The following is a 57671-nucleotide window of genomic DNA, read 5'->3' as shown; positions in this document are numbered from 1 at the left end:
GGCGGAGCCGCACATCGACACAGCCCCGCGCCGGCCCGAGGGCCCGGCCGGCGAACGGCGACCGGCTGGGCCCCCTGCGCTGACGCTCCGCTGGGAGTGCCCCGACCTGCCGTCGATCGCCCGCGACGCCATCGTGGCCGGTCACGTCCACACGGCGGAGCCGCACATCGGCACAGCCCCGCGCCGGCCCGAGGGCCCGGCCGGCGAACGGCGACCGGCTGGGCCCCCTGCGCTGACGCTCCGCTGGGAGTGCCCCGACCTGCCGTCGATCGCCCGCGACGCCGTCGTGGCCGGTCGCGCCCACGCGGCGGAGCCGCACATCGACACAGCCCCGCGCCGGCCCGAGGGCCCGGCCGGCGAACGGCGACCGGCTGGGCTCCTGCGCCAGGGGGCGTCCGGTGGGTTTTTTCCCCTCCCCGCCCCTTCCCGATACCAAGGGCTCCGCCCCTGGACCCCGGGGGCGACAAGCACCCGCAGCGGCGGGGGGATCGCGGTCGGCACGGCGGCGCGGCGGATGACCGGGCGGACGCCCGCGCACATCCGGGTCGCCCGGCCCGGGGTCTGGGGCGGAGCCCCAGTTGGGGGAAGGGGCGGGTAGGGGAACAGCCCGCCGCAGGCGTCATCAGCGCCCGGCGGCCCCCGCCGCGAAGACGGCGACCGTGCGGCCGGGGGCGGTGAAGGTGCCGGTCGTGCGCTCGTAGCCGGACGTCCTCACCGTGGCGTCGGCGCCGTGCGCCTGGACCGGGTGGAGGGCGTACGGGGTCCCGGCCAGGGCGGGGACGGTCTGCGACTGCCGGGTCGGGGTGGCGTTGAAGACCACGACGAGCCGGCCGAGCCGCATGGTGATGACGCCCGGCGTCTCCCCGGTCCCGGACAGCGGGAAGGACAGCGCCCGCCGCACCCCCTCCGCCGTGCTCTGGCTGAACGCCTTCTCGGTGGTGCGGATCCGCAGCAGATCCCGGTAGGCCGCCGAGGCACCCGTGATCTCGGGGCAGCCGGGGCGTACCGCGGGGTTGGTCAACAGAGGTTTGGCGTACGGCCACTTGGACTCGTTGTCCGCCGCCGGGGGCAGCCCCCGACCGAAGCCGTTGCCGGACGCGCAATCCCAATGGATGGCGTTGAACCAGTCCCCGCTGTCGAAGGAGTTGCGGTCCAGTGACTTCGAGCGCAGCAGATCGGTGCCCGCCTGGCTGAGCGCTGGCCCCTGGGAGAGGGTGGCGGTGGCCAGGGCCACCACCTGCGCCCTGGCCCGGTCGGCGGCCGAGGTGGTGGCGGGGAGTTTGTAGGCGAGCGCGTCGTAGAGGGTCTCGTTGTCATGGGCGTCGGCGTAGGCGAGCGCGTCGCCGGGGGCGGCGGCGTAACCGGCCGGGGAGCCGTTGTAGTCGACCTCGGAGCCCTTGACCCGGCGTCCGCCGGTGTCGGTGAAGGTGTAGTCGGCGAGGTTGCCGGAGAGCCCGACCTTGATCAGGTCCTGGGCGTGCAGCAGCCGGGCCCGCTGCTCGTCCCGGCCGCCGTTGGCCGGTGAGCCGTTGGGGTCGGTGAAGAGCCCGGAGGCGAAGCCCTGGACGCGGGGGTCCTCGTCGAACGGCCCGCCGCCGCGCACCGCGTCCCGCGCCCGGTCGCTGAAGGTGGCGATGCCGGTACCGGCCATGTTGCGCTGGGTGGCCTGGACGAAGCGGGCGTCGTCGGCCGCCTCGCCGAAGTTCCAGCCCTCGCCGTAAAGGATGATCGACTTGCCGTCCACCCCGTCCTTGGCGGGGGTCAGGGCGTCGAGGGCCTTGCGTACGGCCAGGATGTTGGCCTTGGGGTGGTGGCCCATGAGGTCGAAGCGGAAGCCGTCGACCTTGTACTGCCTGGCCCAGGTGACGATCGAGTCCACCACCAGCTTGCCCATCATCGCGTGCTCGGGCGCGGTGCCGGGGCAGCAGGTGGAGGTGGCCACGCCGCCGTCGTCCAGCAGCCGCTGGTAGTAGCCGGGCACGATGCGGTCGAGCACCGACTTGCCGTCCTGCCCCGCGGCCACGGTGTGGTTGTAGACGACGTCCATGACGGTGCGCAGCCCAGCGTGGGCCAGCCCCCGCACCATCCGCCGGAACTCGCGGGTGCGGGCCGGACCGTACGGGTCGCTCGCGTAAGACCCCTCCGGCACGGTGTAGTGCAGCGGGTCGTAGCCCCAGTTGTAGCCGTCCCTGCCGGCGGTCCCGGCCACGCACTTCTGCTGCTGGTCGGAGTCGGCGGGCAGGGCGGCCAGATCGCAGCCGGGCCGGGCCTGGTCGGACCGCCGCTCCGGGACGGTGCCGAAGTCGAACGCGGGCAGGAGGTGAACGTACGAGGTGCCGGACCGGGCCAGCCGTGTGAGGTGCCGCATCCCGTCCGAGCCGCGGTCGGTGAAGGCGAGGTACTGGCCGGGGTGGGCGCTGGTGCGGTCCGCGATGGAGAAGTCGCGGATCTGCAGCTCCTGGATGTGGGCGTCGCGCAGCGGAACGGCCCTGGGCTTCTTCAGCGATGCCCAGCCGGCGGGGGCGAGCCGGGGATCGGCCAGATCGGTGACCAGGCTGCGGGCCGAGTCGGCGGTCAGGGCGGTGGAATAGGGGTCGGTGACCTGGTTGGTGACGGTCTTCCCGACGCTCGGCGCCCAGACCCGGACCCGGTAGCGGTACGGCTTGTCCCGCCAGTCGGGGCTCCCGGCCACGCTCCACACTCCGCTGCCGGGGTCCCGGCGCATGGCGACGGTGCGCCCGTCGAGGTCGAGCGACACGTTTTGGGCGGTCGGCGCCCAGACGGAGAGGGTGGGGCGGCCACCGTGGAAGACCGGGCCGAGGCGGGCCCGGCGCGCCCGGTCGGCGTAGAGGTCGTCCAGCACGCCGGGGATCTGCACCCCGGTGCGGTGCAGTACGTGGTCGCGGTCGTCGGCCGCGCGCTGGACGGCGGTGAGCGGGCCGCGCAGCGCGGTCGCGGCCTTGCCGCGGTCGCGCGGATCGAGCCGATACGCGGGGCGGTCGGCCAGATGCGGATAGGCGGCCTTCTGCGCGTCGGTCAGGGCGGCCGGGGCCAGCCGCAGCGTGCCGCCGTCCGCGAAGCGCAACTCCTCGGCGGTCGCGGCGGTGTGCTCGACCCTCCAGACGACGGTGGCGCGGTCGATCCACTGCGCCTCGGCGGTGGCAGCGGTCGCTGCCGTGGCCCGGGCGGTCTGCGAAACGGCGGGCACGGCCGCCGCGCCCAGCGCCAGGGTGACGAGCGCGGCGGCGCTGCGGAAGAGGGGGGCTCTCGGGGGTTTCACGGGGCTGGTGGCTCCTTGAGGTGTGGTGTGGATGCGGGCTCTGCGCCCACGCCCCCGGGCGGGGCAGCCCCGGCCGGCCCGGGGAGCGGGGTTCCACTTCGGGGCGGCGCCCGAGGCAGGGAGGGCGCCCGGTGCGATGCCCTGGCGGGGGCGGAGCCCAAGGCGGAACCCGGGGCCCGGGGCAGGGCCGGAACCCCCGGCCCAAGCCGGAACCCCGGGCCCGGGGCAGGGCGGGAACCCCGGGCCCAGCCGGAACCCCGGGCCCGGGGCAGGGGCGGAGCCGCTTGCCTCCGGGCCCGCCGGTGAAGGCGGCGGCCTACCCGCAGCTACGGGCACCGGCGTGCAGGGCCACCGCCGTATTCGCGCCCAGCGTTGCGGTGAACTGGCCCGAGGAGTCGACCGTGACGGACTTGCCGCTCTGGACGTCGCAGTAGCCGCCCGCCGGGAGCGAGGTCTGGAAGGTCCGGGTGAGGGAGCCGCTCTCGTGGTTGATGGCCACGTACGCCTTGTCGCCGCGGCCGAACGCGATGGCGTTGTTGCCGTTGTCCCACCAGTTGGTCACCGAGGCGCCCCGGGCCGTGTTGCGGAAGGCGACCATGCTCATGATCTCGGGCCATTTGTGCTGGCACTTCCAGCCGTCCTGGTAACAGGCGCCCACCGCACCGCCGTTCGGCGGGCCCGCGTCGTTGTCGCTGAACTCGTAGCCGGAGTGGACGTCCGGGGAACCGTAGGGCCAGGCCAGCATGAAGACGTTGGCCAGGGTGTAGTCGGCGCCGTTCTTGTAGGTGAGGGTCGAGCCGTTGCGCTCGGTGTCCCAGTTGTCGACGAAGACACCGGACTGGCCGCTCGCCATATAGCTCCAGCCCTCGCCGAAGTTCTTCAGATACGCGAGCTTCTCGCTCTGGAACACCCGCTTGAGGTCACGGCCGTAGCGGAACTCCTGCACATCGCCGTTGCGCAGATACTCCGTCGGGGAGACCGCCTCGCCCTCGCCGTAGATGACCTCCTGCTTCCAGTAGACGCCGGGGTCGCTCAACTTGCCCTTGATGGCGGCCAGATCGTCGGTCGGGATGTGCTTGGCGCCGTCGACGCGGAAGCCGTCGACGCCGAGCGAGAGCAGGTCGTTGAGGTACTGCGCGAGCCGGGTGCGGACGTACTCCTCACCGGTGTCCAGGTCGGCGAGGCCCACCAGCTCGCAGTGCTGTACGTTCCAGCGGTCCTGGTAGTTGCTGATCTGCGCGGTGCAGTCGTCCATGTCCTGGGGCTGATAGATCCCGGGGTAGTCGTACTTGGTGTACGAGGAGCCGCCGGTGCCGGTCCCGGATCCGGCGGACATGTGGTTGATGACGGCGTCGGCCACGACCTTCACGCCCGCGGCGTGGCAGGTGTCGACCATGTTCTTGAAGGCGGTGCGGTCGCCGAGCCGTCCGGCGATCTTGTAGCTGACGGGCTGATAGGAGGTCCACCACTGGCCGCCCTGGATGTGCTCGGTGGCCGGGGACACCTCGACGAAGCCGTACCCGGCCGGGCCGAGGGTGCTGGTGCACTCCTTGGCGACGGAGTCGTACTTCCACTCGAAGAGTTCGGCGGTGACGTCCTTGGTGCCGGGCGGTGTCGCCCGCGCGGTCTGGGGCAGTGCGACGAGCGTCACCGCGCTCGCCGCGAGGGCGAGCGCGGTGGCGAGGGGGATGCGGCTGCTGGCCATCGTTCCTCCGTGGGGGGAGTTCGGGGGTGCCGATTCAGCCTCGTACGGCAACGCGCCGTGCCCGTAAGGCCAGTTGAAGGTTCTTGCTGCAAGACGTCAGTGGTGGGGTGGTGACGGGACCGTACTCGCGAGTTTTTGTTGTTGCAAGACCTTTCGCAAGCAATTGCGGCGGTGTTACGTTCAACCACGTTCTCCGGTCCGGCCGGCCGGGGGTCCGGTCAACGGGCCCCACGCGCCCGGCCGGTCGGATCGGGTTTGCCACGGGGTGTTCGGCGTGCGGGCCACGCGGCGGAGCCGCATATCGATACTTCCCCCTCCCCGCCCCTTCCCGCAGCACCGATATGCGGCTCCGCCGCGTGGCAGGGGCTCCGCCCCTGGACCCCAGGGCCGACAGCCGGCCGTCGCCGAGATCAGCCCACCGGCCAAGGCGCGGACCACGCCACCTGCGACACGGTCATCGAGCGGCCGGCCGGTGAGCAGGGGGCCACGGGCGTCCGCGTGACGGGCGCTGTTCGCGGCAAGCGGCGAGGGCGTGAGCACCTGCGGCTGGCGGGCCGATCACGGTCGGCGTGGCGAATGACCAGGCGGACGCCCGCGCGCGTCCGGGCCGACCGGCCGGGGTCCGGGGCGGAGCCCCGGGTTCGCTCCCCTGGGCCCCAGCGGGGTCGACGGGCCGGCCGTCGCCGCGGTCGGTTCACCGGACGGGGGCTGGGGCGGAGCCCCAGTTGAGGGAAGGGGCGGGTAGGGGAACAGCCCGCCGCAGGCGTCACGAGCCGCCGGACACCCCCTAGCGCAGCCTGGCCGTCGAGCCACGAACCACGAGGTCCGGCTGGAAGACGAACTCCGTGTGCTGGACCGGGTTTCCGGCCATCTCCTCCAGCAGTGCCCCCACCGCCGCCGTCGCCATCGACTGCACCGGCTGGCGGACCGTGGTCAGCGGCGGATCGGTGAAGGCGATCAGCGGGGAGTCGTCGAAGCCGACCACCGACACATCGTGCGGCACCCGCAGCCCGCGCCGGGCCGCCTCCCGGATCACCCCGAGCGCCATCAGATCGCTGCCGCACACGATGCCCGTACAGCCCTGGTCCAGCAGCGTGGCCGCGGCCACCTGCCCGCCCTCGACGCTGAAGAGCGTATGCCGCACCAACTCCCGTGCCTCGTCCGCCGATCGGCCCAGCAGCTCCGCGCTCGCCGTGAGAAACCCCTCGAACTTGCGCAGCGCGGGGACGTAGCGGGCGGGCCCCACCGCGAGGCCGATCCGGTGGTGGCCGAGCGCGGCCAGGTGGCGGACGGCCATCCGCGCGGCCGCCCGGTCGTCGGGCGAGACGAACGTGGCCTGGATGTGCTCGTGGTAGCCGTTGATCAGCACGAACGGCACCTTGCGCCCGGCCAGCCGGGCATAGCGGGCGGGGTCGGCCGTGGTGTCGGCGTGCAGTCCGGACATGAAGACGATGCCCGCCACATCGCGCTCCTGCAATTGCTCCACCAGTTCGTCCTCGGTGGCGCCGCCGGGCATCTGGGTGCACAGGATGGGGGTGTAGCCATGACCGGCCAGCACCTGCTCGATGATCTGGGCGAAGGCGGGGAAGACCGGGTTGGTCAGCTCCGGGATGACCAGGCCGACCAGTCCGGCGCTGCGCCGCCGCAGCCGCACCGGCCGTTCGTAGCCGAGGACGTCGAGGGCGGCGAGCACCCGTTGCCGGGTGGTGGCCGCCACGCCCGCCTTGCCGTTGAGCACCCGGCTGACGGTGGCCTCGCTGACCTTGGCCTGGGCGGCGATATCGGCGAGCCGCGGCGGCGCCCCCGAGGGACCCGCCGCGGATGGACCCGCCGCGGATGAGCCCGCCCTCGGCGGACCCACCCCCTGCGGACCCGCCGCCGATGGACCCGCCCCCAATGAGCCCACCCCCGGCGGACCCACCGCCGACCGGCCCCCCTCCCGCACGCTCGCCGCCGCCGGCGGCGCCGGCGGCCCCGCCGCCAACGGACTCGTCACGACTTGGTCGCCCCGGCCGTGAGCCCCGCCACCAGATGGCGCTGGGCCCAGGAGAACACCAGCGCCGCCGGGATGGCGATCATGACGGCGGCGGCCGTCATGGAGCCCCAGTCGGAGGTGTACTGGTTGACGAAGGTCTGGAGCCCCGCCGCGAGCGTGAGGTTCTCCTCCCCCGTCATGAAGGCGGAGGCGTAGGCCACCTCGGCCCAGGCGGTGATGAAGGTGTAGAACGCGGTCACCGCGAGCCCCGGCTTGGCCAGCGGGACGACCAGTCGCCAGAAGGTCCCGAAGGGGTTGAGCCCGTCGACCCGGCCCGATTCGTCGATCTCCACCGGGATGGTGTCGAAGAAGCCCTTCATCATCCAGGCGCAGAACGGCACGGCCACGGTGAGGTAGGTGACGATGAGCGAGATCGGCTGGTTGAGCCAGCCCAGCGTCGACATGATGTTGTACAGCGGCACGATGAGGATGGCCACCGGGAACATCTGGGTGATCAGCAGCAGCCACATCAGCGGGCGCATCCCGGGGAACCGGAAGCGGCTGACGGCGTAGCCGGTGGTGGCCGCGACGAAGACGCCCAGGAGCGTGGTGATGACCACGATGAAGAGCGAGTTGCCGAACCAGGTGAGGAACTCGGTGTCGCCCAGGACGTGTTGGTAGTTCCGCAGCGTCGGGTCCTTCACCACATCGGTGCTGAACGCCTCGCTCTTGGGCTTGAACGAGGTCACCACCAGCCACAGCGGCGGGAAGACCGCGACCGCGGAGGCGATGACGAGCGTGGTGTGCAGCCCGACGGAGGCGAGCGGGCCGCGTCGTTGGTCGCGCATGGCTACCACACCTCTCCCTGCTTGCGGAGCGAACGGCGGTAGATCACCGCGAAGAGCATGAGGATGAGCAGGATCAGCACACCCCAGGCCGAGGCACCGGCGAAGTCGCGCGGGCTGTTGACGAAGGAGAGCCGGTAGGCGTACGTCACCAGGATCTCGGTGGAGTCGCCGGGGCCGCCGCGGGTCAGCAGGAAGATCACCGGGAACATGTTGAACGTCCAGATGGTCGACAGCAGGATCACGGTGGAGCTGACCGAGCGCAGTCCGGGCAGGGTGATGTGGCGGAACCGCTGCCAGGGGCTCGCCCCGTCCATCTCGGCGGCCTCGTAGAGCTCACCGGGGATGGACTGCAGCCCGCCGAGCAGCGCGACCAGCATGAACGGCACCCCGAGCCAGATGTTCACGGCGATCACCGAGACCTTGGCCATGGTGGGGTCGTTCAGCCAGGGCACCGCGTCGATCCCGCCGCCGTGCAGCACCTTGTTGAGGATGCCGTTCTTCTCGTTGTAGAGCAGCCGCCAGGCGAAGACGGAGACGAAGGCGGGGACGGCCCAGGGCAGGATCAGCAGCGACCGGTAGAGGGTTCGCCCGGCGAACCGCCGGTTGAGCAGCACGGCGAGGCCCAGGCCGATCGCGAAGGTGAGCGCCACACAGCTGACGGTCCAGGTGACGGTCCAGCTCAGCCGGTCCCAGAAGACCGGGTCCTTGAGGATCGCCCGGAAGTTGTCGAGGCCGACCGTCCGGTAGGTGGCGGGGATGTGGTTGATCCCGATGGTGCGCTCGACATTGGCCTCGTTGGCGTCGGTCAGTGACAGATAGACGCCGCGGACCAGCGGATAGCCGATGATCAGCCCGATGACGAGCACGACGGGCGCGACCATGGCCCAGGCGTACCAGTGGCGGGCGAGCGCGGCGCGGATCCGGCGCGGCGGTGGGGTGCCCGCCTTGTGAGCCCGGCCGCCCCGGCCGCGGGCGCCCTTCGCGCCCGCGGCCGGGTCCAGCGGCGGGCTGGTGTCGACAGCCATCGTCGCCGGCCCTACTTCCAGTCGCCCTTGAGGAGCTTGCGGTACGCGTCACCGACCGCGTCGGCGGCCTTCTCGGGTGAGGTCTTGCCGGTGAGGACGCCCGGGAACTGCACCAGGATCGCCTGGAAGAGGCTGTTGCCCTCGGGGATCCAGGGGCGCTCGACGGCCTTGTCGACGGCGGCCTTGAAGAACTTCACATTGGGGTTCGCGGCGACCGTCTTGTTGGAGTAGACGGAGGTGCGGGTGGGCAGCAGGGAGAGCTTCTCGGTGGTCTTGGCCTGCACCTCGGCCGAGCTCATGTACTGCGCGAAGGCGTAGGAGGCGTCCAGGTTCTTCGATCCGGCGTAGACGGTGAGGTTCTGGCCGCCCTGCGGGGCGCCCTGGGCCTTGCTGCCGGCCGGGACCGGGACCACCCCGAGGTTGGACTTGTCCTTGAACGCCTTGCCCGCCAGGGTGTCCTCGATCGCCCACGGCCCGTTGATCGTCATCGCGACGTCGCCGTTCTTGATGGCGTTCTGCATGTTGTCCCAGCCGTCGGTGGCGTCGGTCTCCGCCGCCTTGGAGGTGACCAGGTCGCGGGCGGCCGCGAACGCCTTGATGCCGGGCTCGTCGTCGATGGTGACCTTCTTGGCGCCGGTGTCGAGGAGGTCGCCGCCCTCGCCGTAGATGAAGGGCAGGTACCAGTAGGCGTCGTCGCCGCGCAGATAGAGGCCGGTCTTGCCGGTCTTCTCCTTGATCTTCTTGGCGGCGGCCTTGAGCTCGGTCCAGTCCTTGGGCGGCTGGACCCCGGCGTCCTTCAGCATCTTCTTGTTGTAGAAGAGGCCGAGGGTGTCGATGACCTGCGGTACGGCGTAGGTCTTGCCCTTGAACTTGGCGCCCGCCAGCGCCTTGGGCAGATAGTCGGACTGGTCGGCGAGGGCGGGGGTGCCGTCCAGCGGGGCGAGATAGCCGATGTTGGCCAGGTCCTGGGTCCAGGCCACCTCGGTGCGCAGTACATCGGGCGCGCCGGAGCCGCCGGAGCCGGCGGCGTTCTTGAACTTGGCCAGTGCGTCGCCGAAGGGCACATTGACGTAGTTGACCTTGACGTCGGGGTGCTTCTTCTCGAAGCCCAGGGCGAGCTCCTTGTACGTGCCCTTCTCCGCGTCGTTGGACGTGTCCCAGTACGTCACGGTGCCGGAGAGCTTGCCGCCGGACTTCTTGTCGCCGCTGCCGCCGTCGTCACCGCCGCATGCCGTCGCCGCGAGCGCCATGGCCGCGACGAGTGCGGTGGCCGCTATGCCACGTCGCATCTGAACTCCTCCAAAGCCGGCCGCTCCCTCGCGGCCCCAAGTTGCGGAGGAACGTAACAGGGCCGCAAGCCCGCCGAAAGACCTTGCGGCAAATTTCTGCAAGGCGCCCGGCATCGTTACGTCCACGTATCCCCCCGGTAGCCGCTCCGCGCCCGTTCCGGCGCTTGACATACGTTCACAGCACGACCGGAGCACCCCCGAAGGGCACCAGCGCGCCCTGCAAGCTCTTCCGCAAGGCATTGCAGAGCTGTTACGTTCGCGCCATGACCCAGGAGCTCACGACCTCCCTTGCCACCGAGCCGGCGCGACCGTCCGAAGGCCACGGATGGTGGCGCGACGCCGTCATCTACCAGGTGTACGTACGCTCCTTCGCCGACAGCGACGGCGACGGGATCGGCGATCTGCGCGGGGCGCGGGAGCGGCTGCCGCACCTCGCCGGGCTGGGTGTGGACGCCGTCTGGCTGACCCCCTTCTACGCCTCCCCGCAGGCCGACGGCGGCTACGACGTGGCGGACTACCGCGCCGTGGACCCGCTCTTCGGCACCCTCGGCGACGCCGACGACCTGGTGCGCACCGCCCATGAGCTGGGGCTGAAGGTGATCGTGGACGTCGTCCCGAACCACAGCTCGGACCGGCACCCGTGGTTCCGCGAGGCGCTCGCCGACCGGCCCGGCGGCGCGGCCCGCGCCCGCTACCACTTCCGCCCCGGTCGCGGCGCCCACGGCGAACTGCCGCCGAACGACTGGGAGTCGGTCTTCGGCGGCCCCGCCTGGACCCGTACCACCGATCCGGACGGCGCCCCCGGCGAGTGGTACCTGCACCTGTTCGCCCCCCAGCAGCCCGACCTCAACTGGGACTCCCCCGAGGTCCGCGCGGAGTTCGACTCGGTGCTGCGCTTCTGGCTGGATCTGGGCGTGGACGGCTTCCGTATCGATGTCGCGCACGGCATGATCAAGGCCGCCGGACTGCCCGACATCGGCCACACCGAACAGGCCAAGCTGATCGGCTCCCAGGTGCTGCCGTTCTTCGACCAGGACGGGGTGCACGAGATCCACCGCTCCTGGCGGCGGCTGCTGGACTCCTACCCCGGTGACCGGATCGGCGTCGCCGAGGCATGGGCGCCCACCGCCGAGCGGCTGGCCCTCTACGTACGCCCGGACGAGCTGCACCAGGCGTTCAACTTCCAGTTCCTGAAGTGCCCGTGGGACGCGGCCGCGATGCGCGAGGTGATCGACGAGTCGCTGGCCGCGACCGGCTCCGTCGGCGCCCCCACCACCTGGGTGCTCTCCAACCACGACGTGGTCCGGCACACCACCCGCTACGCCGACGGGGCCGGTGGCGGCCCGGCGCGGGGGCTCGCCCGCACCCGTGCCGCGGAGGAGCGGGGGCTCGCCCGCGCCCGTGCCGCGGCCCTGCTCATCCTGGCGCTGCCCGGCTCGGCCTATCTCTACCAGGGCGAGGAGCTGGGCCTTCCCGAGGTGACCGAGCTGCCGGACGAGCTGCGCCAGGACCCGGCCTTCTTCCGCACCTCCGCCGACGGGCAGGAGGGCCAGAACGGTCAGGACGGCTTCCGCGACGGCTGCCGGGTGCCCCTGCCCTGGACCCGCTCCGGTGGCTCCTACGGCTTCGGCCCCGGCGGCAGCTGGCTGCCCCAGCCGGAGGACTGGGCCCAGCTGTCCGTCGAGGCGCAGACCGGCGACCCCGGCTCCACGCTGGAGCTGTACCGGGACGCGCTCGCGCTGCGCCGTGAGCTGCCGGGGCTCGGGGACGGCCCGATGAGCTGGCTGGACGCCCCGGCCGGGGTGCTCGCGCTGTCCCGGCCCGGCCTGGTGTGCACGCTCAACACGCTCGGGGAGGAGGTCGAACTGCCGGTTCCGGGGCGTGCGCTGCTGTCGTCGGCGCCGCTGGCGTACCAGGCCGGAACCGTGTGCATTCCGCCTGATTCATGCGCGTGGTGGGCAATCTGACATGCGACCGGTACAGTCCCACTCCATGACCGCACGGCTTGCTGACATCGCAGCCCAGGCGGGGGTCAGCGAAGCCACCGTCAGCCGCGTCCTCAATGGCAGGCCGGGGGTGGCGGCGGCCACCCGCGAGTCCGTCCTCGCCGCTCTGGACGTCCTCGGCTATGAGCGGCCGGTGCGGCTGCGGCAGCGCAGCGCCGGACTGGTGGGACTGATCACGCCCGAGCTGGAGAACCCGATCTTCCCCGCGCTCGCCCAGGTCATCGGGCAGGCGCTCACCCGGCAGGGCTACACCCCGGTGCTGGCCACCCAGACCCCCGGCGGCTCGACGGAGGACGAGCTGACCGAGATGCTGGTGGACCGGGGGGTGGCCGGGATCATCTTCGTCTCCGGGCTGCACGCGGACACCTCGGCCGATATGCAGCGCTATGACCAGCTGCGCGGCCAGGGTGTGCCGTTCGTGCTGGTGGACGGCTTCTCGCCGAAGGTGCGGGCGCCGTTCATCTCCCCGGACGACCGGGCGGCGATGGGGCTGGCGGTCACCCATCTGGTCTCGCTCGGGCACACCCGGATCGGTCTCGCGCTCGGGCCGAAGCGATTCGTACCCGTACTGCGCAAGATCGAAGGCTTTCAGCAGGCGATGCGGGACCGGCTGGGGCTCTCCCCGGCCGAGTCCGAGGAGCTGATCCAGCATTCGCTGTACACCCTGGAGGGCGGCCAGGCGGCGGCGACCGCGCTGATCGAGCGGGGCTGTACGGCGGTGGTGTGCGCGAGCGACATGATGGCGCTGGGTGCCATCCGGGCGGCCCGGCAGCAAGGTCTGGCGGTCCCTCAGAACGTCTCGGTGGTCGGCTTCGACGACTCCCCGCTGATCGCCTTCACCGATCCGCCGCTGACCACGATCCGTAAACCGGTGCAGTCGATGGGGCAGGCGGCGGTGCGGGCGCTGCTGGAGGAGATCGGCGGCACCCCGGCCCCGCCCAGCGAGTTCGTCTTCCTGCCCGAACTGGTGGTGCGCGGCTCCACGGCGTCGGCCCACGGCGTGGAGGCGCGGGGCCGGGCGGCCGGGGGCGCGGCCTAGGAGTGTCCGAGGGCGGCTGAGGCTCCGTCCGGGGACCGTGGCGCCTGCGGCGGGCTGTTCCCCTACCCGCCCCTTCCCACAACTGGGGCTCCGCCCCAGACCCCGCTCCTCAATCTCCCCCAGCTACCGCTGGGAGGTGCCCCCTGGAGGGGCTGGAAGGCGGGGCTTCGCCCCAGACCCCCCGGGTCCAGGGGACAAGGGGTCCCGGCCCCCGGGGTCCAGGGGCGGAGCCCCAAGTCGGGGTCTGGGGCGGAGCACCAGTTTCGGGAAGGGGCGGGGAGGGGAAAGATGCGCCGGGCACCCCGCAGACCCTGTCCGGCGGCCCCGTCCGAAGGCCCTGCCCGGGGTCTCCGTCCAGTGGCCCGGCACCCGGTGGACGTATAGGGCATACGCCCCTTTGATGACCCCCCGGACCAGGACATAAGCAACGAAGACCCGATGCCGTGGATGATCTGCGGGTGGACGTCGTCTGGCAGACTGTTGCCCTATGGGTGGAGCGACGATCAGGACCACGGCAGGCCGAACAGCCACCCCGGCACCCATCGCGGACACCGACGCGGAACGGGCACCGGGCCTCACCCTGATGGACCGGTTGCGTACCCCCAGAAGGCCCCGGCTCTGGTTCGAGATCGTCCTCATCGCCGTCAGTTACTGGACCTATTCGCTGATCCGCAACGCCGTCCCGGAGCAGCGGCCGGAGGCGCTGCGCAACGCGAGCTGGGTCTGGGAGTGGGAGCACCGGTTCGGAATGGCCTTCGAGCGGGGCGTCAACCATGCGATCGACTCGGTCAGCTGGCTGATCGTGGGCATGAACTACTACTACGCCACGCTCCACTTCATCGTGACGCTCAGCGTGCTGGTGTGGCTCTACCACTGGCATCCGGGCCGTTACGCCGCCACCCGGCTGGCACTCTTCGCGACCACGGGTGTAGCCCTGCTCGGCTACTACTTCTTCCCGCTGGCCCCGCCCCGGCTGATGAACGGCGGCCACTTCATCGACACCGTGGTGGTGCACAACACCTGGGGCTCGATGGCCTCGGGCAACCTCGCCGATATGTCGAACCAGTACGCGGCGATGCCCTCGATGCACATCGGCTGGTCGCTGTGGTGCGGGCTGACCATCGCGACGCTGGCCCGCCCGGTGTGGGTGAAGGCGCTGGGGCTGCTCTACCCCTCGGCCACGCTGCTGGTGATCGTCGCCACCGCCAACCACTTCTGGATGGACGCGGTCGGCGGGGTCATCTGTCTCTCCTTCGGCTTCGCGCTGTCGAGCGCGTGGTACGGCTCGCTGCCGTACCGGCTGCCGAAGCAGGTGGCCGTGATCTGCACGGCTTGATCGTCCCCGGCGGAGCCGCCATTCTCTGTTCCGCAAGGTCGGCATGAGTTCACATGCCGACATGGTTCAGGGGCTCCATGTGTCGCGCTGATCGACGCGGAATGAGCACGATGAGCGTGACGAAAGGGACCACCGGCCACCGTGCACACCGCCGACGCCGCTGCCGCTGCCGCTTCTTCCGCATCCACGTCCGTACCCACGTCCGTATCCACGTCCGTATCCGCCTCCGGATCCCCGGCCGGGGCCCCGCCCGCTCCGGGCGCGCTGCTCCCCCGGCCCCGTACCGCCGGGCGGCCCCGCTTCCCGCTGGTGGCCACCGACCTCGACGGCACCCTGTTGCGCGGGGATCTGACGGTCTCGCCGCGCAACCGTGAGGCGCTGGCCATGGTCCGGGCCGCCGGGGCGCGGCACCTGGTTGTCACCGGGCGCCCGGCCGCATCCTGCCGGGAGTTCCTGGTGGCGATCGGCTACCGGGGGCTCGCGGTGTGCGGGCAGGGCGCGCAGCTGTACGACGCCTCCGCGGACCGGCTGCTGGTCTCGGCGTCGCTGGACCGGGAGCTGGCCCGGTCGGTGGTGGAGCGCACCGAGGAGGCGCTGGGTGCGGGACCGCTGGAGCTCGCCGTGGTGACCGCGGCGCCCGAGAACCGCTTCGTCGTCACCGCCGGCTTCACCGACCGGACCCACCCGGAGTGGGGGCTGGCCGAGCGGGAGGAGCTGTGGGCGGCGCCGATCGAGAAGGTGCTGATGCGCCATCGGACGGTGGCGGACGGGCTGGTGGCGGCGGCCGCGGAGCGGGTGGGCGCGGGCGAGGTGGCGGTGACCCACTCCGAGAAGGGCATGATCGAGGTGCTTCCCGCCGGGACGGACAAGTCGGTGGGGCTCCAACTGGCCGCCGATCGCATGGGATTCACCCCCGCCGAGACGATCGCGTTCGGCGATATGCCCAATGACATCCCGCTGCTGTGCTGGGCCGGATACGGGGTCGCGATGGGCAACGCCCATCCGGATCTGAAGGCGATGGCCGACGAGGTGGCACCGGCGAACGAGGACGACGGGGTCGCAGTGGTGCTGGAACGGCTGTTCGCCCACCCTTGAGCGGCCCTCGCACGGCACTCGCGGTGGGCTCGACCAGCCCCTCACTCCCTTGACTGGATATACACAGCTAGACAAAATATCCAAGGTGCGAGCTGAACCACGATCCGAACCCCACTACGTCGACGAGCGCTCCGGCGCCACATACCCGATCGACGACCCTCGCTGGTGCGGCGATGACGGGGCTCCCCTCACCGTCTCCGCACTGCCCGGCATCACCCCCGAGCAGGTGGACACCGGGGCCCGGTCACTGTGGCGCTACCGAGCGGCCCTCCCGGTGCGCATCCATGCCCCGGTGTCACTGGGAGAAGGGTGCACCCCGCTGGTCGAGAAGAGCTGGGGGGAGGATCGGATCCTCTTCAAGCTGGAGTGGTTCAGCCCCACCGGCAGCTTCAAGGACCGCGGCACCAGCGTGATGATCTCGCTCCTCGCCCAGCGCGGCGTACGCGAGGTCATCGAGGACAGCTCCGGCAACGGCGGGGCCTCCGTCTCCGCGTACTGCGCCGCCGCCGGCATCCGGGCCCGGATCCTCGCCCCCGCCACCACCTCCCCCGCGAAGATCCTCCAGAGCCGGGCCTACGGCGCCGAGGTCCAGCTGGTGCCGGGCGACCGGGACGCCACCGCCGCGGAGGCGCTGCGCCAGTCGGCCCATACGTACTACGCCAGCCACAACTGGCACCCCTTCTTCCTCCAGGGCACCAAGACCCTGGCGTACGAGCTGTGGGAGGACCTGGGCTTCACCGCACCGGACGCCGTGGTGACCGTGGCGGGCGCGGGCAGCACCGTACTCGGCTGCGACCTCGGCTTCTCCGAGCTGCTCGCCGCGGGCCAGATCGCCCGCCGCCCCCGGCTGCTGGTGGCCCAGCCCGCCCACTGCGCCCCGCTGCACGCCGCGTTCCGCGCGGGCGCCGAGGCCCCGGTGCCGTCTCTCCACGCCCCGACCATCGCCGAGGGCACGGCCATCCGCGAGCCCGTCCGCTTCCCCGAGGTGCTGCGCGCCATCCGCCGCTCGGACGGCGACATGGCGGCCATCCCGGAGGACGCGATCGCCTCGGCGGTCCGCCGGCTGGCCGCGATGGGGCTCTACGCGGAGCCCACCAGCGCGACGGCCGCCGCCGCGATCGAGGTCTTCCGGGCCCGGGGCGCGATCCGCCCCGGTGAGACCACGGTGGTGCTGCTGACCGGGTCGGGCCTGAAGGCGACGCCGACGATGACGGAGCTCTTCGCGCCCTTCACGCCCTTCACGCCCTTCGCGCCCTTCGCGCCCTCCGCGCCGGAGGGCGATGAGCGATGACCGAGGAGAGGCGTCAGGAGACAACGGGAACCCCCGAGGACGAGCTGCTGCTCCGCGAGGCCGAGAAGATCGTGGTCGCCCTCGGCCGGATGTTCCCCGGGCTGTGCGAGGTGGTCCTCCACGATCTGCGCAACCCCGACCAGTCCATCCGCGCCATCGAGAGCAATCTCTCCGGCCGCGAGGTGGGCCAGCCCGCCACCGAGCTGGGCCTGGCCCGGATGCGGGACCCCGGCTTCCCCGACATCGTCCAGAACTACGCCAACCGCTTCCCGGACGGCCGCCCGGCGAAGAGCACCTCGATCGGCATCAAGAACAGCGCGGGCCAGTACGTCGCCGCCATCTGCCTCAACCTGGACGTCTCCCTCTTCGCGAGCGTCGCCCGCAGCCTCACCAACCTCGTCCGGACCGATGAGCAGGAGCAGCCGCTCACCGAAACCCTCCGCGCCCGCACCGCCGCGGAGCTGCGCACCGTCATCGAGGAATTCGCCGCCGCCCGCGGCCAGACCCCGCGCAGCCTGGGCACCCCCGCCAAGAAGGAACTCGTCCGCACCCTCAAGACCAGCGGCTACCTCCAGGTGAAGCACTCCGTCCAGGTGGTCACCGAACTGCTGGGGGTCTCCCGCGCCACGGTCTACAACTACCTGCGCTCGCCCGACGCCGGAGACCACCCCTGATGACCCCACCGATCCGGCGCATCGACGTCCCCGAGGCCTTCGCCGCGTCGTTCGGCGAGCACGACGCCACCGGACGCGCCTGGCTCGCCGAGCTGCCCCGGCTGGCCGCGGACTTCCTCGACCGCTGGGACCTGCGCCCGGCCGGTGCCGCCGCCCATGGCATGGCCTCGCTCGTCCTCCCGGTGACCGGCGCGGACGGAACTCCCTCGGTCCTGAAGCTCCAGCAGGTCAGGGAGGAGACCGAGGGCGCCCCGCTGGGCCTGCGGACCTGGAACGGCAACGGCGTGGTGCTCCTGCTCGACCACGACCCGGACACGGGCACCATGCTGCTGGAGCGCCTGGACGCGTCCCGTCCGCTCTCCTCACTGCCCGACGACACCGCCGCGATGCGCGTCCTGGCCGACCTGCTGGCCCGGCTCACCTCGGTACCCGCCCCCGGCGGCCTGCGCCGGCTGTCCGACATCGCCGCCGCCATGCTCGAGCAGGCGCCCGACGCCGTACCGGCCCTGCGCGACCCGGCCGAACAGCGCCTGGTCCGCGTCTGCGCCTCCGCCGTGGCCGAACTCCTCGACGAACCCGGAGACCGGCTGCTGCACTGGGATCTCCACTACGACAACATCCTCGCCGGTGAACGCGAGCCCTGGCTGGCCATCGACCCCGAACCGCTCACCGGCGACCCCGGCTTCGAACTCCTCCCGGCGCTGGACAACCGCTGGGACGAGGTCGTGGCCACCGGTGACCCCACCCGCGCGGTACTCCACCGCTTCGACCTGCTGACCGACGCCCTCGATCTGGACCGGCGGCGGGCCACCGGCTGGACCCTCGGCCGCGTCCTGCAGAACGCCCTCTGGGACATCGAAGACGGCAAGACCGCGCTGGAACCGGCCCAGGTCACCATCGCCACGGCTCTGCTGGCCCATCGCTAGTGCTGTGACCGGGATGGTCCACCGTGATCGGAAGGCGGCTCGCGGGACGAGCGCACGCGCAATGGCTGGTATTACTGAGGGCATGCAGGAAGAGATTGCACGCTCCGCGATCGACACGTTCATCTCCGCGTTCAACGCCTCGGACGACAACTATGTGACTGCCCTGCTCTCCCAGGCCCTGACCTCAGACGTGGTCTTCTGGGGGCCGTTGGGTCGCAGCGAAGGAATCGCGGCGGTCGAGCGGTTCGTACTGGACATCCGGCGCCACCCGGCGGGGACCGGCACGATGGTGCGCTGCTCGGCGGTGGACATGCCTGACGAGTGGGCCCGGTACCAGTGGGTCTTCACCACGCCGGATGGAGGCCCCCGCCTGGCGGGAACGGACGTCGTCCATCTGCGGCGGAGCCTCATCGACCAGATCATCGTCTTCGCGGGGGAGATCGAGCCGTCCGCCTCCTGAGTCATCCTTCTGCCGCTGCCCTTCTCCTGAACTTGCCTGCTCGATCCGGTCGAGCTTGGCGTCGCGATGAGGGTCGGGTGATTCCTTCCATGTCTTGGTGCGCTGGAAGGTGACGCCACGGCGCCGGAGCAGGCACCGTAAGGCTTCACGGCCGATGCGGATGACACGTCCGTGCACTTCCCGCAGGTAGGCGGCGAGTTTGCGGATCGACCAGCGGGTGCATGGCGCGCACCGCGCCACCATGGCGGGATGGCCAACGACATCTCCGTGCGCCGCCTCGACCTCGGATACTTCGTCCGCCCCGCCTCAGAAGCGGGCGGGCCGGAGCCACGGGTCGAACCGGTGCTCGCCTATCTGGTGCGGCACGACCGTGGGCTGATCCTCTTCGACACCGGCATCGGCGCCGCCGACCCCGAGACCGAGGCGCACTACCGCCCGCGCCGCCGCGCCCTGCCGGAAGCGCTGGCGGCGGCCGGGACCGCCCTCGCGGACGTCTCCCTCGTCGTCAACTGCCACCTCCACTTCGACCACTGCGGCGGCAACCCCCTGCTGGCCGGTGCGCCGATCCTGGTCCAGGACGTGGAGCTGGCCACCGCGCGCGGGGGCGGCTATACGTTCGACGAGCTGCTGGACTTCCCCGGCGCCACGTACGAGGAACTCGACGGGGAGAGCGAGATCTGGCCGGGCGTCCATATCCTCCCCACCCCCGGCCACACCGACGGCCATCAGTCATTGGCCGTCCGCCAGTCCGACGGCACGGTGATCCTCGCCGGTCAGGCGCATGACTTCGCCTCCGAGTTCACCTCGGATCACCTGGCCCGCAGGGCCGCCCTCGATGGCGTGGCGCAGCCCCTTCCCCCGTACCGCCCCTGGCTGGACCGCCTCCTCGACTTCGGCCCCCGCCGCGTCCTCTTCGCCCACGACTGCGCGGTCTGGGAGCCGTCGGACGGCTGACGGTCTCGTCTCAACTTCCCGTTCATCCCATGGTCTTGGCGCCGTCCAGGGACTCGCGAATGATGTCGGCGTGCCCGGCGTGCTGCGCGGTCTCGGCGATGACCTGCAGCAGCACCTGACGGGCCGACCAGCGCACGCCGGACTCGAACCACGGTGCCTCCGGCAGCGGCTGGGTCGCGTCCAGGTCGGGCAGGGCGGCGATCAGCTCGTCGGTCCGCTGGGCCACCGCCGCGTACTCAGCCAGTACGCCGGCCAGCGTCTCGCCGGGCAGCAGCCGGAACTCGTCAGCCCGCTTGGCGAAGTCGGCCTCGGTCATGGCGGTGAAGTCGGGCATGACCGACGGGCCGTCCAGGATGAACTCCACCCAGACCCGCTCCACCTCGGCGACATGCTTGACCAGACCGCCCAGGCACAGCGCGCTGACGGTGGTGCGCAGCCCGGCCTGCTCGTCGGTGAGATCGCGAGTGGTGAAGCGCAGGAAGTCCCGGTGCTTGCTCAACGTCCGCAGCAGGTCGGCGCGCTCGCCGGTGAGGGTCGCCGACTCGCTCGGGCTCGGGGTCTCGGTCATGATCTCCGCCTTCGGTTGGTCCCGTGTTCCTCGGTCAAGAACCACAGTAGGAGCCACAGCGGACAGTTTCTGTCCTCAATCCCGGGAGAATCGGAGACATGGCGAACACCAGCACCCGGACACTGCGACTGCTGTCCCTCCTGCAGACCCATCGCTACTGGCCAGGCACCGAACTGGCCGACCGGCTCGGGGTCTCGGTCCGCACTCTGCGCCGGGACGTCGACCGGCTGCGCGAGCTCGGCTACCCGGTGGAGGCGCAGCGCGGCGTCGACGGCGGCTACCAGCTCGCCGCGGGCGCCGTGCTGCCACCACTGGTGATCGACGACGATGAGGCGGTCGCCCTGGCCGTCGGGTTGCACACCGCGGCCGAGGGCGCGGTGGAGGGCATCGCCGAGTCCTCGGTCCGGGTGCTGGCCAAGGTGGTGCAAGTGATGCCCACCCGGCTGCGTCGCCGGGTCGAGGCGCTGCGCGCGATGACCGTACCCGCCGGCTGGGGCAGCCCGGCCCGGGCGGGCGTCGACCCGGGCGTGCTCACCACACTCGCACTGGCCTGCCGGGACAGCGAACAGCTGCGCTTCGGCTATACCGCCGCCGACGGCCGCCGCACCGACCGGCAGGTGGAGCCGCACCGGCTGGTCTGCCTCGAGCGCCGCTGGTATCTGGTCGCGTACGACCTCACCCGGCACGACTGGCGCACCTTCCGGGTCGACCGGCTCACCGCGCCGGAGGGCACCGGCGCTCCGTTCCGCCCGCGTACCCTGCCCGCCGCCGACGCCGCCGAGTTCGTCCGCGCCGGGATCGGCAGCCTGCCCGGCCCGTACCGGGTGGCGGCCCTGGTGTACGCCCCGGCCGCGACCGTACGGGAACGGATCGGGCGGTGGAGCACGGTCGAGGAGGTGGACGCCGAACACTGCCGGATCCGCATGACCACCGACTCCCTGGACTGGCCGGCCCTGGCCCTGGGCGCTCTCGGCGCCGAGTTCCGCGTGCTCGAACCGGTCGAACTGGTCGACCAACTCCGCGACTGGGCGGCCCGGTTCGACCGGGCGGGACGGGGCTGACAGTTCAACCGGACCGTCGTTAGGCGGTTTCCGGCGGACTGTGCTGCGTCCGTGCTTCAACGCGCGCCATGTAATCCCGGACCAATCCGACGTAGGCACGGCGCAGAGGTGGTTCCTCCAGATATCCCATATGAGCCGCCCCGGGCTGTGTCACGTGTTCGGCGTCCGGTATGCGGTCGGCGATATCGGCGAGGTGTGCGGGAACGCATTCGTCGAATTCCCCGCCGAGCACGAGTGTGGGAACGCGAATCCGGTCGAGTTCGCCAAATATGTCCCAGCCCTTGAGCGTGCCGGTGATGTGGTAGTCCGCGTGCCCGATCATCGTCCGGAAGGTCGGCATGCTCATGAGTTCCGGATCGAGTCGCATCATGGAGGTGCGCAGCACGCAGGCGCGGACGTATTCCCCCTGGGCGGCCCAGTAGTCGGGGTCGTTCGTCTCGCCCCTCAGTTCACGGCCGTAGGTGCGGTCCAGTACGTCGCCCGGGAGCGCCCTCATGAGATCCCGGACCTCCGCCTCGAAGCGGTTCACACTGGCCAGTCCGTTTGCGCAGATCAGACTGGTCCAGCCCGGATTCCGCTCCGCGGCATACTGAAGGCCGAGCATGGCTCCCCAGGAATGTCCGTAGACATGAGGTCTTTCCAGGCCAAGACCTTCGCTGACCGCGCCGAGTTCATCGAGAAACCGGTCCACGGTAAGCAATGAGACGTCGTCGATCGGATCCGAACGCCCGACGCCGAGCTGGTCGTACCAAATCACCTCGCGTTCGTCCGCGAGTGGCTCGAATGCCTCGAACAGCGGGTCGCTCGGGTAGCCGGGCCCTCCGTGCACAAGAAGCAGAGGCACGCCACCACCCCCCGTCCTGCGGTACCAGACCTCGCCTCCGGGTACGGAGACTTTCCCTTCCCTCATGCTCGTCCCGCCTCGCACACGTATTACGCGTATTCCTTGACCCGATCCTCAATATAGGGATGTGGAACCGCAAAAGTAAGGCTTGACTTGCTCGACTGCCTCAGGCAGAGGGATTCCCGTCGAAAATGCCCCCGGCCTCGTCGACTTCGACTCACGCCGTGTGCTCTTCGCTCACGACTGCGCGGTCTGGGAGCCGTCGGGCGACTGACGGTCTCGTCTCGCGCCTTCGGCGCCTTTGAGCATGGGGCCGGAGGTGGGGGGCGCGGGCGGCGTCGCCGGGCGGCGGGCCGTGGGTGGCAGGTCCGGTGGCGGCTCCCGTCCTCAGGGGCTTGTGCCGATGCCGGACCGCCGGGGGTACCCCCTGGAAAACGTTTGACAAATTAGTTGCTTCAGATCAAGCGATTTCGGGAGGGGTACCCGGAGGGGCCGTCAGTCCGGCCGGGCTTCAGCCCAGGACCGCAGGAGCCGCCACCGGGCCCACCACCACCGGCCCGTCGGCTGGCGGCGAGGCCCGCGCCCCATCCCACCGGCCCCATGCTCAATGGCGCCGAAGGCGCGAGACGAAACCCGCACAGCACAACCGGCCCCAGCACCAGCAAGCGGCCACGACGGTCACACGCTCCCCGGCAGATGGTCGAAATCGCCCCGCTTGAGCCCTCGGATGAAGGCAGCCCACGGGGCTGGCTCCGTGGCAATGACGGCCGCCGGGGCATCGCTTTCGCGGATGAGTATGAGGTCGGCAGACGGTGCCGAGACCTCGACGCACTCCGCGCTGACTTGACCACTGCTGAAACTCGACTTGCGCCAACAGGACATGCCCAGGGCTCCCCTTCACAAGGTGTACAGCAAGTGCTGGATGAGCTGGAGTGAATCCCTCTCGGTATAGCACTTGCGTTCGCCCTGGAGGGCAATGGGCGGGAGAGCCACCGCACTGAGGTGCTCGAAGGCCGAGTTGTACTGGGTCAGATGCTCACGGTCTCCGAGAAAGGCGGAGGAGACCGGATGCTCGACATAGACCGTGCTCAGTTCCGGGACGGAGCACCCCGGGCACGTAGGGGCCAGTTCATGAGCGGTCGAGTCGCTCAAGCGCCGACGTATACGAGAGAGTTCGGGCTCGTCTCTCTCACTTCGGGGCCGCGGGACGGATGCGCGCCATCCGCGGAGCTACCGTGACGCCACAACTCCCCTGTCCCTACGGCGCCTGGAGGATGGTGTGCGGTACAAAGGGCCGCTTCCGAAGCGGGTCACCGGCCGGTTCAATGCCTGGATGGTCGGGCTGCGCGCCTCTCCGCGGTGGGGGCGGCTGGTGAGCGGGCGGCTCACGGTCGTCACGTACACGGGGCGGCGGTCGGGGCGCACCTTCAGTACGCCGGTCGCGTATCGGCGCGCCGCCGACGGCGTCACGATCACCGTTGCGATGCCCGAACGCAAGCTGTGGTGGCGCAATTTCAGTGGTGAGGGCGGGCCGATTTCGCTGGATCTGGACGGGAGCGACCGGACCGGGCATGCGGTCGCCCGGGTGGACGGCAAGGGGCGTGTCACCATCGGCGTGCGGTTCGACCACCCGCCCGCCGCGAGCAGCCGCTGACGCCTACGGAATGGCCATGACCCCTTCACGTCGTGCGCGGAGCCGCTGAGTAGGATCGACGGCCACACGGGGGAAGGTCATCAATGAAACAGCTGATGGGCGGCGCACGCCGCCGGGCCGTTCTGATCGGTGGCGCCGTCGCGGTGCTGGTGGCGGCCGGGGCCGGGACGTGGGCCACGGACACCTGGCCGTTCGACGGGAAAGACACCTACTGCTGGGGTGCGTGGAAAGAGGACAGCGGGCCGGACTTCCTGAGCGGCAACGCGCTGGACGAGGACAACGCCAGCCGTACGTCCAAGGAGACCGTGCCGACACCGGAGCGGCAGCGCGGTCGGTGCACCGTGTCGCTCCGCTCCGAGCGCTTCAGCAGCGACGGCGACAAGGTCGTCGAGAAGACCGAGGTCACGGTCGACTACGGCCCCGCGCCGGAGAGCGCCGCGCGCCGTATGGAGTGGCTCGGCACTTTCCTCGGCGACCGGGCGATGCCGCTGCCCGACTCGCTGCCGGGCGTCAGCGACGGCCGACGCGGGCTGCTGGTGCTGCCCAAGGGGTGCGATACGCGCGACGGGCGACCGACCGCGGTCACGCTCGACTCGACGGCGGAGAGCGTCTACGGCGACTCCACCATGCCCGGCGACGCCGGGCTCGGCGGCTCCCAATCGGCGGCCAGGCTGCTCCTCGCGGCCGCCAACCGCGCGATGGAGAAGGCGGGTTGCGCCCCGGACAAGCCCCTTGAGGTCGTCTCGCCGGTGCTCACGCTGCCCGAGAGCGGCGAAACGTTCTTCACCCGCGCCTGCCGGATCAGGGGGCTGGAGCTGGGCAAGGAGGCGGAGGATCTCGCTTACCAGGTCGGCCCGGTCACCCGCGATCTCCAGTCCTGCTCGGTGCGGAACGTACGCGGTGACGGGCGGTACTTCGACGCCCTGATGGTCGCCCAGCCCCGGCTCTCCGCAATGTTCGACGGGGCAACCGGCAGCAAGGCGCCCGCGCGTGGCTGGCGCGGTACGGGGGTCTTCGCCGACACCTACAAGGTCGTACGGGCCGACTGCGCGGGGCGCCCGCTCACCGTGCTGATGCTCGCCCCGTCGCTGCACGAGACGACGCCGTACTTCGCCACCTTCGCCAACGCCGTGGCGCGACGCGTCGGTTGCGCGCCCATCGCACCTGGGGGGTCCAGCCGATGAACGACTCCGAGAACAACGAGGGCAACGAAAACAGCGAAAGCAACAAAAGCAACGAGACCAACGAAAGCAACGGGAACAGCACCCACGTGCCGCTGCACGAGCGGCGCCGCCACTGGTGGCACTGGCAGCGCCTGGCCCGCAGCCGCCCCCGGCTGGCCGTGATCATGGCCGTGACCGGGGCCATCGTGGGAGCGCTGCTCGGTGGCGCGGGCGTGGCCTGGCAGGCCGAAGCGGGTCCGTTCGCGGACGACCGGGCCTGCTGGGGGGCCTTCAGCCGGGACGACGCGGCGGCGCTGTTCGACGGCAAGGGCGACGGCAAGGGCGACGGCAAGGGGGACGTCAAGAGCTCCGAGGTGCCCATCACCAGCGATCGCACCGGCGCCGAGGGCTCGTCCGGCCAATGCCTCCTGACCAGGGACGGCTCGCGGATCACCGTCCAGACGCATCAGTTGGACACCCGGTTCGGCGGTGCGGGCGACCAGTGGGCCGATGAGTTCCTGTCCGCGCGGCTCACCCCGCTGGGCGGCGGACTGCTGGGCATGGCCTCCGACACCCGGGCCTGGCTCGCGGTGCCCGACGGCTGCATCGGCCGGCCGCGTGACGCGGACGTCACCGGCGGTCCGACCGTGATCGACCTGGCGACCGGCTGGACGCTCTACGACGACGAGGTCAACACGGAGGCCCGCGATCGGCTCGCCCGTGCCGTGGTCAAGTTGGTCAACCACTACATGGCCGAGAAGGGGTGCACGGGCACCATCGCCGATCCGATCGGCCGGATGCCGGAGCCGCCGCGGTTCCTGGACGAGAAGAAGGACGCCATGTGCGGCGTCGAGGGGCTGCCGCTCCCCCGCGGGTACGGGCGCGACTCGCTGGGCCGCACCCTGGTGACCCGGGGCGCGGGGCCGGTGCGCACCTGCGACCGCCGGGTGCTCTTCCACCATCCCGAACTGCGGCTGATGACGGTGGAGGACCCCCGGCTGGCCATGCTCTACGCGCGGCTGTCCGAGAACGGCGCCCAGAAGCGGATCAAGGGCGATGAGCACGACGGATACGGTTTCGTCCGCGACGACATGGGGCTGTTCCAGGCCGAGTGCCAGACCGGCCCGGTCACCTTCCTGATCCGGGCGGACAGCGGCCGGCGCCGCGCCGAGATCCGTACGCTCCTCCCCCGCTTTGTCGCGGCGGAAGCGGATCGCATCGGCTGCGGGCCCCTGCACATCACGCTGCCCGCGGAGGGGTGACCCGGGCCGCGTACCGCAGGCGTTCAGCTCTCGTAGTCGTAGAAGAGCCGCTCCACCACCGCCCGCGCCCGGCGGGTGGTGCGGCGGTAGTCCTCCAGCATCTCGCCGACATGGCCGGGGCCGTAGCCCAAGTGGCGGCCCACCGCGGCCAGTTCGCGGACGTCCGTCGGAAAGGTGTCGCCGGGACGGCCGCGGACGAGCATGACGGCGTTGCGGACGCGGCTGGCGAGGATCCACGCCTCGTCGAGGGTCTGGGCGTCCTCGGTGGAGATCAGCTCGGCGGCGTGGGCGGCGGCCAGGGCCTCGCGGGTGCGGGTGGTGCGCAGTCCGGGCTCGGCCCAGCCGTGCCGCATCTGGAGCAGCTGGACGGTCCACTCGACGTCGCTGAGACCGCCGCGGCCCAGCTTGGCGTGGGTGGTGGGGTCGGCACCGCGCGGCAGCCGCTCGGACTCCATCCGGGCCTTGAGCCGCCGGATCTCGCGGATCGCGTCCTCGCCCAGCCCCTCGGCCGGATACCGCAGCGGATCGATCAGCTCGATGAACCGCGCGCCGAGCCCTGGGTCGCCCGCCATCGGCTCGGCGCGCAGCAGCGCCTGGCTCTCCCAGACCAGTGACCAGCGGCGGTAGTAGGCGGCGTACGAGGAGAGGGTGCGCGCCAGCGGCCCCGACTTGCCCTCGGGGCGCAGATCGGCGTCGATGAGCAGGGGCGGGTCCACGGTGGGGAGCTGGAGCAGCCGTCGCATCTCGTTGGCCACGGCGAACGCGGCGCGGGCGGCCTCCTGGTCGTCGGCGCCCTCGCGCGGCTCGTGGACGAAGAGCACATCGGCGTCCGAGCCGTAGCTGAGCTCATGGCCGCCGAAGCGGCCGAGGCCGATGACGGCGAAGCGGGTGGGCAGCTCATCGCCCCAGGTGTCGCGGACGGCGGCGCGCAGGGCCCCGGCGAGGGTCGCGGCGTTCAGATCGGAGAGGGCGTCGCCGACCATGTCGATCAGCATCGCGTCGTCCACGGGCGGTTCGGCGGCGGGGGCGGCGGGCCGGGCCGGGACATGGGGTTCGGAGTCCCGCAGGGCGCTGGGGACCTCGGGCGCCTTGGCCGGTGCGGGGGCGGCCGCCCCGGTGGCCCGGCCCGGCGTCCGATCGCCCGACGGCGGCCAGCTCACGGTCGGGCGCACCTCGCCGTTGGCCAGCCGGGCGCTCTCGATGATGTCCGCGGCCGCCGTGCGGAACATCTCGCGCCGCCGCACCCCGCGCGCCGCCGCGACCGCCTGTTCGGCGCCTTCGGCGCGGCCGACCGCGGCCAGTACCTCCTGCTCCAGATGGGCCCGGCCGCGCGGGCGCAGCCCCTCCGGGTCGCCGAGCAGGGCGACCGCCTCGGGGGCGCGCAGCAGCAGATCGGGGGCGAGCCGCCCGGCCGAGAGCACCCGGGCCAGGTTCTCCGCGGCGGCGCCCTCGTCGCGCAGCAGCCGCAGGTACCAGGGCGTCTTGCCCAGCGCGTCCGAGACCTTGCGGAAGCCCAGCAGCCCGGCGTCCGGGTCGGCGGAGTCGGCGAACCAGCCCAGCAGCACGGGCAGCAACGTCCGCTGGATCGCCGCCTTACGGGTCACCCCGGACGCCAGGGCCTCCAGATGGCGCAGCGCACCGGCCGGGTCCGCGTACCCCAGGGCGGTGAGCCGCTGACCGGCCGCCTCGGAGCTGAGCCGGATCTCGCCGGGCTGGAGCTGGGCGACGGCGTCCAGCAGCGGCCGGTAGAAGAGCTTCTCGTGCAGCCGCCGTACCTCGCGGGCGTGCCGCCGCCAGGCGGTGCCCAGCTCGGTCACCGGCTCGGTGCGGAACCCCAGCGACCGGCCGAGGCGGCGCTGGTCGGCCTCGCCCTCGGGCATCAGATGGGTGCGGCGCAGCCGGTAGAGCTGGAGGCGGTGCTCCATGGTGCGCAGGAAGCGGTACGCGGCGTCCAGCGCGGCGGCGTCGGTGCGCCCCACATAGCCGCCGGCGGCCAGGGCCGCGAGCGCGTCCAGCGTCGTACCGCTGCGCAGCGACTCGTCGGACCGCCCGTGCACCAACTGCAGCAGCTGGACGGCGAACTCGACGTCGCGCAGGCCGCCGGGGCCCAGCTTGAGCTCGCGGTCGACCTCGGACACGGGGATGTTCTCGACCACGCGGCGGCGCATCTGCTGCACGTCGGGGATGAAGTTGTCGCGCTCGACGGCCTGCCAGACCATGGGCGCGAGGGCGTCCACGTACGCCTGGCCGAGCGCGGCGTCGCCCGCCATCGGACGTGCCTTCAGCAGCGCCTGGAACTCCCAGGTCTTGGCCCAGCGCTGGTAGTACGCCAGATGGCTGGAGAGGGTGCGCACCAGCGGGCCGTTGCGCCCCTCGGGGCGGAGGTTGGCGTCGACGGGCCAGATGGTGCCCTCGACGGTGACGTCGGAACAGACGCGCATCAGCCGGGAGGCGAGCCGGGTGGCGGCCCGTACCGCCTCGCCCTCCTCGACGCCCTCGACGGCCTCCGCCACGAAGATCACGTCCACATCGGAGACGTAATTGAGCTCGCGGCCGCCGCATTTGCCCATGCCGATCACGGCCAGCCGACAGGCGGCGGCGTCCTGCGGCTGCTCCTCGGCCGCGATCTCCAGCGCGGCGCGCACCGTGGCGGTCGCCAGGTCGGCCAGCTCGGCGGCCGTCTGGGTGATGTCGGTGGTGCCGCACACATCGCGGGCGGCGATGGCCAGCAGCGCCCGGCGGTAGGCGACGCGCAGCGCGTCGGGCCGGGGCATCCCCGCCCCGGGCGCGCCCCACACCCCCTCGGCCAGGGCCCGCTCGAACTCGGGGGTGGCGGGGTGCAGATCGGCCGCCTCATAGGTCACCAGGGCGTGCCAGTCGCCCGGGTGGCGGGCGAGGTGGTCGCCCAGCGCCTCGGAGGCGCCGAGCACCCCGAGCAGCCGGTCGCGCAGCGGTTTGGCGGTGACGAGGGTGTCCAGCAGCGCCTGCCGCGAACCGGCCCGCTGCCCGCCGTCCTCCTTCTCCTCCGCGTCCTCCTCGGGCAGCGTCTCGACGAGCCGTACGAGCCCGAGCAGCGCCAGATCGGGGTCGGCGGTCGCGCCGAGCGCCTCCAGCAGCACCGAGTCGCTCCGCACCGCGGCCAGCTCGGGCGCGTCCAGCAGCCGCTGCGCGGCCGAGGCGTCGGTGAAACCGTGCCGCAGCAGCCGGGTGATATTGCTGCTCCTGCGTCCCTGCGGTACGGCCATCCCGCCGCCTCCCGTCCCTGGTCGACTCCGCGCCGCCCGACCACACGCACACCCGTGATCAAAGGCGCCGCTGACGAGCCTAAGCGACCCCGAGCGCGAAGCGGCAGGTCCGGGCGGGGTCAGGCGCCGACGAAACGGCCCCGCGGCTCGCCGCGAAGATGCCCCGGCGGAAGCCGGCGGCCGTAGGCGACCAGAAGCAGGTCCTGGGCGGCCCCGGTCAGCTCGGCCCCGCTGCCGTACGACCAGTCCAGATCGTCGGCGCGGAGCCGGACCCCGTCGAGGTCGGCCCCGAAGAACTTCAGCCCCCTGGGGTTGACCATCCCCAGCAGAACGCGCAGCCGGTCCTCGGGCACCCGGCGCCCGAGCCCGAGCGCGACGGTGATGTCCAGCCCGTGGATCACATCGTGGCCCAGCGCCGCCTCGACCCCGCCCACCGGCGGCTTCCAGGGGTGGTCGGCGTGGTCCCGGAGGAACGCGGCGAGTTCCCCGGTCGAGGCGGCGGCCGCGTCCTTACGGGCGAGCCGATCAGTCATCCGGTGGAGGCCGCCACGCGCCTTGACCAGTTCCCACACCACCGCGGGCAGCGGATACCGGAACCCCATCGACATATGCGCCGCCACCTCCCGCACCCGCCACCCCGCACACAGACTGGCCGCCTTCCACTGCTCCTCCGTCAGCCCGTCCAACACCCCGGCAAGCTCCCGGCGTTCGGCCGCGATCGCTCTTCTGATCTCCACGAGGTCCATGAGGTCAAGGGTTTCGGCAGCCTCGCCATAAGTCCAAGAGCTCACGCTTCTCACAGCCAGAAGCGACCGTTATGGAGCGCCTGGGAGACGTCAGAGAACGGGGAGGTTCTTCCGCAGTTCGAACGGCGTCACCTCGGAGCGGTACTCCTCCCACTCCTGCTTCTTGTTGCGCAGGAAGAAGTCGAAGACATGCTCCCCGAGCGTCTCGGCGACCAGTTCGCTGCGCTCCATGAGGTCGATCGCCTCGCCCAGGTTCTGCGGGAGGGGTTCGATGCCGAGGGAGCGGCGTTCGGCGTCGGAGAGGGCCCAGACGTCGTCGTCGGCGCCGGCCGGGAGTTCGTAGCCGCCCTCGATGCCCTTGAGACCGGCGGCGAGGAGGACCGCGTAGGCCAGGTAGGGGTTGGCGCCAGTGTCCAGGGAGCGGACCTCGACGCGGGTGGAGCCGGTCTTGCCGGGCTTGTAGAGGGGGACCCGGACGAGGGCGGAGCGGTTGTTGTGGCCCCAGCAGATGTACGAGGGGGCCTCGCCGCCCGCACCGGCGGTGCGCTTGGAGCCGCCCCAGATGCGCTTGTAGGAGTTGACCCACTGGTTGGTGACGGCGGAGATCTCCCCGGCGTGGCGCAGCAGGCCCGCGATGAAGGAGCGGCCCACCTTGGAGAGCTGGAACTCGGAGCCGGACTCGTAGAAGGCGTTGCGGTCGCCCTCGAAGAGCGAGAGGTGGGTGTGCATGCCCGAGCCGGGGAACTCCGAGAAGGGCTTCGGCATGAAGGTGGCCTGCACGCCCTGCTCCAGCGCGACCTGCTTCATGACCAGGCGGAAGGTCATGATGTTGTCGGCGGTGGAGAGCGCGTCGGCGTAGCGCAGATCGATCTCCTGCTGGCCGGGGGCGCCCTCGTGGTGGGAGAACTCGACCGAGATGCCCATCGATTCCAGCATGGTGATCGCCTGGCGGCGGAAGTCCATGCCGATGTTCTGCGGGGTGTGGTCGAAGTAGCCCGAGGAGTCGGCGGGCACCGGGCGGCTGCCGTCCACCGGCTTCTGGTTGAGCAGGAAGAACTCGATCTCGGGGTGGGTGTAGAAGGTGAACCCGAGGTCGGAGGTCTTGGCGAGGATGCGCTTCAGGACGAAGCGGGGGTCGGCGAAGGACGGTGAGCCGTCCGGCATCAGGATGTCGCAGAACATCCGCGCGGTCCCGGGCGCCTCGGCGCGCCAGGGCAGGATCTGGAACGTCCCGGGGTCCGGCTTGGCGATCATGTCGGACTCGTAGACCCGGGCGAAGCCCTCGATCGCGGAGCCATCGAATCCGATGCCCTCGTCGAAGGCGCCCTCGAGCTCGGCCGGCGCGACGGCCACGGACTTCAGGAAACCGAGCACATCGGTGAACCAGAGCCGCACAAACCGGATGTCGCGCTCTTCGAGCGTACGGAGCACGAACTCCTGCTGCTTATCCATGGTCCCCAATCCTTGCAGGTCAAACGGCTCTTTTCGCGGGCGCGGGGCACCTTCCGCCACCCCAGTATCACGCGGTGGGATTTCACGGAGGTTTCGTCCGGTCTCCCCGGTCTCCCCGGTCTCCCCTCACCTCACCACGATGGGTGCATCGTACTTTCACCCGGCCGGTCCCGGACCCGGCCGTTCTGCCCCCTCCGTGGCGCCTGCCGGGGCTCCATACCCCTTGGGGGTAGGGTGCCGATTATCACGATGATCAAACAGTCAGATGATGATCTGAACGGTCAGATGGAGGCGGCGATGCACCGAAGCCCCTCACCCCAGAGCCGATCGCTGATGCGGCGCATAGAGCGGCGCGTCGGCCGCCCGCCCTCCCGGCGGGGCGGCGGACGCGCCGACCCTCACGCATCCGGCACACATCAGCATTGGGGTACTGACTCATGCACGAAAAGACTCGCCGTGCCGTGCTCGGCACGGGCATCGCCGCCGCGGGCAGCGGTCTGCTCACCGCCTGCGGCTCCTCCGGCCCCCGCCACCGCGCCGGAGGCCCCGACGGCGTGGACGGCAACGCGATGGGCGCCCCCGCCAGGCCCGGCGCGCCCGGAGACGACGTCCCGGCGCAGTACGTCTCCCCCCACGGCCCGGAGGTCGCCGCGACCGAGCGGCGGCGGGGCCCCGGGCCGGTGCGCACCTTCCGGCTCACCGCCACCGCGACCACCCTGGACATCGGCGCCCGCAAGGTGACGTCCTGGGCGTACGAGGACCAGGTGCCGGGCCGGGAGATCCGGGTGACCGCGGGCGACACGATCGCGCTCACCCTGGCCAATAACCTGCCGCAGCCCACCACGCTGCACTGGCACGGCGTCCGGCTGCGCAACGACATGGACGGCGTCCCCGGGGTGACCCAGCGGCCGATCAAGACCGGCGCCGCGTACGACTACCGCTTCACCGCGTTCTACCCGGGCACGTACTGGATCCATCCGCACTCGGGCGTCCAACTGGACCGGGGGCTGTACGCACCGCTGATCGTGGAGGATCCGAAGGAACCGCTGACGTACGACAAGGAGTGGGTCGTCGTCCTGGACGACTGGCTCGACGGGGTGGGCGGCCGCACCCCGGACAAGGAGTTCGAACGGCTCAACGCGGGCAAGAGCGGCCCGGTCGGCCATGCGATGGACGACGGCCCGATGGACGGCGGCTCGGCGGAGGGCGGCTCGGCGGAAGGCGGCGGCAAGCGCGGCGCCAAGGCCACGGGCACGGCCAAGGCCACGGCGACAGCCAAGGCCAAAGCCACGGCGACAGCCGGAGCCACCGCCAAAGGCACCGCCGCGGGCGGTGCCAAGGGTGCCAAGCGCGACCGGGCCCGCTCCACGGCGCGGAAGAAGGCCGCACGGAAGAAGGCCGCGCCCAAGGCCGCACCCATGGAGAGCCGGCTGCTGGGCGGCCACGCGGGCGATGTCACCTACCCCTACTACCTGGTCAACGGCCGCACCCCCGAGTCCCCGCAGGTCTTCCGCGCCAAGCGCGGCGACCGGATCCGCATCCGCATCATCAACGCGGGCGGCGACACCGCCTTCCGCGTCGCCCTCGGCGGCCATCGGATGACCGTCACCCACACCGACGGCTATCCCGTCGTACCGGCCAAGACCGACGCGCTGCTGCTGGGCATGGGCGAGCGCTACGACGTGCTGGTCACCGTCAAGGACGGGGTCTTCCCGCTCGCCGTGATCGCCGAGGGCAAGGGGCGGTCCGCGATGGCGGTGCTGCGCACCCGTGGCAAGAACCCGGTGAAGTTCCCGCGCCCCAAGGAGCTGGACGGCGAGCTGCTCACCGCGGACCGGCTGAAGGCGGCGGAGGACGTCCGGCTGACGCCCAAGGAGCCCGACCGCATCATCCGGATGCGGCTCACCGGCTCGATGCGGCGCTGGGACTGGGCGATCAACGGCCGGCCGTACGACCCCTCGCAGCGCTATCCGGTACGGGAGGGTGAGCGGGTGCGGATCTCGTTCATGAACGGCACCGATATGTGGCATCCGGTCCATCTGCACGGCCACACCTTCGCGCTGCCGGACGGCGGCCCCCGTAAGGACACCACGGTCCTGCTGCCGCACCACAAGGTGAACGTGGACCTCGACGCCGACAACCCGGGGCTGTGGATGGTCCACTGCCACAACGTCTACCACTCGGAGTCCGGGATGATGACCATCCTCGGTTACCAGAAGTAGCCGCTCGCGGCGGGCAAGGCCCGGTCCCCGGAGGCGAAGGGGCCGGGCACGGTTCGCCCGGCGTGAGACCGGGCACCGTTCGTCCGGCGTGAGACCGGGCACCGTTCGTCCGGCGTGAGAAGGAAGACACCCCCGGCTATCGCGTCAGACAGACGATTACACTGGGCGCGTGCCTCAACTTCGCCTCGCTCTGAACCAGATCGACTCGACCGTCGGCGACCTCGACGGCAACACCGAATCGATACTCCACTGGACCCGGCACTCCGCCGAGCAGGGCGCCCATCTGGTGGCGTTCCCCGAGATGGTGCTGACCGGCTACCCCGTCGAGGACCTGGCGCTGCGCTCGTCCTTCGTCGAGGCGTCGCGCGCCGCGCTGCACACGCTCGCCGAGCGGCTGAACGCCGAGGGGCTGGGCGAGGTGCCGGTGGTCGTCGGCTACCTCGACCGCAGCGAGCGCGCCCGGCGCTACGGCCAGCCCGCCGGGTCACCGCAGAACGCGGGCGCGGTGCTGCACCGGGGCGCGGTCGTCCTGACCTTCGCCAAGCACCATCTGCCGAACTACGGCGTCTTCGACGAGTTCCGCTACTTCGTGCCCGGCGACACCCTGCCCATGGTCCGTGTCCACGGCGTCGACGTCGCGCTCGCCATCTGCGAGGACCTGTGGCAGGACGGCGGCCGGGTGCCGGCCAGCTGCTCGGCGGGGGCCGGGCTGCTGCTGTCGATCAACGCCTCGCCGTACGAGCGGGAGAAGGACGACACCCGGCTGGACCTGGTGCGCAAGCGGGCCCAGGAGGCGGGCTGCACCACCGCGTACCTGGCCATGATCGGCGGCCAGGACGAGCTGGTCTTCGACGGCGACTCGATCGTCGTGGACCGGGACGGCGAAGTCATCGCGCGGGCCCCGCAGTTCGCCGAGGGCTGTGTGCTGCTCGACCTCGATCTGCCCGCCGCCGACCCGGGCGCGGTCCCCGAGGGGGTCGTGGACGACGGGCTCCGCATCGACCACGTCACCCTCTCCGCCGACCCGCTGCCCCGCTACGAGCCGGAGCTCGCGGGCGGCGAGGCCGAGCGGCTCGGGGACGACGAGGAGATCTATACGGCGCTGGTCGTGGGGCTGCGGGCCTACGTGGCGAAGAACGGCTTCCGCAGTGTGCTGATCGGGCTCTCCGGCGGGATCGACTCCTCGCTCGTCGCCGCCATCGCGTGTGACGCGGTCGGCGCGCAGAACGTGTACGGCGTCGCGATGCCCTCGCGCTACTCCTCCGAGCACTCGATCGACGACGCGGCCGAGCTGGCGCGGCGCACCGGGCTGAACTTCCGCACGGTCCCGATCGCCCCGATGTTCGACGCCTATATGGGCTCCCTGGGCCTCACCGGGCTGGCCGAGGAGAACCTCCAGTCACGGCTGCGCGGCACGATGCTGATGGCGATCTCCAACCAGGAGGGCCACATCGTCCTCGCCCCGGGCAACAAGTCCGAGCTGGCCTGCGGCTACTCCACGCTCTACGGGGACTCGGTCGGCGCGTACGGCCCGATCAAGGACGTCTACAAGACCTCCGTCTTCCGCCTGTCGAACTGGCGTAACCGTGCGGCGGAAGAGCGGGGCCAGACCCCGCCCATCCCCGAGAACTCGATCACCAAGCCGCCGAGCGCCGAGCTGCGCCCCGGCCAGGTCGACACCGACTCGCTCCCCGACTACGACGTCCTCGACCGGATCCTGGAGCTGTATGTCGACCGCGACCAGGGGCGTACCGAGATCGTGGCGGCGGGATACGACGACGCGCTGGTGACCCGGATCCTGCGGATGGTGGACACCGCCGAGTACAAGCGCCGGCAGTACCCGCCGGGCACGAAGATCTCCGCGAAGGGCTTCGGCAAGGACCGCCGGCTGCCCATCACCAACCGCTGGCGCGAACACGTCTGAGGCTCTTGGGCCGCGTTACGCGCGGCGCCCTGTGCGGCTCCGCCGCGTGGCCCAAGCCCTGCGGTTCGGAGGCGCCCCGAAGGGGCGCGGGGAACTGCGCGACCAGCCACGACGGCGCCGCAGACGGTCGACAGCAGCTCAGGCCACTTCCAGCGGAGCGCTTAGGTCCAGCGGATCCTAACGCCTGCGGCGGGCTACTCCCCTCCCCGCCCCTTCCCGAAACTGGGGCTCCGCCCCAGACCCCGGACCAGGGGCTTCGCCCCTGGGGTCCTTGGGTCCCAGGAACCCTCTGGGGTGTCCAGAACCTCTGGGGTGCCAGGGACCCCTGGGGTGCCAGGGGCTTCGCCCCTGGTAACGGGAAGGGGCGGGGAGGGGAAAGCCCCCCCGGACCCCCGTACCTCAGCCCACCTCGGACAACTGCGGCAGCGACTCACTGCTCGCAACGACCCGCGACCCGCTCGCCGGAGTGCGGTCGGTCAGGCCCGCGATCAGGGCGATCGCGAGGCCGATCACCGCGAGCACCGCGCCGACCAGCGTCGGGGAGGTCCAGCCCCAGCCCGCCGCGATGGCGACGCCGCCGAGCCACGCGCCACCGGCGTTGGCCAGGTTGAAGGCGGAGTGGTTGGAGGCGGAGGCCAGCGTCGGGGCGTGCTGGGCCTTGTTCATCACCAGCATCTGGAGCGGGGTGGTGGTCATGAAGCCGACCGCGCCCAGCACCACGACCGACAGCAGCGCCGCCCACTTCACATGCACCGTGAAGTCGAAGGCCACGAGGACGACGGCCAGCGCCGCCAGCGAGCCGTAGAGCGTGGGCCGCAGCGCCCGGTCGGTGAGCGGGCCGGCGGCGAGGGCGCCCAGGGTCATGCCGATGCCGAACAGCGCCAGCACCAGGGTGACCGTCGACTCACCGAACCCGGTGACCTCGGTCATCATCGAGGCGAGGTAGCTGTAGACGGCGAAGACACCGGCGAAGCCGAAGACGGCGGTGAGCAGCCCCAGCAGCACCTGGCGGTCGCGCAGCGCGCCGAGTTCCTGGCGCAGCCCGCCGTGCTGCCCGTGGGAGATCTGCGGGACGAGCCGGGCGAGCGCGGCCATGGCGACCACGCCGATCGCGGCGACGACCAGGAAGGTCGCGCGCCAGCCGAGGTTCTGGCCGAGCAGGGTGGCGACGGGGACGCCGACGATGTTGGCGATGGTCAGCCCGAGGAACATGGTGGCGACCGCGCGGGCCCGCCGGTCCTCGGTCACCAGCCGCGCGGCGACCACCGCGCCGACGCCGAAGAACGCGCCGTGGGGCAGCCCGGCGAGCACCCGTCCCGCGATCAGCAGCCCGAAGTTGGGGGCGAGGGCGGAGGCGAGGTTGCCCACCGTGAAGAGCGCCATGAGCAACACGAGCATCCGCTTGCGCGGGATACGGGAACCGAGGGCGGTCAGCAGCGGAGCGCCCACCACGACTCCGATGGCGTAGGCGGAGACGAGGTATCCGGCCGTGGGCACCGAGGTGTCCAGATCATTCGCGACATTGGGCAGCAGGCCCATCATCACGAATTCGGTAGTACCAATGCCGAAGGCGCTCACAGCAAGGGCGAGCAGGGCCAGGGGCATGAGAGACCTTTCAAACGAAGGAGAAACGTGCAGGGATGCGTATGTTCTCTAGCTGAACAAAGTCTCTCACGCAGAATGTTCCCGAGGAGATCCCCAAGATGAACGGCACGTAAGATCTCGCCGGGTGACCCGTGAGCTATGTCACCCGACGGCCCCGAGCAGCGCGGCTCCGTAGCGGCACGGCCCAGTAGCGGCACGGCTCCGTAGCAGCGCGGCTCCGTAGAGGCAGGGCTCAGTAGTCGACCGACGCCGCCAGCGGAAGGTGATCGCTGCCGGTCCTGGGCAGCGCCCACGCCGAGACCGGATCCAGCCCCCGCACCATGATCTGGTCGATCCGCGCCATCGGGAACGAGGCGGGCCAGCTGAAGCCGAAGCCGTCGCCCGCCGCGCCCTGGGCGGACCGCATCTGCGCGGTGACGGGGGCGAGCGCACGGTCGTTCATGGTGCCGTTCAGATCGCCGAGCAGGATCACCTTCTTCAGCGGCTCCCGGGCGATGGCCTGGCCCAGCGCCTCGGCGCTGTCGTCGCGCTGCCCGGCGGTGAAGCCCGCGTTGAACTTCACCCGCACCGAGGGCAGATGGGCCACATAGACGCCGACCTCACCGCGCGGGGTGGCGACGGCGGTGCGCAGCGCCCGGGTCCAGCCCAGCTTGATGTCCACCGGCTTGGTGCCGGACAGCGGGTACTTGCTCCACAGCCCCACCGTGCCCTGCACGGTGTGGTAGCGGTAGGTGCCGGCCAGGGCCCGCTCGTACGTCGGCACGGCCGAGTCCGTCAGCTCCTCCAGGGCCACCACATCGGCGCCCGAGGCGGCCACGTCCTTCGCGGTGCCGGTCGGATCGGCGTTCTCCGCGTTGACGTTGTGGGTGACGACGGTCAGCTCACCGCCGCTGCCGGACTTGTCGGAGAACATCAGCCCGCCGAAGAGGTTCAGCCAGACGGCGACGGGCAGCACCAGCGCCAGCACGGCGCTCGCCGACCGCCGCACCAGACCGAGCACCAGCAGCACCGGAAGGAACAGGCCCAGCCACGGCAGGAACGTCTCCAGCAGCGAGCCGAGGTTGCCCACCCGGTTGGGGATGTCGGCGTGGAAGATCATGACCAGGGCGAGCAGGACCGCGATCGCCGCCAGCACCAGTCCGCGCCGCCAGATGCCGCGATCGTTCCGGAGCCGGTCGAACAGGCGGCCGATCCGGGAGCCCGATTGCTGGGGCGCGTCGTCCCCGAGCTGTCCCGTCTCCTGCGTGTGCGCCTGCGTCATTCGCTGTCCCTCACTGCCTCAACTGCCGCGCCTTGGACTACGACCCTAGGTGATGACCAGGGCTTTTCCCGACGCCCCCGGTGGGGTGCTCCCCGTCCGAGGACGATGGGGCGACGGCCCCGAGTTCCACATCCCGGCCCGGGAGGGGGTGTTGTGACACAACAGGCACAAACCGCTCAGCGGAGTTCAGCGGAGCTCAGCGGAGCTCAATGGCGTGGGGAGACCCCTTCGAGGACCGTGTCGACGATCCGTTCGGCCAGCCCCTCGGGCAGCTCCTTCCACTCGTGGAGCATGGCGCGGGCGAGCATCGGGCCGGTGAAGAGGTCGGCGAGCAGCTCCGGGTCCACGTCGGCGCGGATCTCACCGCTCTCCCGGCCCCGCCGCAGTACGGCGCGCAGGCTCGCGCGGCGGGCCGCTATGACGTTCTCGTCGTAGGCCCGCCACAGCTCCTTGTGCGCGTGCATCTGGGTGATGACGCTGCGCAGCAGGGCGGAGTTGCGCTTGGCGAGCCCGCGCCGGCGCATGAACTCCAGGATGGCGACGAGGTCGTCGCGCACCGAGACCCCGGCCGGCTCGGGGCTGGGCTCCTCCAGGGAGCGCAGCACATCGAGCATCAGCGCGTCCTTACCGGGCCAGCGGCGGTAGACGGTGGCCTTGCCGACCCCCGCCTCGCGGGCGATCCCCTCGATCGAAAGACCGCCGACCGAGGCGCCCTCCTCCAGCAGCCGCAGCGCGGCCTCGATGATCGCGGCGTCGGTGGCGGGGCTGCGGGGGCGGCCGCGGAGCCTGGGCGCGGAGCTCTCGGGTGCGCTCATTGGCCGGCCGACGCCTCCTCCCGTGGATGCGCCCGCCCGTCGTCGGGGGCCCGGCCGGGACCTTCCTTGCCGGGCAGGAAGGCCAGGACGACCAGCGCGCCGAGGACGGCGACGCCCGCCGAGCCGAGGGCGGTGATGTGCATGGCGTGGACGAAGGCGTCCTGGGCCGGGCCCACCAGCGCCTGGCCCCTGGGCCCGAGCTTCTCGGCGACCCCCATGGTGGCCTCGACGGACTCGCCCGCCGAGCGCTGTACGGAGTCGGGCAGTCCGGGCACGGCGGCCAGGGTGTCCCGGATCCGGTCGCGGTAGGCGGTGGAGAGCACAGAGCCCAGCACCGCGACCCCGAGCGCGCCCCCGACCTGCCGGAAGGTGTTGTTGAGCGCCGAGCCGGAGCCGGCCTTCTGGCGCGGCAGCGCCTGCATGATCCCGGTGGTCACCGGCGGCATGATATGCGCCATTCCGGTGCCCTGGGCGAAGAACAGCACCTCGAGCACGACGATCGGGGTGTCCACGCCCAGCAGCAGGAACCCCGACATGGTGGCGGCCACCAGCAGCATCCCGCCGGTGCACACCGCGCGGGCGCCGAACCGCTCGACGACCAGCCGGGCGCGCGGGGCGAAGATCAGCTGCGCCACGGCCAGCGGCAGGATCAGCAACCCGGATTCGAGGGCGCTGTAGCCGCGCACGCTCTGGGTGTAGAAGACCATGAAGAAGGTCACGCCCATGAGGGCGAAGAAGACCAGGGCGACGGCGGCGATGGCGGCGGAGAAGGCGGGGTTGCGGAAGTAGCCGATATCGATGGCCGGGTGGTCGCTGCGCTTCTCGTGCACCACGAACAGGCCCAGGACGGCGAGCCCGGCGGCGATCGAGCCCAGCACCTGGGCGTCGGTGAAGTCCGCGAGCTGGCCGCCCTTGATGATGCCGTAGACCAGCAGGACGAGCCCGACGACGGACAGCAGTACGCCCAGCGGGTCCACCCGGCCGGGCGCGGGGTCCCTGGAGTCGGGGACGAGCACCACCATCGCGATCAGTCCGACGATCACGATCGGCACATTGACGAAGAAGACCGAACCCCACCAGAAGTGCTCGAGCAGCACTCCGCCGGTGATCGGGCCGATGGCGATGGCCAGCCCCACCGCGGCGACCCAGATGCCGATCGCCTTGGCCTGCTCCTCGCGTTCGAAGACATTGACCAGGATGGCGAGGGTCGCGGGCATCACGAAGGCGGCGCCGAGGCCCATGAGCGCCCGGAAGCCGATGAGTTCACCGGGCGATCCGGAGAAGGCGGCGAGCACCGAGCCCATGCCGAACACCGCCATCCCGCCGAGCAGGACCTTCTTACGGCCGATCCGGTCGCCGAGGATCCCCGCGGTGAACAGCAGCCCGGCGAAGACCAGCGTGTAGGAGTTGATCGCCCACTCGAGCTGGCTCTGGGTGGCGCCGAGCCCGGTGGGCTTCGGCGAGGCGATGGTCTTCATCGCCACGTTGAGTATCGAGTTGTCGAGGACGACGACCAGCACGCTGAACATCAGGACGACGAGGATCGCCCAGCGTCTGCGGTGGATCGCCTCCGGGACACCGGACTCGGCCGGCGCGCCCTGGGCGCTGGGTGAGGTTGCCATGCCGCCCAGGCTAGGCGACTTACGATACGAGACCGTCTCGTATTGGAAAATCTTTGCGATCCGGGCCCACTTTCGCCCCGGCAGGAGCCGTGCCAGCATGGGGTTGGTCCGGGGACGCCGTCAGGGCGCCTCGAGATGATGAACAGGAGCCGTAGCGATGACGCACGTCAGTCCTGCGCGAAAGCAGTCCGAGAAGGCGCTCTACGGGGGCACGGGCTCCCGCCGCATCACCGTCCGTGACATCGCCGCCGCCAAGGAGCGCGCCGAGAAGTGGCCGATGCTCACCGCCTACGACGCGATGACCGCGTCCGTCTTCGACCAGGCGGGCATCCCGGTGCTGCTGGTCGGCGACTCGATGGGCAACTGCCATCTGGGCTACGAGTCCACCGTGCCCGTCACCATGGACGAGATGACGCTGCTGTCCGCCGCCGTGGTCCGCGGCACCCGGCGCGCCCTCGTCGTCGGCGACCTGCCCTTCGGCTCGTACCAGGAGGGCCCGGTCCAGGCGCTGCGGAACGCCACCCGGCTGGTCAAGGAGGCGGGCGTGGGCGCGGTGAAGCTGGAGGGCGGGGAGCGCTCCGCCCACCAGATCGAGCTGCTGGTCCAGTCCGGTATCCCGGTCATGGCGCACATCGGCCTGACCCCGCAGTCCGTCAACGCCTACGGCGGCTACCCGGTCCAGGGGCGCGGCGAGGAGGCGGCCCAGCAGCTGCTGCGGGACGCCAAGGCGGTCCAGGACGCGGGCGCCTTCGCGGTCGTCCTGGAGCTGGTCCCGGCCGAGCTGGCCGCCGAGGTGACGCGGTCGCTGCACATCGCCACCGTCGGCATCGGCGCCGGTGGCGACTGCGACGCCCAGGTGCTGGTGTGGACGGACATGGCGGGCATGACCGACGGCCGGGTGCCGCGTTTCGTCAAGCAGTACGCCGAGCTGCGCCAGGGCCTGGGCGACGCGGCGCGGGCCTACGCGGAGGACGTCGTCGGCGGGGCGTACCCGGCCGAGGAGCACTCCTTCCACTGAGCCACCGCGGTACAACGACAGCCCGCCGATCTTCCCCCGTCGGCGGGCTGTCTGCCGCTTGTCGGCGGTCTGTCGGTGACGGCTGACATCGTGGGCGGCATGACGCGACGGGAACACAGGATCAGGGACGGCAACGCCGTCGAAGTTCGGGGGCTGGTCAAGCACTTCGGTGACACCAAGGCCGTCGACGGAGTGGATCTGGACGTGCCGGAGGGCACCGTCCTGGGGGTGCTGGGCCCCAATGGCGCCGGTAAGACGACACTCGTCCGGTGTCTGTCCACCCTGCTGGTGCCGGACGCCGGCACCGCGGTGGTGGCCGGGTACGACGTGGTGCGCCAGCCCCGGCAGCTGCGCCGCACCATCGGGCTGACCGGGCAGTACGCCTCGGTCGACACAAAGCTCTCCGGCTGGGAGAACCTCTACATGGTCGGGCGGCTGCTCGATCTCTCCCGTAAGGAAGCCCGTTCGCGGGCGGACACCATGCTCGAGCGGTTCTCGCTCACCGAGGCCGGCAAGCGGCGCGTGAACACCTACTCCGGCGGTATGCGCCGCCGGATCGACCTGGCCGCGTCCATGATCGGCCGGCCCTCGGTGCTCTATCTGGACGAGCCGACGACCGGTCTGGACCCGCACGCCCGTAACGAGGTGTGGGACGAGGTCAGGGGGATGGTCGCCGACGGCGCCACCGTGCTGCTGACCACCCAGTACATGGAGGAGGCCGAGCAGCTCGCCGACCACCTGACGGTGATCGACCGGGGCAGGGTCATCGCCGACGGCCGGGTGAACGAGCTCAGGGCCAAGATCGGCGGCCGCACCCTGCAGATCCGCCCGTCCGACCCCGGTGAGCTGCACCGCATGGTCGGCGCCATCACCCAGGCGGGGCTCGACGGCATCGGCGGCGCGACCGCCGATGTGGAGGAGGGCCTGGTCAATGTGCCCATCGCCAGCGACGAGCAGCTGACCGCCCTGATCGGTCTGCTCGGCGAGCGGGGTTTCGCGATCGCCGGGATCGACACCCATCTGCCCAGCCTGGACGAGGTCTTCCTGGCCATCACCGGCCGGAAGGCATCCACACCGCAGGACGACAAGACGCTGGAAGAGGTCGCCGCGTGAGTACGGCCACGATGACCGCGCCCATGCGGGGAAAGAGCGACGGCCGGATCGGCCTCCGCGCCAATCTGCGCCACATCGGCGCGCTGGTGCGGCGCAACGTCATGCAGATCAGGTACGAACCGTTCGCGATGTTCGACGCCCTGGCCATGCCGATCGTCTTCGCGCTGCTGTTCACCTATGTCTTCGGCGGCGCGATGACGGGCGGCAACCGCTCCGAGTACGTCAACTACTTCATTCCCGGCCTGATGGCGATGGGCGGGCTCAACATCGCGATGTCGATCGGCAGCGGCGTCAATGACGACTTCAACAAGGGCGTCATGGACCGCTTCCGCACACTGCCGATCGCCCGCTCCTCGGTGCTGATAGCCAAGCTGGTCGTGGAGTGCGGCCGGATGCTGGTGTCCACCATCATCCTGCTGATCATGGGCTTCATCATGGGCTTCGAGCTCAAGACCGGGCCGCTGGAGCTGTTGGCCGCGGTGGTGCTGGCCCTGGTCTTCGGATCCTCGCTGACCTGGATCTTCATGCTGCTGGGGATGTCGTTGCCCACCCCGCAGGCGGTCAGCGGTATGGGCTTCCTGGTGATGATGCCCCTCCAGTTCGGCTCGTCCATCTTCGCCCCGACCGCCACTATGCCGGGCTGGCTGCGGTCCTTCACCGAGTACAACCCGCTGTCCCGGCTCGCGGACGTCGCACGGGCGCTGACCAGCGGCCATGGCGCGGTGGCCGAACCGATGACGGTGACCCTGCTGTGGTCGCTGGCCATCACGGTGATCGTGGCGCCGCTCGCGGTGCGCAAGTTCCGCAACAAGACGACCTGACGGTCCGCGGACCGGACAACCGGCCGGGCGCGTCCCGCGAGGGGACGCGCCCGGCCGGTTGTCGTCACCCCCGCCGGGGGCGGGGGCGGTCAGAGCAGCGCGGTGGCCTCCTCCAGCGTGAGGCCGGTGCCCTCGGCGTAGGCCCGCTCGTACGCGGCGTCCCCGAGCTCGGCCCGCGCCGCGGCCACGGTGCGCTCCCGGCCCGTCCGTTCGACGTCGGACTTCCGGTAGTACTGCGGATTGCGCAGCATGTCGTACGCCCCCACCAGCCGCGCCGCGGTCCCCGCCCGCTCGGCGCCGACGAGGCAGCTCAGCGCCTCGGCCCCGGTGAGCAACTGGGTCACCGGGATGTGCGGCGCGATGAGGTCCGTCATCCGGCCGGGCGTCTTCGCCAGCGCACCGCGCACGTTCTCCAGGGCGTCGCCCGGCCGTCCCTCCAGCAGGTCGAGCCAGGCCAGCATCCCCTCCACCATGCCCTCGAACAGACGCAGCGCCCGGCCCTCGAACTCCCCGTGCAACGTGGTCAGAAGGGCCCGTGCCGCCGCGAGACGGCCCGTGGACCCGTAGCGCACCGCCAGATGGATCCGGGCGTACGACAGCGCCTCGACGCCCACGTGCTGCCGCTGCCCGACCACCTCGCGCAGGATCCGCTCGCCCTCCGCGGCCTCCTCCTCGTCGCCCAGCTCCACGAAGACCCCGGCCAGCCGGGAGCGGAGGAACAGCACCTGCTCATGGGCCCCGAGCTCCTGGGCGCAGCGGATCGCCGCACGGTAGTCCTCGGCCGCGGCCGCGCCCTCACCGCGCTGCCCCCGGGTCTCGCCGCGCCCGGCCAGCGCCTCCGCCGTGCCCCATACGTCACCGATCCGGCGGAAGATCTCCAGGGCCTCGTCGGCGTCGCGGATCGCGCCCTCGTGCTCGCCGCCGCGCTCGTTGTGGACCCTGGCCCGCAGCTGGAGGCTGAACGCCAGCTCCCACGCATAGCCCAGCTCCCGGCAGGTGCGCACCGCCTCGTCGGCCATCCCCCGCAACAGGGCGAAGTCGCCCTTGAGGAACACCGCGAAGAACCACAGCACGCCCGGGAGACGGCAGATCTGGGGCAGCCCCGGCCGGTAGGCGGAGACGATGCCCTCCACCTCGCGCTGGGTGTCGCCGCCCACCATGGCCTGGAGATCGCCCTCGATGTTGGACAGCGCGAACAGCCGCGCCCCGCGCCGCGCCTCCTCCAGCAGCTCGGGCTCCATCGGCGGCGGGGCGGCGATACAGCTGACGTACAGCGGCGGCGCGGGTGTAACGGGCGGTGCGAAGGGGCTCGGCCCGAGCTCGGCCGCGGCGGTCGCCCAATGGTAGGCCTCGGCGCGGTGGCCGCGCAGATGCCAGAACCAGCCGAGCGAGAGCACCAGGCACAGCGCCTCCTGCTCGTCGCGGGCGGCCACGGCCCGGCGCAGCGCGGTGCGCAGATTCTCGTGCTCGGTCTCCAGCCGGAGGAGCCAGTGGCGCTGTGCGGGGCCGCGCAGCAGCGGGTCGGCGGTACGGGCCAGCTCCCGGTAGGCGATGAGATGGCGGCGTTCGACCGCGGCCCGTTCGCCGGACTCGTCCAGCCGCTCCGCCGCGTACTCGGCGACGGTCTCCAGCAGCCGGTAGCGCATCTCCCCGTCCGCCCCGGGCTCCGTTCCGGGTGCGGTTCCGGAGGCCGTGCCGGAGGCCGTGCCAGAAGCCGTTCCGGGTGCGGTGACGACGAGCGACTTATCGATGAGGGAACCGAGCAGGGCGGCCACATCGCGGGGGTCCACGGCCTCGGCGTGCTCTTCGAGGTCCCCGCACACCGCCTCCGCCTCGGTCAGCCCGCAGCCGCCCGCGAAGACGGACAGCCGGGCGAGCACGGTGCGCTCGGGGGCGTCCAGCAGCCCCCAGGACCAGTCGACGACCGCGCGCAGGGTCTGCTGGCGGGGCAGCACCGTACGGCTGCCGCTGGTCAGAAGGCGGAAGCGGTCGTCCAGCCGGTCGGCGAGCTGCCGCGGGGTGAGCAGCCGCAGCCGCGCGGCGGCCAGCTCGATGGCCAGCGGCAGCCCGTCGAGGCGGCGGCAGATCTCGGCGCACGCGGCCGGGTCGTCCTCGGTACGGAACCCGGGCCGGGCCGCCGCGCCCCGGTCCTGGAGCAGCCGCAGCGCGACGGGGTCGGGCAGCGGCTCCACGGGGCGCACCAACTCGCCGGGGACGGCGAGGGGTTCGCGGCTGGTGGCCAGGATGGTGACCCCGGGGCACTGGGCGAGCAGGGACTCGGCGAGATGGGCCGCGGCCGCCACGAGGTGTTCGCAGTTGTCGAGCACGATCAGCATCCGGCGCGGGGCGCAGTGCTCGAGGAGCCGGGCGCGCGGATCGTGCAGGGTCGGGTCGGTCGCGGCGCGCAGCCCCTCGGTCGCCGCGCCGAGGATGACCGTCTCGCGCGCCCCGAGCGCGCTGAGGACCGTCTCGGGAACGGTCTCGGGGTCGTCCACGGGCGCGAGCTCGGCCAGCCACACCCCGTCCGGCCAGCCGGGCGCGACCGCCTCGGCGGCCTCCTGCGACAGCCGCGTCTTCCCGGCCCCGCCGGGCCCGAGGAGGGTGATCAGCCGGTGCTCGGCCAGATCGCCGCGCAGCGCCGCCAGATCGGCCTCGCGCCCGACGAAGCTGGTCAGCCGGGCCCGCAGATTGCCACCGCCGGTGCGGGCGGAACCGGCCGGTACGGGCTCCGGCGAACGAGGGCCCGGCGGCACCGGAGCCCCCTCGCCGGTCGCCGCCAGCAGCTCGGCGTGGAGCGCCCGCAGCTCCGGCCCCGGATCGGCGCCCAGCCGCTCGGCGATCTCCGTACGGATCGCCTCGTACGCCGCCAGCGCCTCCGCCAACCGCCCCACGTCCCGCAGGGCACGGATGCGCAGCGCGTGCAGCGGCTCGTCCAGCGGGTGGGCGTCGCAGAGCCCGGTGAGCGTGGGGAGGGCGTGGTCGGCGCGGCCGAGGGCGAGGTCGGCGGCGAGCCGGGCGCGCCGCGCGTCCAGCCGTCGCGCCTCGGCGCGGGCGGCGGGCGCGGTGGCGTCGGGCAGATCGCTGAGCGCGGGCCCGCGCCACAGCGTGAGGGCGGCGTCCAGCAGATCGACGGCCTTGGCCGGATCGCCGTCGGCGAGGGCGCGGGCGCCCTCCTCCGCGAGCCGTTCGAAGCGGTGCAGATCGACATCGTCGGGGTCGGCGCTCAGCCGGTACCCGCCCGGAACGGACTCCACGGCGTCCTTGCCGAGCGCCCGCCGCAGCCGCCCGACCAGCGCCTGCAGCGCGCCGTGCTCGTCGGCGGGCGGATCGGTGTCCCAGATCTCCCCGATGAGCGCCCCGGTGGTCCGCGCCCGGCCGGGCGCCAGCGCGAGCGCCGCCAGCAGCGCACGCAGCCGCGCCCCGCCGACGTCCACGGGGGTGCCGTCGTCGTGGCGGGCCTGGGTGGTGCCGAGGATGCCGTAGCGCACGGGCCCATTCTGATGGATGGCGCGCCGGGCGAGGCATCCGCGTCGGCCGCGCGGGAACGGTGACGGGCCGCGGGAACGTCACGGGAACGGTAACGAGTCGCGGAGGGGCGCCCTCGGGCGCGTGGCGCTGATCACATCTGGCCCTCCCGGCCCGGAACTCCGCGCACACTGTCCGTCGTTTCCCCCTCAGCGCTCACCAGTCCGTATGGAGACCCCACCCGATGACCACCGCAGTCAGCCGCCGTGACCGGCGTATCAGCCCCGTCTTCCTCGGCCTGTTCGCGATCATGGTCGTCTCCGCGTGGGCCGTGTGGACGGAGTACTCCGCGAGCCCCGGCTTCGCCGTGTTCCTGTTCGTCGTCTCGGGGTGGATCGTCTCCCTCTGCCTGCATGAGTACGCCCATGCGCGCACCGCGCTGCACGGCGGGGATCTGACGATCGGCGCGAAGGGCTATCTGACCCTCAACCCGCTGAAGTACACCCATGTGGCGCTGAGCATCGTGCTGCCCGTGATCTTCGTGATCATGGGCGGGATCGGGCTGCCGGGCGGGGCGGTGTTCATCGAGCGGCACCGGATCCGGGGGCGCTGGAAGCACAGCCTGATCTCGGCCGCCGGGCCGCTGACGAATGTGCTGTTCGCGGCCGCGCTGACCGCGCCGTTCTGGCTCGGCGCCACCGATCAGGTGCCGGAGCTCTTCCGCTACGCGCTCGCCTTCCTGGCGCTGCTCCAGGTCACGGCGGCGATCCTGAACTTCCTGCCGGTGCCGGGCCTGGACGGGTACGGGGTGATCGAGCCGTGGCTGTCCTACCGCATCCGGCGCCAGGTCGAGCCGTACGCGCCGTTCGGGCTGCTCGCGGTCTTCGGGATCCTGTGGATACCCGAGGTCAACCAGGCGTTCTTCGAGGCGATCGACGCGGTGATGCGGGCCCTGGGCGTATCGCAGTGGGACACTTATTGGGGCCAGGAGTTCTTCCGCTTCTGGCAGGGCGAGCCCAATATCGCCGGATTCCGCTCCTAGGGGGCGCCTGCGGCGGGCTGTTCCCCTCCCCGCCCCTTCCCACAACTGGGGCTCCGCCCCAGACCCCGCTCCTCAAACGCCGGAGGGGCTGATTTTCAGCCCGTCCGGCGCTTGAGGACACGCCCGAAGGGCGTCCGGGGTCCAGGGGCGAAGCCCCATGGTTCGGGAAGGGGCGGGAAGGGCTCAGCCCGCCGCAGGCGCCCCCATCGCCTCAGCCCGCCGCGCCCGTGCTGCTCCCGCGCTCGGCGCGGGCCTTGCGGAGGTAGTACCAGGCCATGTTGGACGAGATACCGGCGATCAGGATCCAGACGACGCCGAGCCAGCTCCCCCGCGCGAAGGACACGACGGCCGCGGCGATCGCGAGCACGCAGACGGCCAGGGTGTAGAGGGCGAGGCGGGGCATGGGGTCGGCTCCTGTCGGGGGGTGTGTCACTCCCCGCCATTGTCCCCCATGCGCCGCCGGAGGGGCCGGGCGCCCCGGGTGCGGGCAAGCCCGCGGGGCCGCCCTCAGACGTCCGTGACGCGCAGGCCCGCGTGGGCCTTGTAGCGGCGGTTGACCGAGATCAGATTGGCCACCAGGGACTCCACCTGGTGGGCGTTGCGCAGCCGGCCCGCGAAGACCCCGCGCATGCCCGGGATGCGGGCCGCGAGCGCCTGGACCACGTCGGTGTCGGCGCGCGACTCGCCCAGGACCATCACATCGGTGTCGATCTGCTCGACCTCCGGGTCCTGCAGCAGCACGGCCGAGAGGTGGTGGAAGGCCGCGGTGACCCGGGAGTCCGGCAGCAGGGCGGCGGCCTGCTCGGCGGCGCTGCCCTCCTCCGGCCGCAGCGCGTACGCGCCCTTCTTGTCGAAGCCCAGCGGGTTGACGCAGTCGACGACCAGCTTGCCGCCGAGCTCCTCGCGCAGTCCCTCCAGCGTCTTGGCGTGGCCGTCCCACGGGACCGCGACGATCACGATGTCGCTGCGGCGCGAGCACTCGGCGTTGTCCGCGCCCTCGATGCCGAGCTCCGCGCCGCCCAGCTCCCGCGCCGCGGTCTGCGCGCGCTCGGCGGCGCGCGAGCCGATGATCACCTTCTGGCCGGCCCTGGCCAGCCGGTAGGCGAGGCCACGGCCCTGGTCGCCGGTGCCGCCGAGGACACCGACGGTCAGGCCGGACACATCGGGGAGGTCCCAGGGGTCCTTGGCGGGGGCCTTCTTCGCGGGGGCGTCGGACGCGGAGTTCGTGGCATCAGGAGTTGTCATGACAGCGATCCTGTCACGCACCGCGGCCGCCTTCATGGTGACGTCTCTTACGCTTTGACACTCCCCTCCGTCAGCCCCGTGCGCCAGTACCGCTGGAGTACGCCCATCAGCACCATCAGCGGCAGAACGGACAGGAACGCCCCGCCGACCGTGTACTGGTACAGCTCCGGCTGCCGGTCCGCGTACCCCTGCCAGGACGTCAGACCGAGCTGGATCGGATAGAGGTCGGAGTCGGAGAGCATGACCAGCGGCAGAAAGAAGTTGTTCCAGATGTGCACGAACTGGAACAGGAAGACGGTCACCAGCGCCGGGGTCATCAGCCGCAGCCCCAGCGTGGAGAAGATCCGGGCCTCCCCCGCGCCGTCGATCCGCGCCGCCTCCAGGAGGGAGTCCGGGACGGCGGCGGCCGCGTAGATCCGGCACAGATAGACCCCGAACGGGCTGACCACGCTGGGGATCAGCACGGCCCAGTAGGTGTTGGCCAGGCCGATCTCGCTGAAGAGCAGATAGAGCGGGAGGGCGAGCGCCGTGCCCGGGATCAGCACTCCGGCCAGGATGACGTTGAAGATGCCCTCCCGGCCGGGGAAGCGGTACTTGGCCAGGGCGTAGCCGGCCGCGGCCGACAGCAGGGTCGCGGCGAGCGCGCCGACGCCCGCGTACATCAGGCTGTTGGCGAACCAGCGGACGTAGATGCCGTCGTCGTAGGTGAGCACCCGGTGCAGATAGTCCAGCGGGTGCGGGTCGTGGAACCAGAAGCCGAAGGTGCCGAAGAGGTCGCTGCTGGACTTGGTGGAGGAGACCACGAGCCAGTAGACGGGGGTCAGGAAGTAGAGGGCGGCGACGGTGAGCAGCGAGGCGGTGATGATCCGGTGCCGCAAGGGGGGTTCAAGACCCTCCCGGCCCTTCGCCGCGCGGCGGCGGCCCGCACCGGGCCGGTCGCCGGACGGGGCCGCGTCGGGCCCCCGCCCGCGCGCGGCCCCGCCCCCGGGCCCGCCGGGCTCGCCCGCGACCACGCCGCCGGCCAGGTCGTTCGCCTCGCTCATCCGCTCTCGCCGTCCTTCCCCCGCTGCCCCACGAGCCTCAGGAAGCCGAAGGACAGCACGCAGGCGACGACGGCGAGCAGTACCGCCTCGGCCGCCGCGATGTGCTGGTTGTTGCTGGTGAACGCCTCGTTGTAGGCGGCCAGATTGGGGGTGTAGCCGGAGTCGATGGAGTTGCTCAGCGGTTTGAGCACCTTCGGCTCGGCGAAGAGCTGGAGGGTGCCGATGAGGCTGAAGACGGTGGTGAGCACGAGCGCGGGCCGGATCAGCGGGAGCTTGATGTGCCGGGCCACCTGCCAGGCGCTCGCCCCGTCGATCCGCGCCGCCTCGTACAGCTCGCCGGGGACGGCCTTGAGCTGGGCGATCAGCACCAGCATGTTGTAGCCGGTGAACTGCCAGGTGACGATGTTGGCGATGGACCACAGGACCGCCCCGCGGCCCAGGAAGTCCACGTGCCAGCCGATCGAATCGGCCATCTCCACCAGCGGGCTGATCCCGGGGACGTAGAGGAAGCCCCACAGGATCGAGGCGATCACACCGGGCACCCCGTACGGCAGGAAGAAGGCGGTCCGGAAGAAGCCGACCCAGCGCGCGGACGCCGCGTCCAGCAGCAGCGCCAGCCCGGTGGCGAAGGCGATCATCACCGGGATCTGGACGGCGCCGAAGAGCAGCACCCGCCCGAAGCCCGCCGTGAACCGGTCGTCCTCCAGGGCGTGGGCGTAGTTGGACAGGCCCGCCCACACCTGCTTGGTCTCCCCGCCGAGGCCGAGCGGCCCGGTGCGCTCGACCTTCAGCAGGCTCTCGTAGAGGGCGTAGCCGATGGGGGCGATGAAGCACAGCAGGAAGAGCGCGAGGAAGGGCAGCAGGAACCCGGACGCCGCCCGCGCGCTGCGGGCCTCGGTGCTGGTGAGGCGGCGGGGGGCTCCTCTCACCCGCCTCACCCGGCCTTCACCTGGAGGCCCTTTTCCTTCAGGTCGGTGATCGTCTGGCTCTGCACCTTCTTCAGCACGGAACGGAAGTCGGACCCGTCCCCGATGGCCGCCGTAAAGGCGTCACCGAGCCGCTGGTAGAGGGTGTCCGTGGCGGGGCCCCACTTCCAGCTGGTGTCCACGCCCTTGCTCGCCTCGTCGAAGACCTTGCTGTACTCCTGGCCGCCGAAGAAGTCCTTGTGCACATCGAGCTGGGAGGTGGTGTAGCCCTGCTTGGCGCCCGGGGTGCCATAGCCGTTCTCGATCAGGAGCTTGATCGACTCGGGGTCGGTGTTGAGCCAGACCGCGAAGGCCAGCGCGTCCTTGGGGTACTTGGTCTTGGCGAAGACCGCGGTGGTGGAGCCGCCCCAGTTGGCGTAGGCGGCGTCGCCCTTCTTCCACTGCGGCATGGGCACCACGCGCCACTTGCCCGCGGTCTTGGGGGCGTTGCCGACCAGCAGGGCGTCACCCCAGCTGGCGCCGAGCCAGGCGGCCATGTCGCCGGTCTGGACATCCTTGTACCAGGCGTTCTGCCGGTCCGGAATGGTCTTGATGAGCTTCCGGCGGACCAGTCCGTACCAGTAGTCGGCGACCTTACGGGTGGCCTCGTCGTCGATGGAGACGGTCCAGGTGTCGCCCTCGGTGCCGAACCAGCGCGCCCCGGCCTGCCAGGCGAGCCCCGCGAAGCGGTTGCCGTTGGTGGCCGAGAAGGTCTCGATCCAGGCGCCCTTCTTACGGATCGCGGTGGCCGCCGCCTCGTACTCGTCCCAGGTGGCGGGCGGCTCTATGCCCCACTTCTCGAAGAGGTCCTGACGGATGAACAGGCCCATCGGACCGGACGCCTGCGGTACGGCGTAGACGGCCTTGCCGAAGACGGACTGCTGCCACTGCCAGCCGATGAACTTGTCCTTGTGGTCGGCGACCCCGTACTTGGTCAGGTCCAGCAGCCCGTTGTCGACGAGGAAGCTGGGCACGACCGGGTATTCGATCTGGCCGAGGTCCGGCGGATTGCCCGCCTTGATGGCGGCGTGCATCTTGGCGTACTGGGCGCCGTCGACGGCCGAGACCTTCTCGACCTTGACGCGCACCTCGGGGTTCTTGCTGTTCCACAGGGCGACGGGCTTGTCGATGCCCGGCACCCAGGACCAGAAGGTCAGGGTGATCTTCTCGCCCTTCTTGCGGTCCTTGGGCTCATCACCCCCGTCGCCGTCCGAGCCGCAGCCCGCGAGGGCGAACCCGGCGGCCGCGGCGGCCGCGCCGCCGAGGACCGCGCGACGCGGTGTGCCGTGCGTCCAGATGTTCCGGTTTCTTGCGGTGTCGCTCATACCAGCTCCTCCATCGGAATGCGCCGGAATGTGATGGTCGAGTAGGCGCTGAAGTCGCCGGTCTCGTAGAGCAGTCCGACCGTGGCGTCGTCGAGCCGGACCAGATCGGAGTAGGCGGCGGGCAGGCCGTTCACGGTGTGCGTGGGACGCCAGGTGACGCCGCCGTCATGGCTGGTGCGGACGGTCATCAGCGCCCGGTACGCGGGGTCGGCGGGGCCGGAGAAGAGCAGCGCGTCCGGCTCGCCGAGGTGCAGCACGCTGCACTCCACGACGGGGGCGACCAGACCGGCCTGCGGCCGGAAGGGGAGGTCCAGGGTGGCGCCGCCGTCGCCGGAGTGGGCGTCGGCGCGGGTGCCGGGCGCGGTGGCGTCGGTGCGGGTGTTGAAGTAGACCCGGCCGTCGGGGAGTTGGGCGGCGGTGGTCTCGTTGACGTTGATGTAGCCGTCGGGGTTGTCGTCCACGTACCCGATCCGCCAGGTGGCGCCGTCGTCGTCGCTGAGCAGGTCGTGCCCGCCGTTGTACCGGCCCTCGGTGCCGTCGTCGCCGGGGACGGTCGGGGGCAGGGAGTGATTGCCGGGGATGACGATCCGGCCCGCGTGGGGGCCGTACCGCAACTGGAGGGCGTGGCCGGGGGTGGTGGCGTACCAGCGCCATTCGGGCCGCTTGGTGCTCGCGGTGATCTCGCGGGCCTCGCTCCAGCTCGCGCCGTCGTCATCGCTGTACGTCAGCCACACCCGCCGGCCGTCGGCCGCGCTCACCTCGCCGCGGCGGATCCGGTCCTCGGTGGCGGAGGCCGCGCTGCGGACGTGCACCAGCAGGACGCGGCCGTCGTTCGGTCCGCCGTCGAGGACGACGGGGGCAGGGTTGCCCGCCGTTCCGTCGCCGTTGCGGGCCACGACCCGTAACGCGCCCCAGGTCCGTCCGCCGTCGGCCGACCGCTTGAGCACGAGGTCGATATGGCCGTCGTCGGCGGAGGACTCCACCCGGCCCTCGGCGAACGCGAGGACGGTGCCGTCGTGGGTCAGCACGGCTGCCGGGATCCGGTAGCTCGCATAGCCATCGGTCCCCGCCCGGAACGGAACGGACACCTCGTACGAGCGTGCCGCCCCCGTGTCGACTGCCATCAGACCTCCCGATGCCCCGTCGCAATCGAGTGCCGAGTCAGATAAATGGGACGTAGGACGTCCCTTGTGTGCGGCGACCTTAGGGTTTGCCTCACAGAGCGTCAAGAGACGGCGCATGAACAGTTGGAGACGCGAACGGGGGGCGCGTGGGCGCCGGGCGCGGGCCGGGTCGACGGCATGCCTGTCGCATATGCCCCGAACGGGTGAGCCGGGCCCGAATCGGGCCCGCCGGGGCGCGGGCCGGGGCAGGATCCGGATGCCATGGACGCCGTAAGGGTCACGCTGCTGCGCGAAGTCCTCGCCGGAACGGAATGGCTCCAGGCCACCCGCCGCTTCGCGGGCTCGCTACGGGCCTCGGTCGGACCGCGCGCGGGCGGACTGCTGCTGGTCGGCAGCGAGGCTTACGAACCGTGGCACCTGGCCGCGCACCTCGACGACGAGGCCGCCTGGTCCGGGCTGCCCGAGCTGTCCCCCACCCTCGTCCGCCACCGGGTGCCGGAGGGCACCGCCGTCCCCGCGCATCTGGCGGTCGGGCTCGGGCGGCTGGAGCGGGCGGGCCGCGGGGAAACCCTGCTGGTGGTCGCGCCGGGCGACCCCGGGACCGGGCTGCTGGAGCGGGTGAACGACGCCCGCCGGGGCGGGGCGACCGTGCTCGCCCTCGACGGCGGCGACACCGATCTGCACGCCCTGGCCCATGACGCGCTCTCCGCCCCCGAGAGCGGCGAACTCGACCTCGACACCCTCCAGCACCTGGTCAGCGCCGCCGCCGGGGAAAACAGCCTGCCGCGCCCGGGCCGCCGCCGCTTCCAGGACCGGCTGGCCCGACTGGCCGACCGCCTCACGGCACCTCCTCCGGCCCACTGGTGACGGCCCCCGCGCAGACCTGCGGAAACGGCGCCCGCGCCGGGCAGCGAGTGACGGCGCCCGTACGGGCCCGCGGGTGACGGCGCCCGTACGGAGCCGCGGGTGCCTCACCTCCCCCTGGAATATCGGAGCGACGAGGGCGCCGCTCACGAACGTCCGAGTGCGGTGAGCACCTCGCGGGCCACTCGCTCGCCGCTCTCCACGGCCCCGTTGAGATACCCCTGGCTATGCGTGCTGGTGTGTTCGCCCGCGAAGTGCAGCCGGCCCTCGGGGCGGCCGGTCCAGCCCCAGTACTTGGTGTACTGGCCCGGCCGATAGGAGGCGTACGAACCACGTGCCCAGGGGTCGTCGACCCAGGAGTCCAGCCAGCCACGGCCGTTGTACGCATCCTTCAGGCCGGGTACGAGTGCCTCGAGGTGACCGAGTGCCGCGCCGGTGACCGCGGCGGACGGCTCGCCATGCGGTCTCGCGGTGGGGTAGGAGGAGCCGCTCCAGCCACCGACGAAGAGGGTGAGCAACCCCTCTGCCCCGGTCTGGTAGGACGAAGTATCCCAGGTGGACAGCTGCGGGTTGTCGGCTTTGATGCGCCCGCTGAAGTCCTCGAACTGGTGGAACTGCCGGTCGAACTGCAGCATGAGCTTGGCATCCGTGCCCATACCGTGGTTGTCGATGACTTCGCGCTTGCGAGCGCTGAGCCCCGAGTCGTCGAGGTCGACACGGCGCAGTGTGGTGAACGGCAGTGCGAAGACGACGCGGTCGGCGATCACCTCCTCGCGGATGCCGCCGAAGCGCAGCCGGTAGGTGTCGCCAGTGCGGCGCACAGCGAGCAACGGGGCGTCGAAGTGCAGGGCCGGCTTGGGCAGTCCGGCGGCCAGTCCGCCTGGAATCAGGTCGTTGCCGCCCTTGACGTGGTACTTCTCATCCGCTGTGCCGTCATCAACTCCGGCGTTCTGCTCGATGAGATTGATCGCGCTCAGTTCGGCCGCGTCGTTGCCGAAGAAGGTGCCGACTCCGCAGGCGATGCTGGAGCTGAGCAACGAACTCATGCCACCGGGTACGTTGGCGTGAAGCCAGTCGCGTACGGAGAGCTGGTCGAAGTCGCGGGCGGCGCGGGAGGCCCGATCGGCGAAGTAGCTGCCGATGCGCTTCGCGTCGGCCCGCAGCCGCTTCAGGACCAGGTCCAGGTCCTTGTAGATCGCGGTGTCGTCCCGCACAGCGCCCTGGAGAAAGGTGATTCCTCGCTTGCCGTGCCGGCGGTCCGGGTTCTCCTCCTCCAGTTCCAGACCGAGCTCGCCCGCGAGCTTGCGGATATGGGTGTGACGCGTGTCGATGCGCTCACCTCCGTGCTCGGCGATCTGGTCGCCCGAGAAACCCCTCGCGGTCCAGCAACGACCGCCCACACGGTCGTCTCGCGCCTCGAAAACCTGGACGTGGACGCCTCGGCGGGCCAACCGGTACGCGGCAGTGAGCCCGGCGAGTCCGGCGCCGACGACGACCACGCGCGCGTCATGCGGTGTGGAACGCTCCGCTGCCGCAGGCGAGGAATCCGTCCGGTGGTCGGCCGCCGAGGCCGGCTGCCCCGACTGGACGTCGACGGCGAACAGGCCCGCGGTGGCGAGCGAGCCGCGCAGGATCGTACGCCGGGTCGTTCCGGCATCCTCGGCCGTGGTCCGCCGAGTCGCGTCACCCGGCGCGCGCAGGGCTCGCATCCAAGGGTTACTGCCAGAAGGCACAGGGATCTCCTGAGAGGTGGGGGAAGGGGCTCAAGGCCCAGTGCGCACCCTGCTTGGTTAATCCGTTGACCGCCAGCCCTGGCCCACAACGAAATTCGCAGGAATTCGCCCGCCAAATCGACGGTTCTCGTAGCCTGTGGCCTATGTCCCGGGTAATCCTGGCCGATGTGGCGAAAGCGGCCGAGGTCTCGACGGCCACGGTCTCACACGCCCTCAACGGCACCGGCCGTATGACCCCGAGTACCCGCGCTCGCGTCCGCGCACTGGCCTCGGCGCTCGGCTACGGAGGCTCTCCCGCACCGCGCATTCTCGGCCTCGCCGTCACGACGTATGGGCGCACGGACTGGAATTTCGCCGAAGTCCCGTACTTCTCCCAGGCGATCGTCGCGGCCACGGCCGCCGCCCACAGCCACGGCTACGCGCTCATCACACTCCCCTCCGTCGCCCACGAGGACCTGTGGTCGGCACTGCACGTCGCGGGTGTCGTCCTGGTGGACAGCCCCGCCGATGACCCGATCGCGGACGTGCTCCGGGCCCGCTCCATCCCACTCGCCTTCGACGGCCGC

46 protein-coding genes and 1 pseudogene (1 of these 47 only partly in view) are annotated in these 57671 nt (G+C 71.4%); 21 read left to right on the top strand and 26 right to left on the bottom strand.

Translation table 11 applies throughout. The features are described 5' to 3' along the window. Positions 1 to 622: 622 nt before the first annotated feature. The 6 genes from pulA to JK364_RS43925 form a co-directional block, all read right to left on the bottom strand. Complete coding sequence (pulA, locus tag JK364_RS43950) at positions 623 to 3280, bottom strand: pullulanase-type alpha-1,6-glucosidase (RefSeq protein WP_201857052.1); 2658 nt, start codon at positions 3278 to 3280, stop codon at positions 623 to 625. A 316-nt stretch (positions 3281 to 3596) separates the two neighbouring features. Further along, the gene (locus tag JK364_RS43945; RefSeq protein ID WP_201857051.1) at positions 3597 to 4985 is read right to left on the bottom strand and encodes an alpha-amylase; all 1389 of its coding nucleotides are present in this window, start codon (positions 4983 to 4985) and stop codon (positions 3597 to 3599) included. A gap of 787 nt (positions 4986 to 5772) precedes the next feature. Then, complete coding sequence (locus JK364_RS43940) at positions 5773 to 6765, bottom strand: LacI family DNA-binding transcriptional regulator (RefSeq protein WP_201857063.1); 993 nt, start codon at positions 6763 to 6765, stop codon at positions 5773 to 5775. A 212-nt stretch (positions 6766 to 6977) separates the two neighbouring features. Next, on the bottom strand, positions 6978 to 7808 hold the full coding sequence (locus JK364_RS43935; RefSeq protein ID WP_037959686.1) for a sugar ABC transporter permease: 831 nt from the start codon (positions 7806 to 7808) through the stop codon (positions 6978 to 6980). 2 nt (positions 7809 to 7810) lie between these two features. Next, positions 7811 to 8833, bottom strand: coding sequence for a carbohydrate ABC transporter permease (locus JK364_RS43930; protein WP_201857050.1), 1023 nt, complete (start codon positions 8831 to 8833; stop codon positions 7811 to 7813). Between the two features lie 11 nt (positions 8834 to 8844). Beyond that, positions 8845 to 10122: an extracellular solute-binding protein gene (locus JK364_RS43925; protein ID WP_201857049.1), complete on the bottom strand. Its 1278-nt coding sequence runs from the start codon at positions 10120 to 10122 to the stop codon at positions 8845 to 8847. A 263-nt stretch (positions 10123 to 10385) separates the two neighbouring features. On the opposite strand from JK364_RS43925, the gene JK364_RS43920 reads away from it, so the two are divergent. The 8 genes from JK364_RS43920 (at position 10386) to JK364_RS43885 (ending at position 18949) form a co-directional block, all read left to right on the top strand. Beyond that, positions 10386 to 12089, top strand: coding sequence for a glycoside hydrolase family 13 protein (locus JK364_RS43920; protein ID WP_201857048.1), 1704 nt, complete (start codon positions 10386 to 10388; stop codon positions 12087 to 12089). A 25-nt stretch (positions 12090 to 12114) separates the two neighbouring features. Next, positions 12115 to 13167: a LacI family DNA-binding transcriptional regulator gene (locus JK364_RS43915; RefSeq protein ID WP_201857047.1), complete on the top strand. Its 1053-nt coding sequence runs from the start codon at positions 12115 to 12117 to the stop codon at positions 13165 to 13167. Positions 13168 to 13654: 487 nt separating this feature from the next. Continuing rightward, a complete protein-coding gene (locus tag JK364_RS43910; RefSeq protein WP_201857046.1) occupies positions 13655 to 14503 on the top strand; it encodes a phosphatase PAP2 family protein in 849 nt (282 codons plus the stop codon). A 141-nt stretch (positions 14504 to 14644) separates the two neighbouring features. Beyond that, positions 14645 to 15598, top strand: a complete 954-nt coding sequence (locus tag JK364_RS43905) for an HAD family hydrolase (protein ID WP_201857045.1) — start codon at positions 14645 to 14647, stop codon at positions 15596 to 15598. 85 nt (positions 15599 to 15683) lie between these two features. After that, the gene (locus JK364_RS43900; protein WP_307841569.1) at positions 15684 to 16889 is read left to right on the top strand and encodes a threonine synthase; all 1206 of its coding nucleotides are present in this window, start codon (positions 15684 to 15686) and stop codon (positions 16887 to 16889) included. After that, entirely contained in the window at positions 16886 to 17563 is a 678-nt protein-coding gene (locus JK364_RS43895) for a helix-turn-helix transcriptional regulator (protein ID WP_201857044.1), read from the top strand. The genes JK364_RS43900 and JK364_RS43895 overlap by 4 nt, the downstream gene beginning before the upstream one ends. Beyond that, a complete protein-coding gene (locus tag JK364_RS43890; protein ID WP_201857043.1) occupies positions 17563 to 18489 on the top strand; it encodes an aminoglycoside phosphotransferase family protein in 927 nt (308 codons plus the stop codon). Before JK364_RS43895 ends, JK364_RS43890 begins: the two co-directional genes overlap by 1 nt. An 82-nt stretch (positions 18490 to 18571) precedes the next feature. Further along, complete coding sequence (locus JK364_RS43885) at positions 18572 to 18949, top strand: nuclear transport factor 2 family protein (RefSeq protein WP_201857042.1); 378 nt, start codon at positions 18572 to 18574, stop codon at positions 18947 to 18949. 36 nt (positions 18950 to 18985) lie between these two features. On the opposite strand, the pseudogene JK364_RS57755 reads toward JK364_RS43885, so the two are convergent. Beyond that, a pseudogene (locus JK364_RS57755) lies at positions 18986 to 19174 on the bottom strand (IS630 family transposase); the annotation flags it as partial. A gap of 24 nt (positions 19175 to 19198) precedes the next feature. Between JK364_RS57755 and JK364_RS43880 the strand changes: the two are divergent. Beyond that, positions 19199 to 19903 carry an N-acyl homoserine lactonase family protein gene (locus tag JK364_RS43880; protein ID WP_201857041.1) on the top strand — a complete coding sequence of 235 codons (705 nt, stop codon included), beginning with the start codon at positions 19199 to 19201 and terminating at the stop codon, positions 19901 to 19903. A 22-nt stretch (positions 19904 to 19925) separates the two neighbouring features. Here JK364_RS43880 and JK364_RS43875 read toward each other — a convergent pair whose 3' ends face one another. Next, positions 19926 to 20471, bottom strand: coding sequence for a DinB family protein (locus JK364_RS43875; RefSeq protein ID WP_201857040.1), 546 nt, complete (start codon positions 20469 to 20471; stop codon positions 19926 to 19928). 98 nt (positions 20472 to 20569) lie between these two features. On the opposite strand from JK364_RS43875, the gene JK364_RS43870 reads away from it, so the two are divergent. Further along, positions 20570 to 21532, top strand: coding sequence for a helix-turn-helix transcriptional regulator (locus tag JK364_RS43870; protein ID WP_201857039.1), 963 nt, complete (start codon positions 20570 to 20572; stop codon positions 21530 to 21532). 19 nt (positions 21533 to 21551) lie between these two features. Here the strand turns inward: JK364_RS43870 and JK364_RS43865 are convergent, their stop codons facing one another. From JK364_RS43865 to JK364_RS56060, 3 genes are all read right to left on the bottom strand, one after another. Beyond that, on the bottom strand, positions 21552 to 22442 hold the full coding sequence (locus JK364_RS43865) for a proline iminopeptidase-family hydrolase (RefSeq protein ID WP_230993424.1): 891 nt from the start codon (positions 22440 to 22442) through the stop codon (positions 21552 to 21554). A 612-nt stretch (positions 22443 to 23054) separates the two neighbouring features. Further along, the gene (locus JK364_RS43860; RefSeq protein WP_201857037.1) at positions 23055 to 23258 is read right to left on the bottom strand and encodes a DUF397 domain-containing protein; all 204 of its coding nucleotides are present in this window, start codon (positions 23256 to 23258) and stop codon (positions 23055 to 23057) included. Between the two features lie 15 nt (positions 23259 to 23273). Next, positions 23274 to 23528, bottom strand: coding sequence for a Scr1 family TA system antitoxin-like transcriptional regulator (locus JK364_RS56060; RefSeq protein ID WP_230993411.1), 255 nt, complete (start codon positions 23526 to 23528; stop codon positions 23274 to 23276). 127 nt (positions 23529 to 23655) lie between these two features. Between JK364_RS56060 and JK364_RS43855 the strand changes: the two genes are divergently transcribed. From JK364_RS43855 to JK364_RS43845, 3 genes are all read left to right on the top strand, one after another. Then, the gene (locus JK364_RS43855) at positions 23656 to 24030 is read left to right on the top strand and encodes a hypothetical protein (RefSeq protein WP_201857036.1); all 375 of its coding nucleotides are present in this window, start codon (positions 23656 to 23658) and stop codon (positions 24028 to 24030) included. Between the two features lie 83 nt (positions 24031 to 24113). Continuing rightward, complete coding sequence (locus JK364_RS43850) at positions 24114 to 25214, top strand: hypothetical protein (protein ID WP_201857035.1); 1101 nt, start codon at positions 24114 to 24116, stop codon at positions 25212 to 25214. Then, the gene (locus JK364_RS43845; protein ID WP_201857034.1) at positions 25211 to 26455 is read left to right on the top strand and encodes a hypothetical protein; all 1245 of its coding nucleotides are present in this window, start codon (positions 25211 to 25213) and stop codon (positions 26453 to 26455) included. The genes JK364_RS43850 and JK364_RS43845 overlap by 4 nt, the downstream gene beginning before the upstream one ends. Positions 26456 to 26478: 23 nt before the next feature. Here JK364_RS43845 and JK364_RS43840 read toward each other — a convergent pair whose 3' ends face one another. From JK364_RS43840 to glnA2, 3 genes are all read right to left on the bottom strand, one after another. After that, positions 26479 to 29700: a bifunctional [glutamine synthetase] adenylyltransferase/[glutamine synthetase]-adenylyl-L-tyrosine phosphorylase gene (locus JK364_RS43840; RefSeq protein WP_201857033.1), complete on the bottom strand. Its 3222-nt coding sequence runs from the start codon at positions 29698 to 29700 to the stop codon at positions 26479 to 26481. Between the two features lie 119 nt (positions 29701 to 29819). Beyond that, positions 29820 to 30446, bottom strand: a complete 627-nt coding sequence (locus tag JK364_RS43835; protein WP_201857032.1) for a maleylpyruvate isomerase family mycothiol-dependent enzyme — start codon at positions 30444 to 30446, stop codon at positions 29820 to 29822. Between the two features lie 90 nt (positions 30447 to 30536). Beyond that, entirely contained in the window at positions 30537 to 31898 is a 1362-nt protein-coding gene (glnA2, locus tag JK364_RS43830; RefSeq protein ID WP_201857031.1) for a gamma-glutamylpolyamine synthetase GlnA2, read from the bottom strand. A 437-nt stretch (positions 31899 to 32335) separates the two neighbouring features. Here glnA2 and JK364_RS43825 point away from each other — a divergent pair, with 437 nt between their 5' ends. Then, positions 32336 to 34120 carry a multicopper oxidase family protein gene (locus JK364_RS43825; protein WP_201857030.1) on the top strand — a complete coding sequence of 595 codons (1785 nt, stop codon included), beginning with the start codon at positions 32336 to 32338 and terminating at the stop codon, positions 34118 to 34120. A 169-nt stretch (positions 34121 to 34289) separates the two neighbouring features. After that, positions 34290 to 36044 (top strand): NAD+ synthase, encoded by a 1755-nt coding sequence (locus tag JK364_RS43820; protein ID WP_201857029.1) that lies wholly within the window; start codon positions 34290 to 34292, stop codon positions 36042 to 36044. Positions 36045 to 36443: 399 nt separating this feature from the next. Here the strand turns inward: JK364_RS43820 and JK364_RS43815 are convergent, their stop codons facing one another. From JK364_RS43815 to JK364_RS43800, 4 genes are all read right to left on the bottom strand, one after another. After that, positions 36444 to 37649: an MFS transporter gene (locus JK364_RS43815; protein WP_201857028.1), complete on the bottom strand. Its 1206-nt coding sequence runs from the start codon at positions 37647 to 37649 to the stop codon at positions 36444 to 36446. Positions 37650 to 37881: 232 nt separating this feature from the next. Further along, a complete protein-coding gene (locus JK364_RS43810) occupies positions 37882 to 38910 on the bottom strand; it encodes an endonuclease/exonuclease/phosphatase family protein (RefSeq protein ID WP_201857027.1) in 1029 nt (342 codons plus the stop codon). 206 nt (positions 38911 to 39116) lie between these two features. Next, positions 39117 to 39725, bottom strand: coding sequence for a TetR/AcrR family transcriptional regulator (locus JK364_RS43805; protein ID WP_201857026.1), 609 nt, complete (start codon positions 39723 to 39725; stop codon positions 39117 to 39119). Further along, on the bottom strand, positions 39722 to 41347 hold the full coding sequence (locus tag JK364_RS43800; protein ID WP_201857025.1) for an MFS transporter: 1626 nt from the start codon (positions 41345 to 41347) through the stop codon (positions 39722 to 39724). The genes JK364_RS43805 and JK364_RS43800 overlap by 4 nt, the downstream gene beginning before the upstream one ends. Positions 41348 to 41504: 157 nt before the next feature. Here JK364_RS43800 and panB point away from each other — a divergent pair, with 157 nt between their 5' ends. From panB to JK364_RS43785, 3 genes are all read left to right on the top strand, one after another. Further along, positions 41505 to 42365: a 3-methyl-2-oxobutanoate hydroxymethyltransferase gene (gene panB / locus JK364_RS43795; protein WP_201857024.1), complete on the top strand. Its 861-nt coding sequence runs from the start codon at positions 41505 to 41507 to the stop codon at positions 42363 to 42365. A 99-nt stretch (positions 42366 to 42464) separates the two neighbouring features. Beyond that, on the top strand, positions 42465 to 43478 hold the full coding sequence (locus JK364_RS43790; RefSeq protein ID WP_201857023.1) for an ATP-binding cassette domain-containing protein: 1014 nt from the start codon (positions 42465 to 42467) through the stop codon (positions 43476 to 43478). Beyond that, positions 43475 to 44299, top strand: a complete 825-nt coding sequence (locus JK364_RS43785) for an ABC transporter permease (protein ID WP_307841568.1) — start codon at positions 43475 to 43477, stop codon at positions 44297 to 44299. The genes JK364_RS43790 and JK364_RS43785 overlap by 4 nt, the downstream gene beginning before the upstream one ends. A gap of 89 nt (positions 44300 to 44388) precedes the next feature. On the opposite strand, the gene JK364_RS43780 is transcribed toward JK364_RS43785, so the two are convergent. Then, on the bottom strand, positions 44389 to 47787 hold the full coding sequence (locus JK364_RS43780; RefSeq protein WP_201857022.1) for an ATP-binding protein: 3399 nt from the start codon (positions 47785 to 47787) through the stop codon (positions 44389 to 44391). 221 nt (positions 47788 to 48008) lie between these two features. On the opposite strand from JK364_RS43780, the gene JK364_RS43775 reads away from it, so the two are divergent. After that, entirely contained in the window at positions 48009 to 48806 is a 798-nt protein-coding gene (locus tag JK364_RS43775; RefSeq protein WP_201857021.1) for a site-2 protease family protein, read from the top strand. A gap of 211 nt (positions 48807 to 49017) precedes the next feature. On the opposite strand, the gene JK364_RS43770 is transcribed toward JK364_RS43775, so the two are convergent. From JK364_RS43770 to JK364_RS43745, 6 genes are all read right to left on the bottom strand, one after another. Next, a complete protein-coding gene (locus tag JK364_RS43770; protein WP_201857020.1) occupies positions 49018 to 49209 on the bottom strand; it encodes a hypothetical protein in 192 nt (63 codons plus the stop codon). Positions 49210 to 49313: 104 nt separating this feature from the next. After that, positions 49314 to 50051 carry an NADPH-dependent F420 reductase gene (npdG, locus tag JK364_RS43765; protein WP_121825072.1) on the bottom strand — a complete coding sequence of 246 codons (738 nt, stop codon included), beginning with the start codon at positions 50049 to 50051 and terminating at the stop codon, positions 49314 to 49316. 47 nt (positions 50052 to 50098) lie between these two features. Next, positions 50099 to 51094 (bottom strand): carbohydrate ABC transporter permease, encoded by a 996-nt coding sequence (locus JK364_RS43760; protein WP_230993410.1) that lies wholly within the window; start codon positions 51092 to 51094, stop codon positions 50099 to 50101. Then, complete coding sequence (locus JK364_RS43755; protein ID WP_201857019.1) at positions 51091 to 52032, bottom strand: carbohydrate ABC transporter permease; 942 nt, start codon at positions 52030 to 52032, stop codon at positions 51091 to 51093. Before JK364_RS43755 ends, JK364_RS43760 begins: the two co-directional genes overlap by 4 nt. Then, positions 52029 to 53384, bottom strand: coding sequence for an ABC transporter substrate-binding protein (locus tag JK364_RS43750; RefSeq protein ID WP_201857018.1), 1356 nt, complete (start codon positions 53382 to 53384; stop codon positions 52029 to 52031). Before JK364_RS43750 ends, JK364_RS43755 begins: the two co-directional genes overlap by 4 nt. After that, positions 53381 to 54508: a sialidase family protein gene (locus tag JK364_RS43745; RefSeq protein ID WP_201857017.1), complete on the bottom strand. Its 1128-nt coding sequence runs from the start codon at positions 54506 to 54508 to the stop codon at positions 53381 to 53383. Before JK364_RS43745 ends, JK364_RS43750 begins: the two co-directional genes overlap by 4 nt. A gap of 261 nt (positions 54509 to 54769) precedes the next feature. Between JK364_RS43745 and JK364_RS43740 the strand changes: the two genes are divergently transcribed. Continuing rightward, the gene (locus JK364_RS43740; RefSeq protein ID WP_201857016.1) at positions 54770 to 55375 is read left to right on the top strand and encodes a hypothetical protein; all 606 of its coding nucleotides are present in this window, start codon (positions 54770 to 54772) and stop codon (positions 55373 to 55375) included. 143 nt (positions 55376 to 55518) lie between these two features. Here JK364_RS43740 and JK364_RS43735 read toward each other — a convergent pair whose 3' ends face one another. Then, the gene (locus tag JK364_RS43735; protein ID WP_201857015.1) at positions 55519 to 57081 is read right to left on the bottom strand and encodes a flavin monoamine oxidase family protein; all 1563 of its coding nucleotides are present in this window, start codon (positions 57079 to 57081) and stop codon (positions 55519 to 55521) included. Between the two features lie 167 nt (positions 57082 to 57248). On the opposite strand from JK364_RS43735, the gene JK364_RS43730 reads away from it, so the two are divergent. Then, positions 57249 to 57671 carry the 5' end (the start) of a LacI family DNA-binding transcriptional regulator gene (locus JK364_RS43730; protein ID WP_201857014.1) on the top strand. The gene runs 588 nt beyond the window's last position, so the window shows 423 of its 1011 coding nt (coding positions 1-423); it begins with the start codon at positions 57249 to 57251; its stop codon lies beyond the right edge, outside the window.

It is taken from the genome of Streptomyces endocoffeicus (assembly GCF_016741935.1).
Classification (GTDB): domain Bacteria; phylum Actinomycetota; class Actinomycetes; order Streptomycetales; family Streptomycetaceae; genus Streptomyces; species Streptomyces endocoffeicus.
Note: the sequence above shows the minus strand (reverse complement) of the source record. Positions and strands in the feature narration are given on the sequence as shown.

Coding starts and splice junctions, on each gene's coding strand:
- JK364_RS43945 (WP_201857051.1), bottom strand. CDS start 4,985: ATGGCCAGCAGCCGCATCCCCCTCGCCACCGCGCTCGCCCTCGCGGCG.
- JK364_RS43935 (WP_037959686.1), bottom strand. CDS start 7,808: ATGCGCGACCAACGACGCGGCCCGCTCGCCTCCGTCGGGCTGCACACC.
- JK364_RS43930 (WP_201857050.1), bottom strand. CDS start 8,833: ATGGCTGTCGACACCAGCCCGCCGCTGGACCCGGCCGCGGGCGCGAAG.
- JK364_RS43925 (WP_201857049.1), bottom strand. CDS start 10,122: ATGCGACGTGGCATAGCGGCCACCGCACTCGTCGCGGCCATGGCGCTC.
- JK364_RS43920 (WP_201857048.1), top strand. CDS start 10,386: ATGACCCAGGAGCTCACGACCTCCCTTGCCACCGAGCCGGCGCGACCG.
- JK364_RS43915 (WP_201857047.1), top strand. CDS start 12,115: ATGACCGCACGGCTTGCTGACATCGCAGCCCAGGCGGGGGTCAGCGAA.
- JK364_RS43910 (WP_201857046.1), top strand. CDS start 13,655: ATGGGTGGAGCGACGATCAGGACCACGGCAGGCCGAACAGCCACCCCG.
- JK364_RS43895 (WP_201857044.1), top strand. CDS start 16,886: ATGACCGAGGAGAGGCGTCAGGAGACAACGGGAACCCCCGAGGACGAG.
- JK364_RS43890 (WP_201857043.1), top strand. CDS start 17,563: ATGACCCCACCGATCCGGCGCATCGACGTCCCCGAGGCCTTCGCCGCG.
- JK364_RS43885 (WP_201857042.1), top strand. CDS start 18,572: ATGCAGGAAGAGATTGCACGCTCCGCGATCGACACGTTCATCTCCGCG.
- JK364_RS43880 (WP_201857041.1), top strand. CDS start 19,199: ATGGCCAACGACATCTCCGTGCGCCGCCTCGACCTCGGATACTTCGTC.
- JK364_RS43875 (WP_201857040.1), bottom strand. CDS start 20,471: ATGACCGAGACCCCGAGCCCGAGCGAGTCGGCGACCCTCACCGGCGAG.
- JK364_RS43870 (WP_201857039.1), top strand. CDS start 20,570: ATGGCGAACACCAGCACCCGGACACTGCGACTGCTGTCCCTCCTGCAG.
- JK364_RS43865 (WP_230993424.1), bottom strand. CDS start 22,442: ATGAGGGAAGGGAAAGTCTCCGTACCCGGAGGCGAGGTCTGGTACCGC.
- JK364_RS43860 (WP_201857037.1), bottom strand. CDS start 23,258: ATGTCCTGTTGGCGCAAGTCGAGTTTCAGCAGTGGTCAAGTCAGCGCG.
- JK364_RS43850 (WP_201857035.1), top strand. CDS start 24,114: ATGAAACAGCTGATGGGCGGCGCACGCCGCCGGGCCGTTCTGATCGGT.
- JK364_RS43845 (WP_201857034.1), top strand. CDS start 25,211: ATGAACGACTCCGAGAACAACGAGGGCAACGAAAACAGCGAAAGCAAC.
- JK364_RS43840 (WP_201857033.1), bottom strand. CDS start 29,700: ATGGCCGTACCGCAGGGACGCAGGAGCAGCAATATCACCCGGCTGCTG.
- JK364_RS43835 (WP_201857032.1), bottom strand. CDS start 30,446: ATGGACCTCGTGGAGATCAGAAGAGCGATCGCGGCCGAACGCCGGGAG.
- glnA2 (WP_201857031.1), bottom strand. CDS start 31,898: ATGGATAAGCAGCAGGAGTTCGTGCTCCGTACGCTCGAAGAGCGCGAC.
- JK364_RS43825 (WP_201857030.1), top strand. CDS start 32,336: ATGCACGAAAAGACTCGCCGTGCCGTGCTCGGCACGGGCATCGCCGCC.
- JK364_RS43815 (WP_201857028.1), bottom strand. CDS start 37,649: ATGCCCCTGGCCCTGCTCGCCCTTGCTGTGAGCGCCTTCGGCATTGGT.
- JK364_RS43810 (WP_201857027.1), bottom strand. CDS start 38,910: ATGACGCAGGCGCACACGCAGGAGACGGGACAGCTCGGGGACGACGCG.
- JK364_RS43805 (WP_201857026.1), bottom strand. CDS start 39,725: ATGAGCGCACCCGAGAGCTCCGCGCCCAGGCTCCGCGGCCGCCCCCGC.
- JK364_RS43800 (WP_201857025.1), bottom strand. CDS start 41,347: ATGGCAACCTCACCCAGCGCCCAGGGCGCGCCGGCCGAGTCCGGTGTC.
- panB (WP_201857024.1), top strand. CDS start 41,505: ATGACGCACGTCAGTCCTGCGCGAAAGCAGTCCGAGAAGGCGCTCTAC.
- JK364_RS43790 (WP_201857023.1), top strand. CDS start 42,465: ATGACGCGACGGGAACACAGGATCAGGGACGGCAACGCCGTCGAAGTT.
- JK364_RS43775 (WP_201857021.1), top strand. CDS start 48,009: ATGACCACCGCAGTCAGCCGCCGTGACCGGCGTATCAGCCCCGTCTTC.
- JK364_RS43770 (WP_201857020.1), bottom strand. CDS start 49,209: ATGCCCCGCCTCGCCCTCTACACCCTGGCCGTCTGCGTGCTCGCGATC.
- npdG (WP_121825072.1), bottom strand. CDS start 50,051: ATGACAACTCCTGATGCCACGAACTCCGCGTCCGACGCCCCCGCGAAG.
- JK364_RS43760 (WP_230993410.1), bottom strand. CDS start 51,094: ATGAGCGAGGCGAACGACCTGGCCGGCGGCGTGGTCGCGGGCGAGCCC.
- JK364_RS43750 (WP_201857018.1), bottom strand. CDS start 53,384: ATGAGCGACACCGCAAGAAACCGGAACATCTGGACGCACGGCACACCG.
- JK364_RS43745 (WP_201857017.1), bottom strand. CDS start 54,508: ATGGCAGTCGACACGGGGGCGGCACGCTCGTACGAGGTGTCCGTTCCG.
- JK364_RS43740 (WP_201857016.1), top strand. CDS start 54,770: ATGGACGCCGTAAGGGTCACGCTGCTGCGCGAAGTCCTCGCCGGAACG.
- JK364_RS43735 (WP_201857015.1), bottom strand. CDS start 57,081: ATGCGAGCCCTGCGCGCGCCGGGTGACGCGACTCGGCGGACCACGGCC.